We start from the raw sequence: 56,000 nt of genomic DNA, 5'->3' as shown, positions 1-56,000 counted from the left end.
GATGTCGAATACCTTGTGCACCTGGGGCTGCGGATTCACCAGCAGGGTCCGTCCGCCGTGGCCGCGCATGTGCTTGCGGATCTTGGCGATGCTGCGCAGGCCGGCGCTGCTGATGTACTCGAGCGCGGAAAGGTCCAGCACCATGGTGCCCGCGTCCGCCATCCGGGACAGCAGCGGCTGTATCGCGTCGTCGAATTCGCCGAAGGTGAGCGCATCGAGCCGGCCATGGAGTTGCACGGTGGTGCGTTCGGGCAGTGCGCTTTCGATGCTAAGGCTGAACGTCATGCTCGGGCTCCGTGCGCGTGGGATGGATGAAGCGTAGCTGCAGATGGTTACCGTGTTCGTCGTGGCTGTAGCTGAGGTCGTTGGCCATGGCGCGCACCAGGTGAATGCCGAAGCCGCCGATGTCCTCCTGGTCGGCCAGGTCGCCGGTCAATACAGGAGGCGGGGCCTGCAGCGGATCGAACGGCTGGCCGTCGTGGTGCAGCTCGATGAGGATCGCCCCGTCGGTCAGCTGCATGCGCAGGTCGATGGTGCCGCCGGCCGTGGCGGTGCGGCCGTGCTGCACCATGTTCACCAGCAATTCCTCCAGCACCAGTCGAACGTCCTCGCGCACGGTGGGCAGCACGCCGTTCTCGAGCAATGAGGCTTCGCATCGGTCGAGCGCCTCGAAGACGTCGTTCATGGTGGCGGTGGCGGTCAGGTCCAGCATGGGTCCCTCCACGTCGTGGCTGGCATGATGCCAGTGCAGTGCGAGCACGGTGATGTCGTCGGTCTGGCCGGCGCCGGCGGCGAAATCGTCCACGTCGGCAAGCAGCCGCCCGGCCAGTTCGGCGGCGCCGTGGGGCGCCGGCTGCGCCAGGCACGCGAGCATGCGCTGCTGGCCGTACATCCGCTGGGCGAGGTCGCCCGCTTCGGTGATGCCGTCGGTGTACATCAGCAGGGTTTCGTCGGGCCGCAGGCGCAGGACGTGGGCCGGGTATGTGGCGTCTTCATCCAGGCCCAGCGCCGTGCCGGTGTCGAGTTCGAGCAGGCGCGGCGCGGCCGTGGGGGCGCACAGCACCGGCGGTTCGTGGCCGGCGCTGGCCAGCAGCAGTTCGCCGGTATGCGTATCGAGCATGCCGCACAGCAGGGTGACGAACATGCAGCTGTCGTTGTGGCGGCACAGTTCGCGGTTGAGCAGGGCCAGCAATTGCTGCGGGGAACGCGCGCGCGACGCCAGCGCCTTGGCCAGGGTGATCGTGCGCGCCATGAACAGGGCGGCCGGGATGCCCTTGTCGGACACGTCGCCCACCATCACGCAGAAGCGCCGGTCGCCGAGCATGAAATAGCCGTACAGGTCGCCGCCGACGGCGCGCGCCGGGCGCAGCAGCGCGTGCAGTTCGAAATTCTCGCAGCGCGCGTCCTGGTAATGCTCGCCGGGCAGCAGGGCCGTCTGGATCTGGTGGGCGATTTCCAGCTCGCTGCTGAGGCGCTGTTGTTCGCGCGTCGTGCGGGTGAGCTCGGCGAGGTGCTCTGCCAGTTCGGTGCGCATGCGATCGAATGCCTGCGTCAGCCGGCCGATCTCGTCGGGGCGGCGGGCCGGAGGCAATTCGAAGCTCAGGGCGCCGCGGGCCACTTCCTCCGCCCGCGCGGTCAGCGTGGCGAGCGGGTTCATCGTGCGCCGCACGATCACCAGGGTGAGTACGGTGAGGGCCAGCAGGGCCAGCAGCCCCAGCACCAGCCCGTCGAGAAAGGCGTGGCGCACGTCGGCGTAGATCATGTCTTCCGGAATCGCCAGGCCGAACTGCCAGTGCGTGCCGTCGATGGGTACGGCGTAGATCCGCACGGGTTGCGGATACTGGTCGTCCTCCAGGCGCAGCGACGCGGCCTGATGGCGGGCCAGTGCCTGCAGCAGGGCCGGCACGCCAGGTTGGTCGACCAGCGAAGGATTGTCGTGGGCGAGGTAGCGGCCGTCCCCGTCCAGCAGGAACGCATAGGCGCCGACCGGTTTGTTGAGGGACTGCAGCACGCTGCCGAGCCAGTCGAGCGTGACATCGGCATTGACCAGGCCGATGGCATGTCCGCCCTGCATGATCGCCACCGAGTAGTTGACCAGCCGGCGATGGCGCGATTGCGAGTAGAACGGCTGCTGCCAGCAGCCGTCGACGCAGGCGAGGCCGTCCTGGAACCAGGGTTTGTCCCAGTACGGGCTGGGGTCTTTGCGCATGTCGCGAACGCTCAGGCTGCCGTTGTCTTCCCGGCGCACGAACGGCGAATTGGGTGCGTCCTGGGCGCCGCCGGCGGCAGGTACGAAGACGGCCGCCAGGCCGGCCAGGTCGGCATTGCGGGATATCGCGCTGCTCAGCATGTCCTGGGCCTCGCGCGGGCGCGGGCCGATCACGGCGGCGAGGATTCTGGTGGTGTCGGCCACCCGCGCCAGGCGGTGCCCGATGCGGTTGCCGGCATCCTGGGCCAGGGCGGAGGCTTCACCCTCGGCATGGCGAAGGATCTGCTCGCGCACACGCTGGAAAAGCAGCAGGCCGGCCACGACAAGCACCAGCGTCGAGCCTGCGAGGACCCATAAGGATAGGCGCGAAGCGATGCTGCGCAGAATCATGTCGAGCCCCTGTGGACGACTCAATCTAGCCATGCGGTCGATGGCCCTGCAAGCATCCGTGCGGTGACAGCCGCACGCGGCGCAATGGCGTGATGATCGTCCGGGTTACAACCTTGCACGATGTCCCTTCAGCAGGACAACGAATAGGAAGCGCCCAGATCTCCAACTGGGACTCCATTTCGTCTCCAGCGGTGGCCTCAAGTGGCGGTGCACCGGTGTCGGAATACGGGCCATCGTAGCGATGCGTGGTCGACACCCGCGCACATGACTCAACGATTGCCGGTGCGCTCGCGTTCGGTGTGGCGGCGCGCCTGTTCCTCGAAGGCCTGCAGCACCCGGGTGGCCGTTTCCAGGTCTTGGGCGGGGATGTCCTTGAGTACTTCGGCACGCAGTTTCCTGAGCGCCAGCTCCATCGCGGCGGCGAGTCGCTGTCCTTCGGGCAGCAGGTAGATCGCGCGTTGCCGGCGGTTGGCCGGCACCACGCGTCGTTCCAGCAATTGCGCTTTTTCGGCCTGGTCCAGGGTGCGCACCAGGGCGGCCGGGTGCACGCCGATCCGCTCAGCCAGCACCTGCTGGGAGACGCCGTCGCCCATCCGCGATACGAGCAGTACCGGGGTGGCCAGTGTGACCGACAGCCCGGTATCGGCCAGGACGATGCCGGCCGCCTGTTGCCAGGCCTGGCGGGCGGGCTGCAGGGCGACGGTGAAGGCGTAGTGCAGATCGTGTGGCATCGACGGGCGTCTCTGACTGGGTGCGAGCAGTTAACCTTCGCACGTCAATCATTGGAATGCATATAGTTTATTTGACAATAATATACATGACATAAATAATGCGCGGCCATGAGGCCCGCTCGTGGGCCTGCTGGCGCCGCGCTTCCATGACTACCCCGTTTCGCCCACCCAATATGGTCCTGGCGACCATCGGCCTGTCGCTGGCCACCTTCATGCAGGTGCTGGACACGACGATCGCCAACGTATCCCTGCCTACCATCGCCGGCAATCTCGGCGTCAGCAGCGACCAGAGCACCTGGGTGATCACCTCGTTCGCGGTCAGCCAGGCGATCTCCCTGCCATTGACCGGCTTCCTCAGCCGGCGCGTGGGCGAGGTGCGCTTGTTCGTGTGGTGCACGCTGTTGTTCGTGCTGGCCTCGTTCCTGTGTGGCGTTTCGCAGAGCATGGGCATGCTGATCGCGTTCCGCGCCATCCAGGGTGCGGTGGCGGGGCCGATGTATCCGATCACGCAGAGCCTGATGATCGGTATCTACCCGGCGCAAAAGCGCGGCATGGCGCTGTCGCTCCTGTCGATGGTGGCGGTGGTGGCGCCGATCACCGGGCCGATCCTGGGCGGCTGGATCACCGACAATTATTCGTGGCCGTGGATTTTCTTCATCAATGTGCCGGTGGGCATCTTCGCCAGCATGGTGGTGGCCCAGCAGATGAAGGGGCGCATCGACGTGATCGAGCGGCCGCGCTTCGATTACGTGGGTTTGATCACCCTGATCATCGGGGTGGGGGCGCTGCAGATCATGCTCGACAAGGGCAATGACGAGGACTGGTTCCACTCCAGCTTCATCATCGTCACCACTATCGTTTCGGCCATCAGCCTGGCCGTCTTCCTGATCTGGGAGTTGACCGATGCGCAGCCCATCGTGGACCTGCGCCTGCTGCGGCATCGCAATTTCAAATTCGGCACGCTGGCGCTGGTGCTGTCGTACTCGGCGTATTTCGCCATCAACCTGCTGCTGCCGCAGTGGTTGCAGCGCAACCTGGGCTACACCGCCACCTGGGCTGGCTTCGCCGCGGCGCCCATCGGTGTCGCGCCGGTGCTGTTGACCTTCCTGGTCGGGCGTTACGCGATGCGTTTCGACCTGCGCGTGCTGGCCTCCATTGCGTTCGTGGTGATGGGGGCGACGTGTTTTCTGCGCTCGAACTTCTATCTCGAGATCGACTTCTTCCACGTCGCGATGATGCAGGCGCTGATGGGGGTGGGCGTGGCGCTGTTCTTCATGCCGGTCACCGTGGTGCTGTTGTCGGACCTGGATCGCAACGAGATCGCCTCGGGCTCGGGACTGGCCACCTTCCTGCGCACGCTGGGTGGCAGCTTCTCCGCCTCGCTCACCACCTTCCTGTGGGATCGTCGCGCCGTGCTGCATCACGCGCAGCTGGCCGAGCACGTCACCGTCTACAACCACGACGCGATGGCCGCGGTGAATCAGCTCGGCGGCGGCGACGCCTTGATGGGGGAGGGCATCGTCAACGGCATGATCACCCAGCAGAGCTACCAGATTGCCTTCAACGAGCTGTTCCATGCGCTGGGTTGGATCTTCCTGGGCTTGATCGTGTTCGTCTGGCTCACGCGGCCGCCGTTTTCCGCCAAGTCCGACGCTGGCGCCGGCGCACATTGAGCCGCCTTGTGGCGTTTGCGGGCCCATGTTGAGATGTCGTCATGGGTCAATTGCACTTTCGACTGGCGCACGTCGATGATGCGGCGGCCATAGCCTTGCTGGCCCGGCGTGTCGTGCGTCGCTGGATCGTCGCCGAGCAACCGCCGGAGGGCGTGCGGGCACTCGAGGAGACGCTGAGTACACCGGCCATCCGAGAGCGGCTCCGGGCCGGCCAGCGCATCCATCTGGCCTTCGTCGACGGCGTGCTGGCAGGCCTTGCGGCGGTGCGTGACGACAGCCATGTGTCCCAGTTCCTGGTAGGCACCCGCTATCAAGGGCAGGGCATTGGACGAAGGCTGTGGAGCCGGGTGCGCCGCGACTGCATGCGTCGCGCCGGCACGCAGGTGTTCACGCTCAATGCGTCCCGGGGCGCCATGCCGTTCTATCAGCGCCTGGGCTTCGTGCGGGACGACGATCCGCAGCGCAAGCCGGGCAAGGTGGTCGCCACGCCCATGATCTATTGGGTAGATGGCTGCCCCTGGAGTCGTGTGTCCCATGATTCGCGTCACCCATGTGCGACTGCGCGACGCGGCGCATAATGGCGGTTTTCCGCACCTCGGAGTCTCCGATCCATGCCCGGCAAGCAGCACGAAGTGAACTTCCGTTTCCTGGCCCAGCCGACCGACGTCAATTTCGGTGGCAAGGTCCATGGCGGCATGGTGATGAAGTGGATCGACCAGGCGGGCTATGCCTGCGCGGTGGCATGGAGCGGCGCCTACTGCGTGACGGCGGCGGTCAGCGGCATCCAGTTCGTGGCGCCCATCCTGATCGGCGACCTGGTCACCGTGCGCGCCCGCGTGATCCACACCGGGCGGTCGAGCATGCACCTGGCGGTGGACGTGCTGGCGCGCGACCTGCGCAAGGACGAGCATCACCTGGCCACCAGCTGCGTGATGGTGTTCGTGGCGCTGGATGCGCCTGACGGCAAGCCCACGCCGGTGCCGGCCTGGGAGCCGCGCGACGACAATGAGCGACAACTGCAGTTGCAGGCCATGAAGCTGATGGAGCTGTCCAAGGAGATGGAGCAGCTGGTCGACGTGCGCGCGGCGCAGAGCATCTAGCCGGCGGCGAAAAAATTATCGCGAAAACCCCGAAATTTTCCGCGTCGGGTGTTGACAGCCAAGGGCTCGATCCACACAATAGCCGTTCTTTGTTGGAGGGATACCCAAGCGGCCAACGGGGGCAGACTGTAAATCTGCTGGCTTACGCCTTCGGTGGTTCGAATCCACCTCCCTCCACCAGACGATTTCCGCAAAGGCTGATTCAACCAGGCGGGAGTAGTTCAATGGTAGAACCTCAGCCTTCCAAGCTGATGGTGCGGGTTCGATTCCCGTCTCCCGCTCCATTGAAGTCGTCTCAGGTGTTTCGTGCTCATGTAGCTCAGTCGGTAGAGCACTTCCTTGGTAAGGAAGAGGTCGCTGGTTCGATTCCAGTCATGAGCACCATCTCACCGCGGTCCGCGGGTATCAGCTTCCACTTTCATCATTTGACTCCATCGGGGTTTTAGGCGTATGGCAAAGGGTAAATTCGAACGCACCAAGCCGCACGTCAACGTCGGCACGATTGGTCACGTGGACCACGGCAAGACGACGCTGACGGCCGCGCTGACGAAGGTCGGCGCCGAGCGATTCGGTGGCGAGTTCAAGGCATATGACGCGATCGACGCGGCGCCGGAAGAAAAGGCGCGCGGCATCACGATCTCGACCGCCCACGTCGAATACGAATCGCCGACCCGTCACTACGCCCACGTGGACTGCCCGGGCCATGCCGACTACGTGAAGAACATGATCACGGGTGCCGCGCAGATGGACGGCGCGATCCTGGTGTGCTCGGCCGCTGACGGCCCGATGCCGCAGACGCGTGAGCACATCCTGCTGTCGCGCCAGGTGGGCGTGCCGTACATCGTCGTGTTCCTGAACAAGGCCGACATGGTGGACGACGCCGAACTGCTCGAGCTGGTCGAGATGGAAGTGCGCGAACTGCTCTCCAAGTACGACTTCCCGGGCGACGACACCCCGATCATCAAGGGTTCGGCGCTGAAGGCGCTGGAAGGCGACCAGAGCGAGATCGGCGTGCCGGCCATCGTGGCCCTGGTGGACGCGCTGGACAGCTACATCCCCGAGCCGGTGCGTGCGATCGACAAGCCGTTCCTGATGCCGGTGGAAGACGTGTTCTCGATCTCCGGCCGCGGCACCGTGGTGACCGGTCGTATCGAGCGCGGCGTGATCAAGGTCGGTGACGAAATCGAAGTGGTCGGCATCCGTCCGACCCAGAAGACCACCGTCACGGGCGTGGAAATGTTCCGCAAGCTGCTGGACCAGGGCCAGGCAGGCGACAACGCCGGTCTGCTGCTGCGCGGTCTCAAGCGCGACGACGTGGAGCGTGGCCAGGTGCTGGCCAAGCCGGGCACGATCACCCCGCACACCGACTTCGAAGCCGAAGTGTACGTGCTGTCGAAGGACGAGGGTGGCCGTCATACCCCGTTCTTCAAGGGCTACCGCCCGCAGTTCTACTTCCGCACCACCGACGTGACCGGTGCGGTGACGCTGCCGGAAGGCGTGGAAATGGTGATGCCGGGCGACAACGTGAAGATGGTGGTCAGCCTGATCCACCCGATCGCGATGGACGAAGGCCTGCGTTTCGCCATCCGCGAAGGCGGCCGCACCGTCGGCGCCGGCGTGGTGGCCAAGGTCATCAAGTAAGCTGTAGACTGGGAAGTCGCCCGCATTGCGGGCTGCAAGGAACCGGGGCGGGGTAGTCAAGACTCTCCACCCGGGTTGGCGCCAAGGGCGCCTCCTTGCGGCGGCAAGGCGAGCGGCTTCACTATTTCCGAATACGCCAGTAGCTCAATTGGCAGAGCAGCGGTCTCCAAAACCGCAGGTTGGGGGTTCGAGTCCCTCCTGGCGTGCCATCTTCCCGAGGATCGACGACGGATGGTGGGTGGCATACGGGCCGTAATCCGGTCGTTGCCCTCTCTCATCCGACCACTGCGCATGAATACGAAGGCAGAACAGACCAAGGGCGTCAATGTCGCCGATATCGGCAAGCTGGTACTGGCTGGGCTAGTGCTGGCTGCTGGCATTTTTGCCTACTCGTGGTTCGGCAGCGACGGCTCCATCCCGCAGTCCGTCCTCCTGCTTGGCGTGGTGGCGGCGCTGGTGGTGGCTTTGGCCATCGGTGCCTTTACCGCCCCGGGCCGCCGTGTGCGCGCCTTCCTCGGCGAGTCGCAGTTTGAGTTGCGCAAGGTGGTCTGGCCCACCCGCGACGAGACGCTAAAGACCACCGGCATCATTATTGTTGTGGTGATTGTGCTTTCGCTGCTGTTGGGCCTGATCGACCTGATCCTGAAGTCGGTCGTGCTCGACTGGCTGCTCAAGCTGGGTACATGAGGTGATGGCATGAGCAAGCGTTGGTATGTGGTGCACGCCTATTCGGGCTTCGAAAACCAGGTGAAGCGTTCGCTCGATGAGCGTATCCGCCGCGCCGGCATGGAAGAGAAGTTCGGCGAGGTGTTGGTGCCGACCGAAGAGGTCATCGAGATGCGCAGCGGCCAGAAGCGCCGCAGCGAGCGCAAGTTCTTCCCGGGCTACGTTCTCGTGCAGATCGAGACGGACACCGAGGGCAAGGCGCCGCGCATCGACGACGAGTGCTGGCATCTGGTCAAGGAAACCCCGAAGGTCATGGGTTTCATCGGTGGCACGGCGGATCGCCCGCTGCCGATTCGCGACAGCGAGGCCGACGCCATTCTCAGTCGCGTCCGCGAGGGCGTCGAGAAGCCCCGCCCGAAGGTGCTGTTCGAGCCGGGCGAGATGGTTCGCGTCACCGACGGCCCGTTCAACGACTTCAACGGCGTGGTCGAGGAAGTCAACTACGAAAAGAGCCGCCTGCGCGTTGCGGTGCTCATTTTCGGTCGCTCGACCCCGGTCGAGCTGGAGTTCGGCCAGGTCGAGAAAGCCTGATCGACCCGATTGGGCAGCCCCAGGCATGGGGCTTGCTTAAAACTTGATCAGTCTCTAAACTACGCGGTTCACGCCGGAGCCTTTTGGTTCGGCGTGCCCGTGTTTCCGGGGTCCGCAGGACGGCGGGCCTTCCTCTATCCAGGGACGAAGTACTGCGAGGAGCCGCAAGGCGCTTGAACTCGCGAGGAAAAACCAATGGCAAAGAAAGTAACTGGTTACATCAAGCTGCAGGTCAAGGCCGGTCAGGCCAACCCGTCGCCGCCGGTGGGTCCTGCCCTCGGTCAGCGCGGCCTGAACATCATGGAATTCTGCAAGGCGTTCAATGCCGCCACGCAGAAGCTGGAGCCGGGTCTGCCGATTCCGGTCATCATCACGGCCTATTCCGACCGTAGCTTCACCTTTATCACCAAGACCCCGCCGGCCTCGATCCTGATCAAGAAGGCCACCGGCGTCGCCAAGGGCTCGTCCAAGCCGAACACCGACAAGGTCGGCAAGATCACTCGCAAGCAGCTGGAAGACATTGCGAAGCAGAAGGAGCCGGATCTCACGGCTGCTGATCTGGACGCTGCCGTGCGCACCATCGCTGGTAGCGCGCGCAGCATGGGCTTGGTGGTGGAGGGTTAAGACATGGCAAAGCTCACGAAGCGTTTGAAGGCGGCCCAGGCCGCAGTGCAGCCGGGCAAGCTCTATGGCCTGGAAGAAGCCCTGAACATCGTCAAGAACAACGCCAAGGCGAAGTTCGCCGAGTCCGTGGACGTCGCCGTCCGCCTCGGCATCGACGCGAAGAAGTCCGACCAGGGCGTGCGCGGCTCCTCGCTGCTGCCGCACGGCACCGGCAAGACCGTCAAGGTCGCCGTGTTCGTGCCGGCCGGTGAGAAGGCCGAGGCTGCCAAGGCCGCCGGTGCCGACGCCGTCGGCATGGACGACCTGGCCGAGCGCATGCAGGCCGGCGAGCTCGACTTCGGTCGCGTCATCGCCACGCCGGACGCGATGCGCGTGGTCGGTAAGCTCGGCCAGCTGCTCGGCCCCCGCGGCCTGATGCCGAACCCGAAGGACGGCTCGGTCACCGCCGACGTCGCCACCGCCGTCAAGAACGCCAAGGCCGGCCAGGTCAAGTTCCGCAACGACAAGGCAGGCATCATCCACGCCACCATCGGCAAGGCCAGCTTCGACGCTGCCCAGCTGGCCGACAACCTGAACACCCTGGTTGCCGACCTGCTGAAGGCCAAGCCGGCCACGGCCAAGGGTCAGTACCTGCAGAAGGTTGCCCTGTCCAGCACCATGGGCGTGGGCGTGCCGGTCGATACCTCGTCGCTGACGATCTCGGCCAAGTAAGAATCAAGTCCCGCACGGCCTCGTGCCGTGCGGGCACGTTTTTGAGGGCAGCCCCGGCTAAAAGCCGGAGCCGCCGTCAAAGACCGCAGGCGCGATCAGCGCGCGACGACGACGAGCAGGGAGCTCGTGTTGGCATGGAATCGCCGTCGCCGTTAGCGGGGTCGCTTAATCGGGTTCCCCGCGGACCTGGCCTGCGTAGATGGTGCTGCCCCTTCTGGAATTGTTTTACCTGTTCTGGAAAGGCCACCACCCGGGACACCCCGTGTCCCCGACGTCACGGATGGCGTCGCTCAGGACCGCAAGCGGCAGGAGCCGTAAGCGGAGTTCATAAGAGGAGTGAAAAATGGCTCTGAATCTCTCGCAGAAGCAAGAAGTAGTCGCCGAGCTGGCAGAAGTCGCTGCGAAGGCACACTCCTTGGTCGCAGCCGAGTATGCGGGCACCACGGTCGAACAGATGACCGCGATGCGCAAGAAGGCCCGTGAATCGGGTGTGTTCCTGAAAGTTGTCAAGAACACGCTCGCTTCGCGCGCCGTGGTGGGTACCGAGTTCGAGGTCGTCAAGGACGCCCTGACCGGTCCGCTGCTGTACGCATTCTCGACCGAGGAGCCCGGCGCTGCCGGTCGCCTGATCAAGGAATTCGCCAAGGGCAACGACAAGCTGAAGGCGCGCATCGTCTCGGTGGAAGGCAAGTTGCTGCCGGCTGAGCACGTCGAAGTGCTGGCATCGCTGCCGACCCGCGAACAGGCCCTGTCCATGCTGGCCCGTGTGCTGGCCGAGCCGGCCGCCATGTTCGCCCGCGTCGTCAAGGCCGTGGCCGACAAGCAGGGTGGTGGCGAAGTCGCCGCCGAAGCCCCGGCTGAAGTCGAGCCCGCCTAAGTTCGCCGTCTACTTACATCGAATCAATTTCCAGAGGTAAATGAAAATGTCCCTGACCAACGAACAGATCGTTGAAGCCGTCGCCGCCAAGTCGCTGATGGAAGTGATGGACCTGGTGAAGGCCATCGAAGAGAAGTTTGGCGTGACCGCCGCCGCCCCGGTGATGGTTGCCGCTGGCCCGGCCGCCGCCGGCCCGGCTGCTGAAGAGCAGACCGAGTTCGACGTGATCCTGAAGAGCGCCGGCGACAAGAAGGTCGACGTGATCAAGGCCGTCCGCGCCATCACGGGCCTGGGCCTGAAGGAAGCGAAGGACCTGACCGAAGCCGGTGGCGTCGTGAAGGAAGCCGCTTCGAAGGAAGACGCTGCGAAGTTCAAGAAGGACCTCGAAGCTGCAGGCGCCACGGTCGAACTGAAGTAATCGGCGCTCTTGCGCGCCGTCAGTTTGATCCAGCGTCAAGCAAGCCTGGGGACGTAAGTCCCCGGGCTTTGCCTGTTACAGGAACTTGGCGTGGGAGCACGCGGCCTGTAACGACCAAGTGTCATTTTCAAGGTTCGTGTTTTACGCGGCGGGAAGACAGCACTGAAAGGCCTGCGGAACATCGCCGACCTTTGATTTATGCCTTTTTGACGCATCGACGGGTGGGACAGCACACCTTGCCCGTCGACGGCAGACACAGCTTTCACAATTCAGCCGGTGTGTGCACCACCGGCGTCACTGCGAACCGAGGCGGTACCCACCATGACCTACTCGTTTACCGAGAAGAAGCGCATCCGCAAGGATTTCGGCAAGCGTCCACCTGTATTGGGCGTGCCGAACCTGCTGACCATCCAGACCGATTCCTATCGCGAGTTTCTGCAGGAGCATGTCGCTCCCAAGCAGCGCGACGACAAGGGTCTCCACGCCGCGCTGAAGTCGGTGTTCCCGATTGCCAGCTATTCGGGCAATGCCGCGCTTGAGTATGTCGACTATCGCCTGGGCGAGCCCGCCTTTGACGAACGCGAATGCCGCAACCGTGGCATGACCTTCGGCGCGCCGCTGCGCGTGACCGTGCGCCTGGTCATTTATGACAAGGACAGCCCGGCCTCCAAGAAGGCCGTCAAGTACGTGAAGGAGCAGGAAGTCTACATGGGCGAAATTCCGCTCATGACCGACACCGGCACCTTCATCATCAACGGCACCGAGCGCGTCATCGTCTCGCAGCTGCATCGTTCGCCGGGCGTGTTCTTCGACCACGACCGCGGCAAGACGCACAGCTCGGGCAAGCTGCTGTTCTCGGCCCGCGTCATTCCTTACCGCGGCTCGTGGCTCGACTTCGAGTTCGACCCGAAGGACGCGCTGTTCACCCGTATCGACCGTCGCCGCAAGCTGCCGGTGACGGTGCTGCTGCGCGCGCTCGGCTACAACAACGTCGAGATGCTGGAGACCTTCTTCGAGCACAACGTGTTCCACCTGGGCAAGAAGGGTGGCACCACGCTGGAGCTGGTCGCCGAGCGCCTGCGCGGCGAAACGCTGAGCTTCGACCTGACCATCGGTGACAAGGTGCTGGTGGAAGCCGGCAAGCGCATCACCGCGCGTCACGTGCGCCAGCTGGCCGCCGAGAACATCACCGCGCTGGAAGTGCCGGACGACTACCCGGTCGGCCGCATCCTGGCCACCGACATCGTCGACAGCAAGACCGGCGAACTGCTGGCCTCGGCCAACGACGAGATCACCGCCGAGCAGCTGGAGAACTTCCGCAAGGCGGGCATCGAGGTGGTGCCGACGCTGTACGTGAACGATCTCGATCGCGGCGCGTACATCTCGCACACCCTGCGCATCGACAACACCAAGACGCAGCTCGAAGCGCTGGTGGAAATCTATCGCATGATGCGCCCGGGCGAGCCGCCGACCAAGGACGCCGCGCAGAACCTGTTCTACAACCTGTTCTTCACCTTCGACCGCTACGACCTGTCGGCCGTGGGCCGCATGAAGTTCAACCGCCGCGTCGGTCGCCAGGAGATCGTCGGTCCGGGCGTGCTGTACGACTACAAGTACTTCGCCGAGCGCAAGGAAGAAGAGGCGCAGGCGCTGGTCAAGTCGCAGGGCGTCACCTCGGACATCCTCGACGTGCTCAAGGTGCTCATCGACATCAAGAACGGTCATGGCACCGTCGATGACATCGACCACCTGGGCAACCGTCGCGTGCGTTCGGTCGGCGAAATGGCCGAGAACACCTTCCGCATCGGCCTGGTGCGCGTCGAGCGCGCCGTGCGCGAGCGCCTGAGCCTGGCCGAGTCCGAGGGTCTGACCCCGCAGGAGCTGATCAACGCCAAGCCGGTCGCGGCGGCGGTGAAGGAGTTCTTCGGCTCCTCGCAGCTCAGCCAGTTCATGGACCAGAACAACCCGCTGTCGGAAGTGACGCACAAGCGCCGCGTTTCGGCCCTGGGGCCAGGCGGCCTGACCCGCGAGCGCGCCGGCTTCGAAGTGCGCGACGTGCATCCGACCCATTACGGCCGCGTCTGCACCATCGAAACGCCGGAAGGCCCGAACATCGGCCTGATCAACTCGCTGGCCGTGTACGCCCGCACCAACACGTATGGCTTCCTCGAGACGCCGTACCGCAAGGTCGTGGGCGGCAAGGTCACCGATACGGTGGACTACCTCTCGGCCATCGAAGAAGGCGACCACGTCATTGCGCAGGCGAACTCGCCGCTCAAGGACGGTGCCTTCGTCGAAGACTTCGTGTCCTGCCGCTTCCGCGGCGAGTCCGAACTGCGTCCGGCAGCCGAAGTCGACTACATGGACGTCTCGCCGATGCAGACCGTGTCGGTCGCCGCCGCGCTGGTGCCGTTCCTGGAGCACGATGACGCGAACCGCGCACTGATGGGCGCGAACATGCAGCGCCAGGCCGTGCCGACCTTGCGTTCGCAGACCCCGCTGGTGGGTACCGGCATCGAGCGCGCCGTGGCGCGCGACTCGGGCGTCATCGTCACCGCCAAGCGCGGCGGCGTGATCGACCAGGTCGACGCCGGCCGTATCGTGGTGCGCGTGAACGAGGAAGAGGTCGGCGACAACGACGCCGGCGTCGATATCTACACGCTGACCAAGTACACCCGTTCCAACCAGAACACCAACCTCAACCAGCGCCCGCTGGTGAACGTGGGTGACATCGTGGCGAAGGGCGACACGCTGGCCGACGGTTCGTCGACCGACTTGGGCGAGCTCGCGCTCGGCCAGAACATGCTGATCGCCTTCATGCCGTGGAACGGCTACAACTTCGAAGACTCGATCCTGCTCTCCGAGCGCGTCGTGCAGGAAGACCGCTACACCTCGATCCACATCGAGGAGCTGTCGTGCATCGCGCGTGACACCAAGCTGGGCGCCGAGGAAATCACCGCCGACATCCCGAACGTGGGTGAGCAGGCGCTGGCTCGCCTCGACGAATCCGGCATCGTGTACATCGGCGCGGAAGTGAAGGCCGGCGACATCATGGTCGGCAAGGTCACGCCCAAGGGCGAAAGCCAGCTGACCCCGGAAGAGAAGCTGCTGCGCGCGATCTTCGGCGAGAAGGCTTCGGACGTGAAGGACAGCTCGCTGCGCGTGCCGCCGGGCATGGACGGCACCGTCATCGACGTGCAGGTGTTCACCCGCGACGGCATCGAGAAGGACAAGCGCGCCAAGCAGATCGAGGAAATGGAAATCAAGCGTATCCGCAAGGACCTTGATGACCAGTTCCGCATCCTCGAAGGCGCCATCTACAACCGCATGCGCACCCAGCTCGTCGGCAAGTCCGCGATGAGCGGCCCGGGCGGGCTCAAGCGCGGCGCCGAAATCACCGACGCCTACCTGGACGGCCTGAAGAAGGACGACTGGTTCAAGATCAACGTCAAGGAAGAGGACGTCACCGAGTTCCTCGAGCGCGCGGCCGACCAGATCAAGCGCCACAAGGAAGAGTTCGACAAGCGCTTCAAGGAGAAGCAGGGCAAGATCACCCAGGGCGACGACCTCGCGCCGGGCGTGCTCAAGATGGTCAAGGTGTTCCTGGCCGTGAAGCGCCGCATCCAGCCGGGCGACAAGATGGCCGGTCGCCACGGCAACAAGGGTGTGGTGTCGAACGTGGTGCCGGTGGAGGACATGCCGTTCTCCGCCGACGGTACCCCGGTGGACATCGTGCTGAACCCGCTGGGCGTGCCTTCGCGTATGAACATCGGTCAGATTCTGGAAGTGCATCTAGGCTGGGCCGCCAAGGGCCTGGGCAAGAAGATCCAGAAGATGATCGAGGCGCAGGCCAAGGTCACGCAGATCCGCGAGTTCCTCGACCAGATCTACAACCATCACGTGGCCGGTGCCGTGCAGCACGTCGACCTGAAGTCGCTGACCGATGAGGAAATCATCGCGCTGGCGAACAACCTGCAGGAAGGCGTGCCGATGGCCACCCCGGTGTTCGACGGTGCCGAGGAAACCGAGATCAAGGCGATGCTCAGGCTTGCCGATCTGCCGGAGTCCGGCCAGACCACGCTGTTCGACGGTCGCACCGGCGAGGCATTCGATCGCCCGGTGACGGTCGGTTACATGCACTACCTGAAGCTGAACCACCTGGTCGACGACAAGATGCACGCGCGTTCGACCGGTCCGTACTCGCTCGTCACCCAGCAGCCGCTGGGCGGCAAGGCGCAGTTCGGTGGTCAGCGCTTCGGCGAAATGGAAGTCTGGGCGCTGGAAGCCTACGGCGCGGCCTACACCCTGCAGGAAATGCTGACGGTGAAGTCCGACGACGTGCAGGGCCGCAACCAGATGTACAAGAACATCGTCGACGGTAACCACGAAATGGCGGCGGGCATGCCGGAATCCTTCAACGTGTTGGTGAAGGAAATCCGCTCGCTCGGTATCGACATCGACCTCGAAGAGGTCAAGTGATCGTCGCGGTCACGGGAGATTACGCATGAAAGACTTGCTCAATCTGTTCAATCAGCAGCGCACCGCGCCTGACTTCGACGCGATCAAGATCGCCCTGGCATCGCCGGAGCTGATCCGCTCGTGGTCGTATGGCGAGGTGAAGAAGCCTGAGACGATCAACTACCGCACCTTCAAGCCCGAGCGTGACGGCCTGTTCTGCGCCGCCATCTTCGGTCCGGTGAAGGACTACGAGTGCCTGTGCGGCAAGTACAAGCGCATGAAGCACCGTGGCGTGGTCTGCGAGAAGTGCGGCACGGAAGTGACGCTGGCCAAGGTGCGTCGCGAGCGCATGGGCCATATCGAGCTGGCGTCGCCCACCGCGCACATCTGGTTCCTCAAGTCGCTGCCCTCGCGCATCGGCCTGATGCTGGACATGACGCTGCGCGACATCGAGCGCATCCTGTACTTCGAAGCCTTCGTGGTGATCGATCCGGGCCTGACCGCGCTCGAGCGCGGCCAGCTGCTCAGCGAAGACCAGTACCTCGAAGCGGTTGAGGAGCACGGCGACGAGTTCGACGCCCGCATGGGTGCCGAGGCCGTCTACGAGCTGCTGAAGTCGCTCGACCTGCCGGGCGAAGTGATTCGCCTCAAGGAAGAGATCGCTTCGACCAACTCCGAGACCAAGCTCAAGCGCCTCACCAAGCGCGTCAAGCTGATCGAGGCGTTCCTGGAGTCGGGCAACCGTCCGGAATGGATGGTGCTGACCGTGCTGCCGGTGCTGCCGCCGGACCTGCGTCCGCTGGTGCCGCTGGACGGTGGCCGTTTCGCCACCTCCGACCTCAATGACCTGTATCGCCGCGTCATCAACCGCAACAACCGCCTGCGTCGCCTGCTCGAACTCAATGCGCCCGACATCATCGTGCGCAACGAGAAGCGCATGCTGCAGGAATCGGTCGATGCGCTGCTCGACAACGGCCGTCGCGGCCGTGCCATCACCGGCACGAACAAGCGCGCGCTGAAGTCGCTGGCCGACATGATCAAGGGCAAGCAGGGCCGCTTCCGCCAGAACCTGCTCGGCAAGCGCGTGGACTACTCCGGTCGTTCGGTGATCGTGGTCGGCCCGACCCTGCGCCTGCACCAGTGCGGCCTGCCCAAGAAGATGGCGCTTGAGCTGTTCAAGCCCTTCATCTTCGCCAAGCTGCAGGCCCGCGGCGAAGCCACCACCATCAAGGCGGCCAAGAAGCTGGTCGAGCGCGAAGAAGGCCAGGTGTGGGACATCCTCGAAGAGGTGATCCGCGAGCATCCCGTGATGCTCAACCGCGCGCCGACGCTGCATCGTCTGGGCATCCAGGCGTTCGAGCCGAAGCTGATCGAAGGCAAGGCCATCCAGCTGCATCCGCTGGTCTGTACGGCATTCAACGCCGACTTCGACGGTGACCAGATGGCCGTGCACGTGCCGCTGTCGATCGAGGCGCAGCTCGAAGCGCGCGCCCTGATGATGGCGACCAACAACATCCTGTCGCCCGCCAACGGCGAGCCGATCATCGTGCCGACCCAGGACGTGGTGCTGGGCCTGTACTACATGACCCGCGAGCTGGTGAACGCCAAGGGCAACGGCATGGTGTTCTCGGGCATCGGCGAAGTGCGCCGCGCCTATGACAACCGCGCCGTGCAGCTGCATGCCAAGGTCAAGGTGCGCATCAAGCAGGTGAACGTGGCCGAGGATGGCACGCGCACCACCGAAACCCTGCTGGTGGATACCACCGTGGGTCGCGCGCTGCTGCTCGAAATCATGCCGGAAGGCCTGCCGTTCTCGCTGGCCAACACCGAGCTGACCAAGAAGAACATCTCGCGCCTGATCAACCAGTGCTACCGCCGCCTGGGTCTGAAGGACACCGTGGTGTTCGCGGATCACCTGATGTACACCGGCTTCCGCTTCGCTACCCGCGCCGGCATCTCCATCGGCATCGATGACATGATCATCCCCGCCGAGAAGAAGCCGATCCTGGAAGAGGCCGAGAAGGAAGTGGTCGAGATCCAGGAGCAGTACCAGTCGGGCCTGGTCACCGCCGGCGAGCGCTACAACAAGGTGGTCGACATCTGGTCGCGCACCAACGAGCTCGTGGCCAAGGCGATGATCGACGGTATCGGTACCGAGAAGGTCACCGATGCCGAGGGCAAGACGGTCAACCAGAAGTCCATGAACTCGCTGTACATCATGGCCGACTCGGGCGCCCGTGGTTCGGTGGCGCAGATTCGCCAGCTGGCCGGCATGCGCGGCCTGATGGCTCGCCCGGACGGCTCGATCATCGAGACGCCCATCAAGGCGAACTTCCGCGAAGGCCTGAACGTGCTGCAGTACTTCAACTCCACCCACGGTGCCCGTAAGGGCCTGGCGGATACGGCGTTGAAGACGGCGAACTCCGGTTACCTCACCCGTCGTCTCGTCGACGTGGCGCAGGACGTGGTGATCACCTCGTCCGATTGCGGTACCGAGGACGGCGTGATCATGCAGCCGATCGTCGAAGGCGGTGACGTGGTCGAGCCGTTGCGCGAGCGCGTGCTGGGCCGCGTGGCGGTCGAGGACGTCTACGGCCCTGGCGATGACGACCAGCCGATCGTGACGCGCGACACCCTGCTGGACGAAGCCCTGGTCGAGAAGCTCGACAAGGCCGGCGTGCAGTCGATCAAAGTGCGTTCGCCGATCACCTGCGCCGCCAGCCATGGCGTGTGCGCCCTGTGCTATGGCCGCGATCTGGCCCGTGGCCACCTTGTCAACATGGGCGAGGCCGTGGGTGTGGTCGCCGCGCAGTCGATCGGTGAGCCGGGTACCCAGCTGACCATGCGTACGTTCCACATCGGTGGTGCGGCTTCGCGTGCGGCTGCCGTGGACAACGTGACGGTGAAGACCACCGGCACGCTGAAGTTCAACAACCTGAAGACCGTGCAGCACAACCAGGGTCACCTGGTGGCGGTGTCGCGTTCGGGCGAAGTCAGCGTCATCGACGCCAACGGCCGCGAGCGCGAGCGCTACAAGGTGCCTTACGGCGCCACCATCGCGGTCAAGGACGGCGATCCGGTCAAGGCCGGCCAGGCCGTGGCCAACTGGGATCCGCATACCCACCCGATCGTGTCGGAAGTGGCCGGTACCGTGCGCTTCATCGACTTCATCGATGGCATCACCGTGCAGAGCCAGACCGATGAACTGACCGGCCTGGAGTCGGCGGTGGTGACCGATCCGAAGCGCCGTGGTACGGCCGCCAAGGATCTGCGCCCGATCGTGCGCCTGGAAGATGCCAAGGGTCGCGAGCTGAAGCTGCCGGGCACCGACGTGCCGGCGCAGTACATGCTCCCGGCCGGCGCCATCGTGTCGATCCAGAACGGCGTGCAGGTGGGCGTGGGTGACGTGGTCGCCCGTATCCCGCAGGAAACCTCCAAGACCCGCGACATCACCGGCGGTCTGCCGCGCGTGGCGGACTTGTTCGAAGCCCGCAAGCCGAAGGAACCGGCGATCCTCGCCGAGCGTTCGGGTGTGATCAGCTTCGGCAAGGACACCAAGGGCAAGCAGCGCCTGATCATCAAGGACGTGGACGGCAACGAGCACGAGGAGCTGATTCCCAAGTGGCGTCAGGTCATCGTGTTCGAAGGCGAGCACGTGGAGAAGGGCGAAACCGTGGTGGATGGCGAGCCCAGTCCGCACGACATCCTGCGCCTGCTGGGTGTCGAGCCGCTGGCCGCCTACCTGGTCAAGGAAATCCAGGACGTCTACCGTCTGCAGGGCGTGAAGATCAACGACAAGCACATCGAAGCGATCATTCGCCAGATGCTGCGCAAGGTCGAGATCACCGATCCGGGCGACAGCCACTACCTGCGCGGCGAGCAGGTCGAGCGTGTCCGCATCAATGCGGAAAACGAGCGCGCCATCAGCCGCGGTGAGCGTCCGGCCGAGTACCAGTCGGTGTTGCTGGGCATCACCAAGGCCTCGCTGGCCACGGAATCCTTCATTTCGGCCGCCTCCTTCCAGGAGACGACCCGAGTGTTGACGGAAGCCGCGGTGCGTGGCACGCGTGACACCTTGCGCGGCCTGAAGGAAAATGTTATTGTCGGCCGTCTAATTCCGGCGGGAACGGGTCTGGCGTACCACGCGCAGCGTCATCGCCAGGGCGGTCTTACTGCCTCGGAGCTCGAAACGCTTTCCGGCTCCGCTTCGTCGGCCTCCTTCGCGGAAGCCACCACCGGTAGCGACATTGGTGTGGAGTAAGCCCCTCGCGGGCTCTACTCGCTGACATACGAAATGAGGCGCAAGGATGGCGCCTCGTGTTCGGGCTATGGACGGCAGGGCGTCAGCTTGTCTGTGACAAGCTGCCCATGTTAAATTCCCGCTTCTTGGCAGACCGAGCCGGTTCGGTCTGCCTTTATGTTTCTCAGGAACAGCTTCAGATGACGACAGTCAACCAGTTGGTTCGCAAATCCCGTAGCCCGAAGACCTACAAGAGTGCTTCGCCGGCTTTGCAGAACAGCCCGCAGCGCCGCGGCGTCTGCACGCGCGTGTACACGACCACCCCGAAAAAGCCGAACTCGGCGCTGCGTAAGGTTGCCAAGGTGCGCCTGACCAACGGCTACGAGGTCATCAGCTACATCGGTGGCGAAGGTCACAACCTGCAGGAGCACTCGGTGGTGCTGATCCGCGGCGGTCGCGTCAAGGATCTCCCGGGTGTGCGTTACCACACGGTGCGCGGCAGCCTCGACTGCGCCGGTGTCACCAAGCGCCGCCAGTCGCGCTCCAAGTACGGCGCCAAGCGCCCGAAGTCCTGATCTCTAGGAAATAAATCATGTCGCGTAAAGGTTCACATCCCGCCCGTCTGATCCTGCCGGATCCCAAGCACGGTAGCCAGCTGATCGCCCGCTTCATCAACATGGTGATGAAGAGCGGCAAGAAGTCGGTCGCCGAGAGCATCGTCTACGGTGCGCTGGCCCACCTGGGCGAAAAGAACGCCGAGCCGGTCCAGCTCGTCGAGAAGGCCCTGAACAACATCGCCCCGGCGGTCGAGGTGAAGTCCCGTCGTGTCGGCGGCGCCACCTACCAGGTGCCGGTCGAAGTGCGTCCGGGTCGCCGCATGGCGCTGGCCATGCGCTGGGCCATCGATTCCGCCCGCAAGCGTGGCGAGACCTCGATGCCGCGCAAGCTGGCCGCCGAGCTGCTCGAAGCTTCGGAAAATCGCGGTGGCGCGATCAAGAAGCGCGAAGAGACGCACCGCATGGCGGAAGCCAACAAGGCCTTCTCGCATTACCGCTGGTAAGCAGTAGTTCGCTTAAAGCAAGCACTTTTAGAGGTTAAGACCGTGGCACGCACCACTCCTATCGAGCGCTACCGCAACTTCGGCATCATGGCTCACATCGATGCCGGCAAGACCACCACCACGGAGCGCATCCTGTTCTACACCGGCGTCAGTCACAAGATTGGCGAGGTGCATGATGGTGCTGCAACGATGGACTGGATGGAGCAGGAGCAGGAGCGCGGCATCACCATTACGTCGGCGGCAACGACGGCGTTCTGGAAGGGCATGGATCGCTCCATGCCCGAGCACCGCTTCAACATCATCGACACCCCAGGCCACGTGGACTTCACCATCGAGGTGGAGCGTTCGCTGCGCGTGCTCGATGGTGCGGTGTTCGTGCTCTGCGCCGTGGGTGGTGTGCAGCCGCAGTCGGAAACCGTCTGGCGCCAGGCCAACAAGTACAAGGTGCCGCGCCTCGCGTTCGTCAACAAGATGGACCGCACTGGCGCGAACTTCTACAAGGTCGTGGACCAGCTGAAGGCTCGCCTGGGTGCCAACCCGGTGCCGATGCAGGTGCCGATCGGCGCCGAAGACAACTTCGATGGCGTGGTCGACCTGCTCAAGATGAAGGCGATCATCTGGGACATGGAGTCCCAGGGCATGAAGTTCGAGTACCAGGACATTCCGGCCAACCTGAAGGAGAAGGCTGAAGAAGCCCGCTCCTACATGGTGGAGTCGGCGGCCGAAGCGTCCGAAGAGCTGATGAACAAGTACCTGGAAGAGGGCGACCTCTCCGAGGAAGAGATCATCGGCGGTTTGCGCACGCGCACCCTGTCCAGCGAGATCATCCCGGTCTTCTGCGGCACGGCGTTCAAGAACAAGGGCGTCCAGGCCATGCTCGACGCGGTGGTGAACCTGCTGCCGTCGCCGGTCGACCGTCCGCCGGTTGCCGGCGTGGACGAGGACGAGAAGGAAGCCACCCGCAAGGCCGACGACGCGGCGCCGTTCTCTGCGCTCGCGTTCAAGATCATGACCGATCCGTTCGTTGGCTCGCTTACGTTCTTCCGCGTCTACTCGGGCACGCTCAACGCCGGCGACCAGGTGTACAACCCGGTCAAGTCCAAGAAGGAGCGCATCGGCCGCATCCTGCAGATGCACGCGAACGAGCGTCATGAACTGAAGGAAGTCCGCGCTGGCGACATCGCCGCGGCGGTCGGCCTGAAGGACGTGACCACCGGTGACACGCTGTGCTCGCAGGATCACATCATCACCCTGGAGCGCATGACGTTCCCGGAGCCGGTGATCTCGATGGCGGTGGAGCCGAAGACCAAGTCGGACCAGGAAAAGATGGGTATCGCCCTCGGCCGTCTGGCTGCGGAAGATCCGTCGTTCCGCGTCCGCACGGACGAAGAATCGGGCCAGACCATCATCTCGGGCATGGGCGAGCTTCACCTGGACATCCTGGTGGACCGCATGAAGCGCGAGTTCAACGTCGAGGCCAACGTCGGCAAGCCGCAGGTGGCCTACCGCGAAACGATCCGCAGCTCGGACGTCAAGTCGGACTACAAGCACGCCAAGCAGTCGGGCGGTAAGGGTCAGTACGGTCACGTGGTGATCGAGCTGTCGCCGATGACCGAGGAAGACCGCAAGAATCCGGCCGTCAAGGATGACTTCCTGTTCATCAACGACATCACCGGTGGCGTGATTCCGAAGGAATTCATCCCGTCCGTCGAAAAGGGCCTGCGCGAAACCATCACCAGCGGTCCGCTGGCTGGCTTCCCGGTGGTCGGCGTGAAGGTCAAGCTGGTGTTCGGTTCGTATCACGACGTCGACTCGTCGGAAATGGCGTTCAAGCTCGCCGCTTCGATGGCGTTCAAGCAGGGCTTTGCCAAGGCATCGCCGGTGCTGCTCGAGCCGATCATGAAGGTCGAGGTGGTGACGCCGGAAGACTACGTCGGTGACGTGATGGGCGATCTGAGTCGTCGTCGCGGCCTGCTCCAGGGCCAGGACGACACGCCGTCGGGCAAGACCATCAACGCGATGGTCCCGCTGGGCGAGATGTTCGGTTATGCGACGACCATTCGTTCGCTGACCCAGGGTCGCGCCACCTTCACGATGGAATTCGACCATTACGCCGAAGCGCCGAACAACATCGCCGAGCAGGTCATGAAGAAGGCCTGATAAGGCTTTCTATTTAATTAGTGCGATCATCCGTGATCGCGTGGATCAAAAAGCGGCCACCCATGGCCGCACTAATTAATCCGTTCTTTTCTAGAGGTTTAGAGTCATGGCAAAGGGTAAATTCGAACGCACCAAGCCGCACGTCAACGTCGGCACGATTGGTCACGTGGACCACGGCAAGACGACGCTGACGGCCGCGCTGACGAAGGTCGGCGCCGAGCGATTCGGTGGCGAGTTCAAGGCATATGACGCGATCGACGCGGCGCCGGAAGAAAAGGCGCGCGGCATCACGATCTCGACCGCCCACGTCGAATACGAATCGCCGACCCGTCACTACGCCCACGTGGACTGCCCGGGCCATGCCGACTACGTGAAGAACATGATCACGGGTGCCGCGCAGATGGACGGCGCGATCCTGGTGTGCTCGGCCGCTGACGGCCCGATGCCGCAGACGCGTGAGCACATCCTGCTGTCGCGCCAGGTGGGCGTGCCGTACATCGTCGTGTTCCTGAACAAGGCCGACATGGTGGACGACGCCGAACTGCTCGAGCTGGTCGAGATGGAAGTGCGCGAACTGCTCTCCAAGTACGACTTCCCGGGCGACGACACCCCGATCATCAAGGGTTCGGCGCTGAAGGCGCTGGAAGGCGACCAGAGCGAGATCGGCGTGCCGGCCATCGTGGCCCTGGTGGACGCGCTGGACAGCTACATCCCCGAGCCGGTGCGTGCGATCGACAAGCCGTTCCTGATGCCGGTGGAAGACGTGTTCTCGATCTCCGGCCGCGGCACCGTGGTGACCGGTCGTATCGAGCGCGGCGTGATCAAGGTCGGTGACGAAATCGAAGTGGTCGGCATCCGTCCGACCCAGAAGACCACCGTCACGGGCGTGGAAATGTTCCGCAAGCTGCTGGACCAGGGCCAGGCAGGCGACAACGCCGGTCTGCTGCTGCGCGGTCTCAAGCGCGACGACGTGGAGCGTGGCCAGGTGCTGGCCAAGCCGGGCACGATCACCCCGCACACCGACTTCGAAGCCGAAGTGTACGTGCTGTCGAAGGACGAGGGTGGCCGTCATACCCCGTTCTTCAAGGGCTACCGCCCGCAGTTCTACTTCCGCACCACCGACGTGACCGGTGCGGTGACGCTGCCGGAAGGCGTGGAAATGGTGATGCCGGGCGACAACGTGAAGATGGTGGTCAGCCTGATCCACCCGATCGCGATGGACGAAGGCCTGCGTTTCGCCATCCGCGAAGGCGGCCGCACCGTCGGCGCCGGCGTGGTGGCCAAGGTCATCAAGTAAGTACGACGGGCCTCCACTGGAACGGTGGAGGCCAGCCCCGCAAGCCCGCCCAGGCGGGCTTGTGCGGAAAGTTCAGCCGGGAGAAGGTTTTAGGCTTTCCTTGGCGCGGGTTTACCGCTATAGTTGGCAGCTTGCTAGTCGTCAGCCCCAGAAGCTGGTCGACACTACCGCGAAATGAGGCGCAGGAAGTGCTTCGAGTTCGCTGGCCGGGATGGCCAACACGCAAGAACGGCTTGGGTTGCGAAGCGTGACGCTTTGTTGACCTGGGCATTTCGCGCGTTTTATACTTTTCCGTCTGGGCGGGCCCGTTTAGGGCCTGCCTAGTCTTTTAGGGTCAATCAAGCGGCATGGCAGTCGCTCGCCGAGATTGGCTTGTAGTGCCGCAGCGACAATGGGTTGTGCGGGTAGGTGAGAAGCCTGCCCGGTTCACAGTTTTTGTTCTTTCGATAACAGGACACGGTTTATGGCGAACCAAAAGATTCGCATCCGGCTCAAGGCGTTCGATCATCGTCTGATCGACCGTTCGGCCAGCGAAATCGTCGAGACGGCCAAGCGCACCGGCGCTACGGTTCTCGGCCCGATTCCGCTCCCGACCAAGATCGAGCGTTACACCATTCTGGTGTCGCCGCACGTCGACAAAGATGCCCGCGACCAGTACGAGACCCGTACGCACAAGCGCGTGCTGGACATCGTCGACCCCAACGACAAGACCGTGGACGCGCTCATGAAGCTTGATCTCGCCGCTGGCGTTGACGTTCAGATCAAGCTCGGTTGAGCGATAGATAGGATACGAAGATGAGTATCGGACTGGTTGGCCGCAAGTGCGGCATGAGCCGACTCTTCACTGAAGATGGACGCTCGATTCCGGTGACGCTGATTGAAGCCACCCCGAATCGCGTCACCCAGCTGAAGACGGAAGATAACGATGGTTACAGCGCTGTGCAGGTCGCGGCGGGCGTCAAGCGCGCCAGCCTGCTGACCCAGCCGCTGAAGGGTCACTACGCCAAGGCGAAGGTCGAGCCGGGTCGTGGTCTGTGGGAGTTCCGCGTGTCTGCCGATGACCTCGGCAAGTACAGCGTGGGCGCCGAGATCAAGGCCGACGACGTGTTCCAGGTCGGTCAGATCGTTGACGTGGCCGGCGTGTCGAAGGGTAAGGGTTTCCAGGGCACCATCAAGCGCCACAACTTCACCATGGGTGACGCTACCCACGGTAACTCGCTGTCGCATCGCGCGCCGGGTTCTATCGGTCAGCGTCAGACCCCAGGCCGCGTGTTCCCGGGCAAGAAGATGTCGGGTCACATGGGTGCGGTGAACCGCACGCAGCAGGGCCTGGAAGTGGTCAAGGTGGACGCCGAGCGTCATCTGATCGCGGTGAAGGGCGCGGTGCCGGGTGCTACCGGCGGCGACGTCGTCATCCGTCCGACGACCAAGGGTTGAGGAGAAACGCCATGGAACTGAATGTCATTGGCGCCAAGCCGCTCAACGTGTCGGACGAAGTGTTCGGCGGTGAGTTCAAGCAAGCCCTGATCCACCAGGTGGTGGTGGCCTACCAGGCCGGCGGTCGCGCCGGTACCAAGGCCCAGCTGTCGCGTGGTGAGATGTCGGGTACCACCAAGAAGTTCAAGAAGCAGAAGGGCGGCGGCGCCCGTCACGGCGATTACCGCGCTCCGATCTTTGTCGGCGGTGGTGTCACGTTCGCAGCCAAGCCGCGCAGCTTCGAGCAGAAGGTCAACCGCAAGGCTTACCGTGTCGCGCTTCGTTCGATTCTTTCCGAGCTGATCCGCCAGGATCGCCTGAAGGTCGTCGAGAGCTTCGGCATCGATACCCCGAAGACCAAGGCGATGGTCGCCAAGCTGGCCGAGCTGCAGGTTTCCGGGCGCGTACTGCTGGTGTCGGAAGACGCCAACGAGGCCACCTTCCTGGCCGCGCGCAACATCCCGTACATCCACGTGGTGGACGTGCTGGCGCTGAACCCGGTCAGCCTGGTCGGTTCGGACCACATCGTCATGACCGTCGATGCGGTGAAGAAGATCGAGGAGTGGCTGGCATGAGCAACGAACGCATTCTGAATACGCTGCGTGCGCCGCATATCTCGGAGAAGGCCGCGCGCCTGGCCGAGAAGAACCAGTACGTATTCGTGGTCGCCCCCGAGGCAACCAAGGCCGATGTCCGCGCTGCGGTGGAACAGATGTTCGACGTCAAGGTCGAGCAGGTGAACCTCGTCAATGCCAAGGGCAAGGTCAAGTCCTTCCGTTTCCGCACTGGCAGCCGCCAGGGCAAGCGCAAGGCCTATGTCCGCCTCGCTGATGGCCAGACCATCGACGTGTCGGCCAAGGCCTGAGCCAGGAGTTGAATTGAGATGGCACTGATCACTCATAAGCCGACCTCCCCCGGCCGTCGCGACGCAGTCAGCGTCCGCACCGAGGGCCTTCACAAGGGCGCGCCGTACGCGGCGTTGACCGAGGCGAAGACCAAGAACGGCGGTCGCAACCACTACGGTCGCATCACCGTTCGCCACCAGGGTGGCGGTCACAAGCAGCGTTACCGCATCATCGACTTCAAGCGCGACAAGGAAGGCATTGCCGCCCGCGTCGAGCGCATCGAGTACGATCCCAACCGCACCGCGCACATCGCGTTGCTGTGCTATGCCGACGGCGAGCGCCGCTACATCATCGCGCCGAAGGGCGTGCAGGCGGGCGACCGCCTGGTGTCGGGCAGCGACGCGCCGATCAAGGCTGGCAACAGCCTGCCGCTGCGCGCCATTCCGGTCGGTTCGACCATTCACTGCATCGAGATGAAGCCGGGCAAGGGTGCGCAGATCGCACGCTCCGCCGGTGCCTCGGTGCAGCTGGTCGCTCGCGAATCGGGTTACGCCACGCTGCGCCTGCGCTCCGGCGAAATGCGCCGCGTGCCGGTCGACTGCCGCGCCACCATCGGTGAAGTGGGCAACAGCGAGCACAGCTTGAAGAAGCTGGGCAAGGCCGGCGCCAAGCGTTGGCTGGGTATCCGCCCGACCGTTCGCGGCGTGGTGATGAACCCGGTCGACCATCCGCACGGCGGTGGTGAAGGCCGTACCTCCGGCGGCCGTCATCCGGTCAGCCCGTGGGGCACGCCGACCAAGGGTTACAAGACGCGCAATAACAAGCGCACCCAGCAGTTCATCGTGCGTCGTCGCAAGTAATAGGAAACGATTATGCCGCGCTCTCTAAAGAAAGGTCCGTTTGTCGACCTGCACCTCGTAAAGAAGGTGGAAGCCGCCGTTTCCGCCAATAACAAGCGTCCGATCAAGACCTGGTCGCGTCGTTCGATGATCCTGCCGGAGATGGTCGGCCTGACCATCGCCATCCACAATGGCCGTCAGCATGTCCCCGTGCTGGTCAACGAGAACATGGTCGGGCACAAGCTCGGCGAGTTCGCGGTGACCCGTACCTTCAAGGGCCATGGCGGCGACAAGAAGGGCAAGTGATGAGCACTGAAGCCAAAGCGATCCTGCGCAGCGCCCGCATTTCGGCGCAGAAGGCACGCCTGGTAGCTGACCTGGTCCGCGGCATGCCCGTGGGCCGAGCCAGCGACGTGCTCCAGTTCACCAACAAGAAGGCCGCACACCTCGTTCGCAAGGTGCTGCTGTCGGCCGTCGCCAACGCCGAGAACAACCTCGGTGCTGACGTGGACGAGCTGAAGGTCTCGCGCATCTTCGTGGACGAAGGTCCGGCGATGAAGCGTATGTACGCCCGCGCCAAAGGCCGCGGTTCCCGCATCCTGAAGCGCACGAGCCACATCACTGTGGTCGTTGGCAACTAACTGAGGACGTAGACGATGGGTCATAAAGTTCATCCCACCGGTATCCGCCTCGGCATTGCCAAGGACTGGAACTCGAAGTGGTACGCCAACAAGGGCGATTACGCCAAGTACCTCGCGGCTGACCTGAAGGTCCGCGAGATGCTTCGCAAGAAGCTGGCCCAGGCCGGCATCTCCAAGATTCTCATCGAGCGTCCGGCCAAGACCGCGCGCGTGACGATCCACACCGCCCGTCCGGGCGTGGTGATCGGCAAGAAGGGTGAGGATATCGAGAAGCTGCGCAAGGAAGTCAGCGACATGATGGGCGTTCCGGCGCACATCAACGTCAGCGAAGTGCGCAAGCCCGAGCTGGACGCGCAGCTGGTTGCCGAGTCGATCGCGCAGCAGCTGGAGCGTCGCATCATGTTCCGCCGCGCCATGAAGCGTGCGGTCGGCAACGCGATGCGCCTGGGCGCCCTGGGTATCAAGATCAATGTCTCTGGCCGTCTGAACGGCGCTGAGATTGCCCGTTCCGAATGGAGCCGCGAAGGTCGCGTGCCGCTGCATACGCTGCGCGCCGACATCGACTATGGCTTCGCCGAGGCGAAGACCACCTACGGCATCATCGGCATCAAGGTGTGGGTCTACAAGGGCGAGATCTTCGATCTGTCCCAGATCAACCAAGAGTCGAAGGAAGAGCAGTCCCAGCCGCGCCGTGAGGGTGGTGAGGGTCGTCGTGAGTCGCGTCGCGAGGGCGGTGAAGGCCGTCGCGAGCGGACGGCGAAGTAAGGAGAGTTGCCATGCTGCAACCCAAGCGAACCAAATACCGTAAGCAGTTCAAGGGCCGTAACGACGGTCTGGCCTTCTCGTCCAACCTCGTCAGCTTTGGCGAGTACGGCCTGAAGGCAACCACGCACGGCATGCTCACCGCACGCCAGATCGAGGCCGCCCGTCGTTGCATCACCCGCTTCGTGAAGCGTGGTGGCAAGCTCTGGATCCGCGTGTACCCCGACAAGCCGATCACCAAGAAGCCCATCGAAGTTCGAATGGGTGCAGGTAAGGGTGGCGTCGAATACTGGGTCGCCCCGATCCAGCCGGGCCGCATGCTTTATGAAATCGAGGGCATCGACGAGACGACCGCACGCGAGGCTTTCCGCCTGGCCGCTGCCAAGCTGTCCGTCCAGACCCAATTCGTGACCCGGGCGGTGATGTGATATGGCCATCAAAGATTTGACCACCAAGTCGGCCGAAGAGCTGAACAAGCACCTGCTGGAGCTGCGCAAGGAGCAGTTCAACCTGCGCATGCAGAAAGGCACCGGCCAGCTCAACCAGCCGCACCAGCTGCGCCGCGTTCGGCGCGACATCGCCCGCACGAAGTTCGTGCTCGGCGGCAAGAAGTAAGGGACGGCCGATATGAGCGACAACCAAAAGCAGACGCGCACCCTCGAGGGCCGCGTCATCAGCAACAAGATGGACAAGACGGTCACCGTCCTGATCGAGCGCCAGGAACAGCATCCGCTGATCGGCAAGATCATTCGGCGTTCGACCAAGCTTCACGCGCAGGACGACCTGGGCGCGAACGAGGGTGACCTCGTGCGCATCGCAGAATGCCGTCCTCTGTCCAAGACCAAGCATCACCGCGTGGTCGAAATCATCACGCGCGCTAACGTCTAAGGGAGGGTGCAGACATGATCCAGATGCAAAGCACGCTTTCCGCGGCTGACAATAGCGGCGCCCGCGAACTGATGTGCATCAAGGTGCTCGGCGGCTCCAAGCGCCGTTACGCCGCGATCGGTGACGTCATCAAGGTCACCGTGAAAGATGCCATTCCCCGCGGCAAGGTGAAGAAGGGCGAGGTGTACAACGCCGTGGTGGTTCGTACCGCCAAGGGTGTGCGCCGTCCCGACGGCTCGCTGATCCGTTTCGACGGTAACGCAGCAGTCCTCCTCAACAATAAGCTCGAGCCGATCGGTACCCGTATTTTCGGGCCGGTTACCCGCGAGCTGCGCAGCGAGAAGTTCATGAAGATCGTCTCGCTCGCGCCCGAAGTGCTCTGAGCGGAGGCCAGACATGAACCGTATCCGCAAGGGTGATCAGGTCCTCGTGATCACCGGCAAAAACAAGGGTCAGCGCGGCGACGTGCTGCGCGTGGATGGCGACCGTGTGTTCGTCTCCAACGTGAACCTGGTCAAGCGTCACACCAAGCCGAATCCGCAGGCCAACCAGGCTGGCGGCATCGTCGAGCGTGAGGCTTCGATCCATATCTCCAATGTGCAGCTGTTCAACCCCGCCACGAACAAGGGTGAACGCGTAGGTGCCAAGACGCTCTCTGATGGGCGCAAGGTCCGCGTGTTCCGTTCGTCTGGCGAGGTCGTGGACGCGTGAGGAAATAAGTCATGACGCGCCTTGAAACGTTTTACAAAGAACAGGTAATGAAGAAGCTCACCGAGCGCTTCGGTTACCAGAACGTGATGCAGGTTCCCCGCATCACCAAGATCACGCTGAACATGGGCGTGGGCGAAGCGGCGGGCAACAAGAAAGTGCTCGAGAACGCCGTGGCCGACATGGCCAAGATCTCCGGCCAGAAGCCGATCCAGACCAAGGCGCGCGTTTCCGTCGCCTCGTTCAAGATCCGCGACGGCTGGCCGATCGGCTGCAAGGTCACCCTGCGCCGCGCGCAGATGTGGGAATTCCTGGATCGCCTGATCAACATCTCGCTGCCGCGTACGCGCGACTTCCGTGGTGTGTCGGGTCGTGCCTTCGATGGCCGTGGTAACTACAACTTCGGCATCAAGGAACAGATCATCTTCCCGGAAATCGACTTCGACGCCGTTGACGCGATGCGTGGCATGGATATCTCCATCACCACCACCGCCAAGACCGACGAAGAAGCCAAAGCGCTGCTGGAAGCCTTCAGCTTCCCGTTCCGCAACTGATAGACGCGAGAGATACCTATGGCAAAGACCTCGATGGTCAACCGCGATATCAAGCGGACCAAGCTCGTCAAGAAGTACGCCGCCAAGCGCGCCGAACTGAAGGCGATCGTGCTGAGCCCCACCGCCTCCTACGAGGAGAAGATGGAAGCCCAGGCCAAGCTGCAGAAGCTGCCGCGTGACGCGAGCCCGTCTCGCCAGCGTACCCGCTGCGCTCTGACCGGCCGTCCGCGCGCCGTGTATCAGAAGTTCGGCCTCGGCCGCAACAAGCTCCGCGAAGCCACCATGCGTGGCGACGTTCCTGGCCTGCGCAAGGCCAGCTGGTAAGACCCCAAACAGGGCGCAGACGGGTGTTGAGCCCGTCGACGTTCGATGCGGCGGCGGGCCCGTGCCTGCCGCCGTTGGCGCGATTGACGCGCCGATGTTCGCAAAGTCGGAATAAAGCTGCTATAGTCGTTGGTCTGCGTTCTGCAGGTCGGCGCCGTGCCGGCTCACAATTGAATTGATTTCCGGTTTTTCGGATATCGGTGCACTCTGAAGGATGTTTTCATGAGCATGACTGATCCCATCGCCGATCTGTTTACGCGCATCCGCAATGCCCAGCTCACGGGCAAGCAGGCCGTAAACATGCCGTCGTCGAAGCTGAAGGTGGCCATCGCCAACCTTCTCAAGAATGAGGGCTATATCCTCGACGCCAAGACCTCCACCGAGGAGGGCAAGCCGGTGCTCGAGATCAAGCTCAAGTATTTCGAAGGCCGTCCGGCTATCGAAACCATCTCCCGTGTCAGCCGTTCCGGCCTCCGCGTCTACCGCGGCAAGGACGAGTTGCCGAAGGTCCTCGGTGGCCTGGGTATTTCGATCATCTCGACTTCTGCCGGTCTGCTGACCGATGCGCAGGCCCGTGCCAAGGGTCTGGGCGGCGAAGTCATCGGCCTGGTCGCATAAGGAGCCGACGATGTCCCGTGTTGCCAAGAAACCGATTACCCTGCCCAAGGGCGTGGAGCTCAAGGTCGATGCCAACGGCATCACCGTGAAGGGCGCTAAGGGCACCCTGTCGACCCATGCGCTCCCGGGCGCTTCCGTGGTCGTCGACAACGGCGTGGCCACCATCCAGGTCGCCGAGGGCGCCGAAGACAAGTTCGGCGGCACCCTGCGTGCACTGCTCGCCAACATGGTCAAGGGTGTGTCCGATGGTTACGAGCGCAAGCTCGAGCTGGTCGGCGTGGGCTACCGTGCCTCCATGGCCGGCAAGTCGCTGAACATCGCCCTGGGCTTCTCCCATCCGGTGGTGTTCGATGCGCCGGAAGGCATCAGCATCGAAACCCCGACGCAGACCGAAATCCTCATCAAGGGTTCGGACAAGCAGCGCGTGGGTGAGGTGGCCGCCAAGATCCGCGCGTTCCGTCCGCCGGAGCCGTACAAGGGCAAGGGCGTCCGCTACGCTGGCGAGAAGATCACGCTGAAGGAAGCCAAGAAGGCTTAATCGCCTATCCGCTTCCTGGAGATAACACGATGAACAAGAACGAATCCCGCCTGCGTCGCGCCAAGTCCACCCGCTCGCATATCCGCAAGCTGGCCGTGGCTCGCCTGTCGGTGCATCGCACCGGTCAGCACCTGTACGCGCAGGTGTTCGACGCTTCCGGCAAGAATGTGGTGGCTGCGGCTTCCACCGTGCAGAAGTCGATCGCCGAAGGCCTGAAGGGCACCAAGAACCTTGAGGCAGCCCAGGCTGTCGGCAAGGCGGTGGCCGAGCGTGCCCTGGCCGCTGGCGTCGAGTCCGTGGCGTTTGATCGCTCGGGCTTCCGCTACCACGGTCGCATCAAGGCGCTGGCCGACGCGGCCCGCGAAGCCGGCCTGAAGTTCTAAGCCGGTCGGAGTCAGGTGCCGGACTCGTCCGGTACCTGGTTCCAGCAGTAGCACCTACAACTCCAAGCGGCTCAGCCGCAAGCAAAAGTCCCGGTTCGCCGGGCATACGGAAAAGAACATGTCTTCTACCGATCGCGAAAATTCAGACGGCCTGCTCGAAAAGCTGATCGCCGTCAACCGCGTGGCCAAGACCGTCAAGGGTGGCCGCCAGATGAGCTTCACCGCGCTGACCGTGGTCGGCGATGGCGAAGGTCGCGTGGGCTTCGGCTATGGCAAGGCGCGTGAAGTGCCGGTTGCCATCTCCAAGGCCATGGACCGCGCCCGCCGCAACATGGTGAGCATCGATCTCAACAACGGCACCCTGTGGTACGCCATCAAGGCCAACCACGGTGCAGCCCGCGTCTTCATGCAGCCGGCTTCCGAAGGTACCGGCGTGATCGCCGGCGGCGCCATGCGCGCCGTGCTGGAAGTGGTTGGCGTGAAGAACGTGCTGGCCAAGGCCGTCGGTTCGCGCAACCCGATCAACCTGGTGCGCGCCACCATCAAGGGCCTGCAGGCCGTTGCCTCGCCGAAGCAGATCGCTGCCAAGCGTGGCAAGACGCTGGAAGAGGTGCTGGGTAATGGCTAAGAACAACGAAACCGCCGCCACCGTGCGCGTGCGCCTGGTCAAGGGCCTGCGCGGTGTGCAGAGCCGTCATCGCCTGAGCGTGAAGGCCCTGGGCCTGAACAAGCTCAACGACGTCCGTGAACTGAAGGACAGCCCGCAGGTGCGTGGCCTGATCAACACGGTCTACTACCTGGTGCGGGTCGAGGAGTAATCACCATGCGTCTTAACGACATCAAGCCGGCCGCCGGTTCCCGCAAGACCCGCCTTCGCGTGGGCCGCGGTATCGGTTCGGGCCTGGGCAAGACCGCCGGTCGCGGTCACAAGGGTCAGCACGCTCGCGCGGGCGGCACCCACAAGTACGGTTTCGAAGGCGGTCAGATGCCGCTGCAGCGCCGCCTGCCGAAGGTCGGCTTCCGTTCGCTGAAGAAGGTCGAGAGCCAGGAAGTGTTCCTGTACCAGCTCGCCTCCCTCAAGGCTGACGTGATCGACCCGATCGTGCTGCACCAGGCCGGTCTGATCGATAGCCGCGCCAAGAAGGTCAAGGTCGTCGCCAAGGGCGAGATCGGCCGCGCGGTGAAGCTGTCGGGCGTGCTGGCAACGGCCGGCGCGAAGGCAGCTATCGAAGCTGCCGGCGGCAGCGTGGAGTAATCACGTGGCGTCAGCCCAGGGCACATCGCTCGGATCGCTCGGCAAGCTGACGGAACTGCGTCAGCGCATCTTCTTCGTGATTGGTGCGCTGATCGTTTTCCGTCTCGGTTCCTTCATCCCGGTTCCCGGCGTCAACCCGGAAGCCATGACGAACCTGATCGAGCAGGGCGGCGGCCTGATGAACATGTTCAACATGTTCTCGGGTGGCTCGCTGGCACGCTTCTCGGTGTTCGCGCTCGGCGTGGTGCCGTACATCTCCGCATCCATCGTGGTGCAGATGATGGGTTCGGTCATCCCGAGCCTGCAGGCGCTGCGCAAGGAGGGTGAGGCCGGTCGTCGCAAGATGACTACCTACACCCGCTTCGGCACGGTGGGCTTGGCGGCCTTCCAGGCGTTCGGCATCGCGGTGGCCCTGCAGAAGCAGGTCGCGGCGGGCGGGGCGCCGGTGGTCTACACCCCGGGCATGGGTTTCATCATGGCGTCGATCGTCGGCCTTACCGCCGGCACGATGTTCCTGATGTGGCTGGGTGAGCAGATCACCGAGCGTGGCATCGGCAACGGCATTTCGCTGCTGATCTTCGCCGGTATCGTCGCCGGCCTCCCGGGTGCGGTGGCGCACACGCTGACCATGGCCAGCAATGGCGAGCTGTCCGTGATCAAAATGATCATGGTGGTGGGCCTGATCCTTGCGGTGACGGCGTTCGTGGTGTTCATGGAGCGCGCCCAGCGGCGCATCACCGTGAACTACGCGCGTCGTTCCGGCGGGCAGCGGGCCTACATGAACCAGACCTCGCACCTGCCGCTGAAGATCAACATGGCGGGCGTCATTCCGCCGATCTTCGCGTCGAGCCTGCTGATGTTCCCGGCTACCGCGGCGACCTGGTTCAGTGCCGGTCACCAGTCGCGCTGGCTGCAGGAGCTGACCCAGGCGCTGACCCCGGGCGAACCGCTGTACGACATCGTCTTCGCCGTGCTGGTGATCACTTTCGCCTTCTTCTACACGGCGATCGTGTTCAACTCCCAGGAGACGGCGGACAACCTCAAGCGCTCCGGCGCCTTGATTCCGGGCATCCGCCCGGGCCGGTCCACGGCGGACTACATCGACAACGTGATGACCCGTTTGACCGGTGTCGGCGCGCTGTACCTGGTGCTGGTCTGTCTGGTTCCATCGTTTATGCAAAAGGCTTGGCACGTCCCGTTCTACTTCGGCGGCACCTCTCTGCTGATCGTGGTGGTCGTGGTGATGGATTTCACTGCTCAGGTGCAGGCGCACTTGGTCAGTCACCAGTACGAAAGCCTGCTCAAGAAGGCCAATCTCCGCCGCAACTGATGGCTGCTGGGGTGGTGTGGGTTGGTCTAGGTCGGAGGGTGGCGGCACCGCGGTGCCGCAGGGCTTTCCTGTTGGGTTAATTAAGGTTAGAATTGCGCGTTTACCGCGCACGAAACGCATCGGAGAAATACATCATGGCGCGCATCGCGGGTGTCAATTTGCCGGTCCAGAAGCACGTCTGGGTCGGCCTGCAGAGCATTTACGGGATCGGCCGCAGCCGGGCCAAGAAGGTCTGCGCGGACGCAGGCGTGGTTCCCACCACGCAGATCAAGTCCCTGAGTGAAGGTGAAGTCGAAAAGCTTCGCCACGAAATCGGCAAGTATGTCGTCGAAGGCGATCTTCGTCGCGAAGTGGGTATCGCCATCAAGCGTCTGATGGACCTGGGCTGCTACCGCGGCCTGCGTCATCGTCGCGGTTTGCCGGTGCGCGGCCAGCGCACGCGTACCAACGCACGCACCCGCAAGGGTCCGCGTCGCGCGATCAAGAAGTAACGGATTCCGAATATGGCTAAGCCGGTTAAGACCAAGAAGAAGATTAAGCGCGTTGTCACGGATGCCGTGGCCCACGTGCAAGCCTCCTTCAACAACACCATCGTCACGATCACCGATCGCCAGGGCAACGCCCTGTCGTGGGCGACGGCGGGCGGCGCGGGTTTCCGCGGCTCGCGCAAGTCGACCCCGTTTGCTGCGCAGGTTGCCGCCGAAAAGGCTGGCCGCGCTGCAGGCGACTACGGCGTGAAGACCGTGGAAGTTCGTATCAAGGGCCCGGGCCCGGGCCGCGAGTCGGCCGTGCGTTCGCTGAACGCGCTCGGCTACAAGGTCCTCAACATCATCGACGTCACGCCGATTCCGCATAACGGCTGCCGTCCCCCCAAGAAGCGTCGAGTCTAAAGGAGCATACCCATGGCCCGTTATCGTGGAGCTACCTGCAAACTCGCCCGTCGTGAGGGTGCAGATCTCAGCCTGAAGAGTCCGGCTCGCGCCATCGACTCCAAGTGCAAACTGGAAAACAAGCCCGGCCAGCACGGCGCCAACAAGCGCATGCGCATGTCGGACTACGCCAACCAGCTGCGTGAAAAGCAGAAGGTCAAGCGCATCTACGGCGTGCTCGAGCGCCAGTTCAGCAACTACTACTCCAAGGCGTCGACCCTCAAGGGCAACACCGGCGAGAACCTGCTGCGCCTGCTCGAAAGCCGTCTGGACAACGTCGTCTATCGCATGGGTTTCGCGGTCACCCGCGCCCAGGCCCGTCAGCTGGTCAGCCACAAGGCTGTGCTGGTCAACGGCAAGAAGGTGAACATTCCGTCGTACCAGGTTCGTCCGGGCGACGCGATTGCCCTGACCGAGCGTGCCCGCGCCCAGCTGCGCGTGCAGGAAGCGGCAACCGTGTTCGACACCATGGACCTTCGCCCGCAGTGGGTGGAAGTCGACAGCAAGAAGTTCGAAGGTACGTTCAAGGCGATGCCGGACCGCGGCGATCTGCCGACCGACATCAACGAGAGCCTGATCGTCGAGCTTTACTCGAAGTAATCAACCGGAGCCCTGCATGGCAGTTTCGTCTACTAGCGTGCTGCGGCCTCGCGGCCTCAGCGTCGAGCAACTCGGAGCCAACCGCGCCAAGGTGGTGGTCGAGCCGCTCGAGCGTGGTTTCGGCCACACCCTGGGCAACGCGCTGCGCCGCGTGCTGCTCTCCTCGATCCCTGGCAGTGCCATCGTCGAGGTGGAAATTGATGGCGTGCTGCACGAGTACACCACGCTTGAGGGTCTGCAGGAGGACGTGATCGAAGTCCTGCTGAACCTCAAGGATGTGGCCATCCGTCAGCATTCGGGTGATGAAGTCACCCTGACCTTGTCCAAGAAGGGCAAGGGCGTGGTCACCGCCGGCGACATCGCCGTCGACCACTCGGTGGAAATCATCAACCCCGAGCATGTGATCTGCCATCTGACCAAGGACATCGCTCTCAACATGCGCCTGAAGGTGCGTCGCGGCGTCGGCTACCAGCCGGCCAGCGCGCGCCAGCATCCGGATGATGAAGCCCGTCCGATCGGCCGCCTACAGCTCGACGCGTCGTTCGCGCCGGTGCTTCGCGTGGCTTACGAAGTTGACGCCGCTCGTGTCGAGCAGCGCACCAACCTCGACAAGCTGGTGCTGGATATCGAGACCAACGGCACCATCGGTGCGGAAGACGCGGTTCGCAAGGCCGCCGAAATCCTCAACGACCAGCTGTCGGTGTTCGGTGATTTCTCGCGTCGCGAGAGCGCCACGGACAAGGCGGAGAAGGGCGGTTTCGACCCGCTGCTGCTGCGTCCGATCGACGATCTGGAGCTCACCGTGCGTTCGGCCAACTGCCTGAAGGCCGAGAGCATCTACTACATCGGCGATCTGGTTCAGAAGACCGAAGTCGAGCTGCTCAAGACGCCGAACCTGGGCAAGAAGTCGCTGACCGAAATCAAGGACGTCCTTGGCGGTCGTGGCCTCGCTCTTGGCATGAAGCTCGAAAACTGGCCGCCGCCGGGCTTGTCCCACGGCATGCAGTTGGGCTGATGATTCAGGCGATCGTTTGCGATCGCGGTGGTACCGATGACCTGGCGAGTGCATGCGAGCATGCGCTCGCCAGTCTCTTTAAGCGGCGTACACAGCCGCGGTGTTGGCGATCAGGCTTGATCGCGTTATTTGGCGATACGGCGAACGTGCGGAATGCATGCTTGATCTGACGCCAGCAGCGACCCTCTTGGTCGCGCTTCCTCATAAAGAGCCCGTTTTAAGCAAGGCTCACAATAGCGGGTAACCGCGGGAAGCTGGACAGCATTGCCAGCTTTTCATAACAACAGACTAGAGAGTAAAAGCCATGCGCCACCAGAAATCCGGACGCAAACTCAATCGCACCAGTTCGCATCGCGAAGCCATGTTCAAGAACATGGCCGCCTCGCTGATCAAGCACGAGCTGATCCGCACCACGCTGCCCAAGGCGAAGGAACTTCGCCGTGTGGCCGAGCCGCTGATCACGCTCGCCAAGACCGATGGCGTGGCCAATCGCCGCCTTGCTTTCGCGCGCCTGCGCGACAAGGAAGCCGTGGGCAAGCTGTTCATCGAGCTGGGCCCCCGTTACCGCGAGCGTCCCGGCGGTTACCTGCGTATCCTCAAGGCCGGCTTCCGCCCGGGCGACAACGCGCCGATGGCGTATGTCGAACTGGTCGATCGCCCGCGCGCTGAGGCGGCTGCCGAGTAATCGGTTGCCACCCCGTGTATGACAAAACCCCGGCCGGGTAACCTGCCGGGGTTTTGTTTTTTGCGCTCCTGCCGGGTTGAGGCAGGGCTGACAGGGGCGGGGCGTAGCGGTTAATGTCGCTGTCTCGCAACGCGCAACATGGCTGCCATGAATCCTTTCCGCTGGTCGTACCGGGTCACCTATCTCGTCGGCTTTTTCCTCTGCGCGGCCTTGCTGGGGTATGCGCTTTATGCCGAACACGTGCTGGGCATGGTTCCGTGTCCGCTGTGCATCTTCCAGCGCATCGCCTTCATGGTCATGGGCGTGTTCTTTTTGCTCGGTGGCTTGCATGCTCCGCGCGGCGGTGGCCGTTGGGTCTATGCCGGGGGCGTCCTGCTGGGCGCGGCGGCTGGTATCGCCACGGCGGCGCGGCATCTGTGGCTGCAGACGCTGCCGGCGGACCAGATCCCTTCCTGTGGCCCCAATCTCGGCTACATGATGGATACGTTTCCGTTCGCCAAGGTGCTTAAAATGGTTTTCACCGGTTCGGGCGAATGCGCCAAGATCGAGCCGGTGTTTGGGCTGCCGATGCCGGCGTGGACGCTGGCCTGGTATCTGCTGTTGGCCTTCGCGGCGATCTACGCCGCCGCGCGCAAGCGCGCCAGAGGGGCTAGGTGATGTCTCACGTCCTGCCTGCCGTTCCTTCCTCTGTCTCGATTTCCGGCGACTGGACGCCGGGCAGCTGGCAGCGGCGCCAAGCCTTGCAGCAACCGCAATACCAGGATGCCGCTGAGCTGGCCCGGGCCACCGGGCAGCTCGCCTCGCTGCCGCCGCTGGTGACCTCGTGGGAGGTGTTGGCGCTGAAGCACGCGCTGGCGGAGGCCCAGGAGGGCAAGCGTTTCCTGTTGCAGGGCGGCGATTGCGCCGAGAGCTTTGCCGACTGCACCAGCCCGATCATCTCCAACCGGCTCAAGGTGCTGTTGCAGATGAGCCTGGTGCTGGTGCATGGCCTCAAGCGGCCGGTGCTGCGCGTGGGGCGTTTCGCGGGCCAGTACGCCAAGCCGCGCTCGGCCGATAGCGAGACGCGCGATGGCGTGACGCTGCCGAGTTTTCGCGGCGACCTGGTCAACGGCCCGGAATTCACCCCCGAGGCGCGGAGGCCTGATCCGCAGCGGCTGATCCAGGCCCATTCGCACTCCGCGCTGACCATGAATTTCGTGCGCGCGCTGATCGACGGCGGTTTCGCCGACCTGCATCACCCCGAATACTGGGACCTGGCCTGGGTCGAGCACTCGCCGCTGGCGGCGGAGTACCGGCGCATGGTCGCCGCCATCGGTGACTCGCTGCGCTTCATGGAGACGCTGGCCGGGCCGATCGCCGGTTTCTCGCGGGTGGATTTCTTCACTTCGCACGAGGCCTTGCTGCTGCACTATGAGGAGGCGTTGACGCGTCAGGTGCCGCGGCACCAGGGCTGGTTCAACCTGTCGACGCATTTCCCGTGGATCGGCATGCGCACGGCGGCCCTCGACGGGGCGCACGTGGAGTATTTCCGCGGCATCCGCAATCCGATCGCGGTGAAGGTGGGGCCGTCGGTCACGCCGGCGCAGCTGTTGCCGCTGATCGATGCGCTCAACCCCGAGGACGAGCCGGGGCGGCTGACGCTGATCCACCGCATGGGCAATGCCCAGATCGGCAGTGCGCTGCCGCCCTTGCTGGCCGCGGTGAAGCGCGAGGGACGCCGGGTGCTGTGGGTGGCCGATCCGATGCACGGCAATACGGAGAGCACGTCCAATGGCTACAAGACGCGCCGCTTCGACAATATCCGGGGCGAACTGGACCAGGCCTTCGATATCCACGCGGCGGCCGGCACTCGCCTGGGCGGCGTACACCTGGAGCTGACCGGCGAGGATGTCACCGAATGCATGGGGGGGGCGCGTGACCTGAATGAGGCGGACCTCGATCGTGCCTACAAGTCCATGGTCGATCCGCGCCTCAACTATGAGCAGTCGCTGGAGCTGGCGATGCTGATCGTGCGCAAATCCGTGGGTACGACGGGCGTCTGAGGCGTTCCTCGGTGCAGGGCCAGGGCAACAGCCCGGCATGCGCCGGGCTTTCCTTGTAAGGGGATTGCAATGTCTCCGTCTCGCTCGTCCCTGAAGATGAGCGTTCGATGAACCCGTGAGCGGATTTCCTGAGAGAATGGCGCAACGCACGCGCAGTTCCGAACTTCAGATCCCACGGGATCGCCGGGAAGGGATGCGGCTTCCGGACAGGATTTGGCACGAGTCGATGGTTACTGCAACGAACGGAACGAACGGCAAGGCGCTGCGCGCCGCATTCCGCGAAGGTTGGCGGCAGCTCGGCGTGACTGTCGCCTACGCGGTTTGCTACACGCTGCTGCGCGATGTGTCGGTGTCCCATTGGAATCTCCCGGCGGGATTGCGCGTGCTTTGCCTGTTGCTGGTGCCCTACCGTTATTGGCCGGCGCTGTTCGTGGGCGAGGCCCTGCCGCTGGCTTACCTGGGCTGGTCGAACCACGACCGCTTCGGATGGATGTGGGCCTGCCTGCTTGCGGTGCCTCCCATCCTGCTCAGTGCGCCCTGGTTTGCCTGGTGTCGCCGCCGCATGACGTTGTTCCGTGGCGGACAGGCCAATATGGGCATGCTGCTGTCGAGCATCCTGGCGGAAGCGACCGTTGGCGCTCTCGCCAACACCATGACCCTGGCCGTGATGCACATGCCAGCGGGTGAAGTGGCGCCGGCGATCACCTGGCAGATCGTGTTGAACTATTTTCTGGGTAGTTATTTGGGCGCGTTGACGCTGGTGCCGCTGTTCTTCGCGCTGCGGCCCGGCGCTTCATGGCGGCGCGTTGCCTGGGCCGATGTCATGAAGAGCGCTTTGGCCAAGGACTGCGTGACAGGTGTGCTGCCGCCTCTGTTGTTGCTGCTGTGGATGGCGATGTCCGTCCACCACGTCGACCTGGTGCAGGTAGCGCGCATAGCGATGTTCCTGCCCGTCGCGTGGTTGACCCTGCGACATGGCTGGCAGGGCGGGGCGATTGCCGGCGCCTTGGCCAGCGTGGCGGTGCAGCTCACCATGACCGTCGTGCGCGATCCGGCGGTGATCCAGGCGCAGGCGCTGATCGCTTTTGCGGTGTCGAGCCTGCTTATGCTGGGCGCGCGCCTGCCGCGAAAAGCGGTGGACGACGGACGGCCTGACGTCGAGGTTCTGCGCGGGTTTCACCTCGCCCAGCAGGGTCTCTACCAGGAGGAACTGCGCCTGCGTCATGTGGCCGAATCACTGGACCGACTCGGCCAGTCGATGCGCGAGGGCCAGAAGCGGATGATGGATCGCCTGCTGCCCGTGCTGCCGGAAAACACCCGGTATGCCTACGCGCGCTACCTGGACCTCACCCAGCTGGAGATGCAGCGCCTGGCCAATGCCCTGCATCCGCGCTCGTGGCGGGAGCGCGGGCTGGCCGCCACCTTCGAAGAAGGGCCGCTGTTGCAGGCGTCTTCATTGGTCGGTGCGTCGTATCGCTGCGAATGGACGGGCAATGGGCTGGACCGGCTTGCCCCGGATGTCCACCTGATGCTCTATCGGCAGGCCTGCGAGGTACTGGTCTACATGCTGGCGCGCGAGCCGCTGCGGTGTATTCGGGTGCAGATCCGCGGCGGCTTCACGCGCGGCCGGCGCTGGGTGGTGTTGCGCATCACGGGCCTGCGGGCCGCGCCCGCGCAACGGGGCAAGCCGGTGCCGGAATGGCGGCAGCTGGTATCGCTGCTGGGAACCAATGGCCAGGGCATTGCCACCATTCGCGAGCGCGCGCTCATCTATGGCGGGATCGTGCACCAGCACGAGGATGACGAACGCCTCGGCGTCACGCTGCTGCTGCATGACGCATTGCGTACCGAGCCCGCCGTGACCACCGGCGTCGAGCTTGGGCGGCCGGTTTCCATCTAGTTTGTCGCAGCACAGTTCGCCGTAGCTGGATAGCCGCCACGCGCAATGCGCTGCGGCATGATGTCGCGAAACCGAAGCTTGTCGGCGCTTGTCGTGGCCTAACCAGGGGCGACGCCTATAATCGCGTGACCGACGGCGGTGGCTGGCCGTCCTGGCAATCGCGCCATCACGCGCATGACGGGAACATCATGAAAAGGCTCTCAGCGAAGCTGTGGCAGGTGAAGCGTGTCGTCGGTCCATGCATGCTGCTGATGATGGCGGCATCCGTCGCTCATGCGCAGGATGCGCCGCATCCGGTGATTCCTGACACCATCCAGCAACGCATTGCCGCCTGCACGGCCTGTCACGGTGTGCACGGCGAGGGCACGCCAGAGAGTGGTTTCTTCCCGCGCCTGGCAGGCAAGCCGGCCGGATACCTCGCCCGACAGTTGCAGGATTTCCAGGATGGCCTGCGCAAGTACGGCCCCATGGAATACACGGTGCGCCAGCTCAGCCCCGAGTACATGCGCGAGATCGCCGCCTATTTCTCCGCACAAGACGTGCCCTACACCCGTTCGCCGATGCCGCGTCTTTCGGGCGATGCGCTCCAGCGGGGCGAACAGCTGGTGACGCACGGCGATCCGTCGCGAAAGATCCCGGCCTGCTCCGCCTGCCATGGCGCGCAGCTTACCGGCGTGCAACCGGATATTCCGGGCCTGATCGGCCTGCCCTATGACTACATCAGCTCGCAGCTCGGTTCGTGGCGGACCAGGACGCGAGCCACGGTGGCGCCCGATTGCATGTCGGAGATCGCCAATCGGCTCAGCGAATCGGATATCAGCGCGGTATCGGCATGGCTGGCGGGACGTGAGCTGCCGGGGGACATGCACGCGCAGCCGGCCGGCTCGGTGACTCCGCCGCTGCATTGCGGCGTGCTGGGCGACAAGGGAGATGGCGTATGAAGCGCGTGATCGTCATCGTGGTCGTGCTGCTGGCGTTGGTGCTCATCGGTGGATGGTGGTGGCGCAGCGGCACAACGCAGCCGGTGTCGCCCGCGGCGAGTGCGGTGAGCGCGGCCACCTTGAAGGACCCGGCGCTCATTGCCAAGGGCGAGTACCTTGCCACCGTGGGTGACTGCGCGGCGTGCCATACCGAGCAGGGTGGCGCGCGTTATGCCGGCGGCCGCGTGCTGGCCACGCCGTTTGGCAATATTCCCGCGCCCAACATCACGCCCGATCGCGAGACGGGCCTGGGCGACTGGAGCTTCGAGGATTTCTGGCAGGCGCTGCACAGCGGCCGTGGCCGCCACGGCGAGCTGCTTTATCCCGTGTTCTCCTACACCTCGTTCACCAAGGTCACGCATGACGACGCGCTGGCGATGTTCGCCTACCTGCAGTCGTTGCCGCCGGTGCACCAGCCGGCCAAGCCGCTGGGGCTGGATTTCCCGTACAACGTGCGCAGCAGCCTCAATGCCTGGCGTGCGCTGTATTTCCGCGAGGGCACGTACCAGCCCGATCCGGGCAAGTCCGAGGCGTGGAACCGGGGCGCCTACCTGGTGCAGGGGCTGGGCCATTGCAATGAATGCCACGCGCCGCGCGATTCGCTGGGCGGCATGCAGAGCAATCCGTCGCTGGCCGGCGGACAGATTCCCGCACAGAACTGGTACGCGCCCGATCTCAGCACGCAGGCCAACGGTGGCCTCGCCGGCTGGAGCGAGCAGGACATCGTCGACCTGCTGAAGACCGGCCAGTCGGCACGCGGCACCGCATTCGGACCGATGGCCGAAGTGGTGGCGCGCAGCACGCAGCATCTGCAGGACGACGACCTGCACGCGATCGCCACCTACCTGCAGTCGCTGCCGGCACGCGCGCCGGTGGCGGCGGACCGCTCGCCGCTGGATACCCGCGCCATCCTTGCCCAGGGGGCGAAGGTGTACGCGGATCGTTGCGCCGATTGCCACGGCAAGGACGGCAACGGCGTGGCGGGCATCTATCCGCCGCTGAACGGCAACTCCTCGGTGAACGAGCCGACCGGCATCAATGCCGTGCGCGTGGTGCTGCTGGGCGGTTTCGCGCCGCTGACGGCCGGCAATCCGCGGCCGTACTCGATGCCGCCTTTCGCCCAGCAGCTCAACGACAGCGACGTGGCCGCGGTGGTGACCTATATCCGCCAGGCATGGACGAACAACGCGTCACCCATACTCGAGCGCGATGTGATCAAGAACCGGCATACGCCGATCGATTGACCGGGGCGAGGCAACCGGCGCCCGTCAGCGTCGCGCGCAGCGCCTCGTCGAGCGGCGTATACAACGGGCCGTCGAGGAACGCCTGCAGTTTTTCGTCATCGAGCCGGATCGGTTCGCGCCACAGATAGCGCATCTTGGTCAGCTCGCGCAGCGTTTCGTTGAAGGGCGCGGCAAGCCGCGCCAGCCACCATGGGAAATGCCCGGCCCGGATGCCGGGGTTGTCCGTCGCATGGCGCAGCGCGGCGAGCATGCCGTGGCCATCGAGCCAATAGCCGCCGAAATGGAAGGTGGCGAACGGCGGCAGTTCGGCGTCGCGATCGAGCAGCCGGGCCATTACCTCGGCGACATCCGGCAGGTAGGCCCAGCTATGACCCAGGCCGTAGTCGCCGGGATAAAGCATGCGTCGCACCGGCGCACCCTGGCGGATCAGTCCCTGCGCCAGCCAGTTGTTGCCGGCATGCGGTCCGAAAAAATCGCCGCAGCGCAGGACCAGGCTGGATACGCCTTCGGCGGCGGCCGCTTGCAGGCGACGCTCCATCTCGGCACGAATCTCGCCCTTGCGCGTGGGTGGATGTTGCGGCGAGCGCTCGGTCAGCCGCGGAAAGGCGTCGGGCCCGTAGTTGTAGATGGTGCCGGGCAACACGACGCGGGCGCCATGGGCGCGCGCCGCGGCGATGGTGTGGTCCAGCATGGGCAGCACCAGCCGGTTCCAGCCCCGGTAGCCCGGCGGATTCACGGCGTGGACGATCACGGCCACGCCGGCTGCGGCCTGGCGCACGTCGTCGGCGTTCATGGCATCACCCACCCGCCATTCAATGCCGTTGCGTTGGCTGTCTGCCGGCGGCCGGCGCACCAGGGCGCGTACCTTCCAGCCATGCCGACGCAGGGCCGAGCAGGCCTCGCGGCCGATGCCGCCGTTGGCGCCGATGACCAGGGCCGTCTTGGAAGTGTCCATAGTGCTGTCCTCATCCTCATCAGTGGAGTCGACCCCTAGCTTGGGCGTCCAGGGCATCAATGAAAATTGCCTAATGACGAAGATCAGGTATAAAAATATGCATGGCCAATCCTGATCCCAGCTGGGAGTTGTACCGATCGTTCCTCGCGGTGATGCGCGAGGGCAGCCTGTCCGGGGCAGCACGGGCGTTGGGCATGACCCAGCCCAGCCTGGGCCGGCATATGCGGGAGCTGGAGTCCGCCCTGGGCGCGGTGCTGTTTGCCCGCTCGCCGCAGGGGCTGGCGCCCACCGAGCTGGCGCGCGAACTGGTCGCGCATGCCGAGGCCATGGCGTCGGCCTCGGCCGCCTTGCGGCGAACGGCGTCGGCCGGGCGCGACGAGATCAGCGGCGCCGTACGCATCAGCGCCAGCGTGGTCATCGGCGCGGAAGTGCTGCCGCCGATCCTTACCGCCTTCCGGGAACGGCATCCGGGCATCGTGATCGAGCTGGTGCTGTCCAACCAGGCGACGGACGTGCTGCGGCGCGATGCCGATATCGCCATCCGCATGGTGCAGCCCACGCAGGACGCGCTGGTGGCGCGGCAGGTCGGCAGGGTGATGCTGGGGTTGTTCGCGCACCGGCGCTATCTGGACGCGCACGGGCGTCCCGGCACGCTCGCCGAGCTGGCCGGACATGCCTTGATCGGTTTCGATACCGAGCTGCCGTATATCCGGCGCCTGCGGCCCGAGGGCCTGCCCTACACGCGCGAGCATTTCGCCTTGCGCACCGATGACGACTTGGCCGCGCTGGCGGCCTTGCGCGCCGGCTTCGGCATCGGCATCGCCCAGGTCAACCTGGCGCAGCGCGATGCCCAACTGGTGCGCCTGTTGCCCGACGACGTCGCCGTGCCGCTGGATATCTGGACGGTGATGCACGAGGACCTGCGCCAGAGCCTGCGGGTACGCCGACTGTTCGACTACCTGGGCGAGGCCCTGGGCGACTATGCGCGGACTTGAGCGCCGCGTACCCGATCCGCCAGCGCCTGCCACGGCGCAAGATCCCAATGCCCGCGAGCCTGGCCCGAGGGGGAGGGCAGCACGAACAGTTCGGTGACGCCGATGCATTCCTCCTGCAATCCATAACCGGTGGCGCGCCCGAGCACGGCCCGGGCCGCCGCCTTGCTGGTGAAGGCCAGCAGGCCCGGTGCATGGCGCTCGATCCGCGCCTTCAGCGCGGCCACGTCGAAGGCATCGCGCGGCAGCTCGTCATCGTTGCCCATATGGTGCTTGGCCAGGTCGGTGAGGCCGATGCCCAGTGCGGGCAACAACGGGAACTCCGCCGGCGCCAACTGTCGCGGCGTCAGCTGCACCGCATGCAGGGCGCGCCAGAACAGGTTGCCCGGATGGGCGTAGTACGCACCTTCGGCGGCGGAACGGCGACCGGCAGCGGTGCCGCAGAACACCAGCGCCAGGCCTGGTTGCAGCAGGTCGGGAAGAATCGGTTTGCGCATCGCCGTGCAGGATAGCGGTCACTGGTGGGGTGTATCCAATGAAACACTGGCCGGTACACCAAATGACACGATGGCGCGTATTTCACCTGGCCCGAGGCTGCAGCCACCGAAACTGTCATCGGCGACGTGAGCCACGCATCGACAGTGTGCGCGTACTGCCGCTATAAAGATTGTCCATCCAGGGGAGTGCCCGGTGAGCGAAGAAATCCTGATCAACGTGACCCCGCGCGAGACTCGCGTCGGCGTAGTAGAGAACGGCATGTTGCAGGAGGTGCACGTGGAGCGGGCCTCCCGGCGCGGCTATGTGGGCAATGTGTACAAGGGGCGCGTGCAGCGGGTGATGCCCGGCATGCAGGCGGTGTTCGTCGATATCGGGCTGGAGCGCGCGGCGTTCCTGCATGCCTCGGACATCCTGCGCCCGCCGCTGCCGGCGTCGGCCGAAGGCGCCGAACTGGTGCCGGCCGGCAATGGCCATGTGCCGTCGATCAGCGAGCTGGTCCACGAGGGCCAGGAAATCGTGGTGCAGGTGGTCAAGGACCCGATCGGCACCAAGGGCGCGCGCCTGTCCACCCACCTGTCCATCCCTTCGCGCTACCTGGTGCTGCTGCCGCATGCCAAGACGCTGGGCATCTCCGCCCGCATCGAGGAAGAGGCCGAGCGCCAGCGCCTGAAGGAAGTGCTGACCGCGTTGATCGGCGACAACCCGCTGGGCTACATCGTGCGCACCAATGCCGAGGGACAGACCGCCGAGTCGCTGGCCTTCGACGTGACCTACCTGGGCAAGGTATGGCGCGTGGTGCAGGAAAACATCGCCAAGGCCAAGGTGGGCGAGCGGGTGTACGAGGAGTTGTCGTTGCCGCTGCGCAGCCTGCGCGACATGCTCAACGACGACATCGAGAAGGTGCGGGTGGACTCGCGCGAAACCTTCGACAAGGTGGTCAAGTTCGTGCACAAGTTCATGCCCACGCTGGACGACCGCATCGAGCACTACACCGGCGAGCGCCCGATCTTCGACCTGTACGGGGTGGAGGACGAGGTCCAGCGGGCGCTAAGGAAGGAAGTGCCGCTGAAGTCGGGCGGCTACCTGATCGTCGACCAGACCGAGGCGATGACCACCATCGATGTGAATACCGGCGGCTATGTCGGTACGCGAAATCTCGAGGAAACCGTTTACCGCACCAACCTGGAAGCCGCCCAGGCGGCAGCGCGCCAGCTGCGACTGCGCAACCTCGGGGGCATCATCATCATCGACTTCATCGACATGACCGACGAGGAGCATCGGCGCCAGGTGCTGCGCATGCTCGAAAAGGGGCTGGCGCGGGACCACGCCAAGACCACCGTCTACCCGATGTCGGCGCTCGGCCTGGTGGAGATGACGCGCAAGCGCACCACCGAGAGCCTGGAGCGCCAGCTGTGCGAACCGTGTCCCGCCTGCAGCGGCCGGGGCACGGTGAAGACGGCGGAAACGGTCACCTACGAGATTTTTCGCGAAATCACCCGGGCGGTGCGTCAGTTCAACACCGAAAAACTGCTGGTCATGGCCAGCCCCAAGGTCGTCGGGCGCATCCTGGAGGAGGAATCCGTCGCGGTGGCCGAATTGGAAGAGTTCATCTCCAAAAGCATACGCTTCCAGCCCGAAGAGCATTATTCGCAGGAACAGTTCGATGTGGTTTTGCTTTAAGACGCCATCCCGGGGGGGATGCCGCGTCGTGAGCTTGCCGTGATCCCCCTGTGGCAGAAGCGCCTGCACCAGGGCGCGCGCCTGCTGGGCTGGGTCGCGGGCGTAGCGCTGATTTCGCTGGCTGTGCTGATGGCACTGGCCCAGCTGCTGCTGCCTACGCTGGCCAGCCACCCCGAGTGGGTCGCCGCACAGTTGAGCGCCCAATTGCAGCGCCCGGTGACGTTCCAGTCGCTGGAGGGACACCAGCAACCCGCCGGCCCGCTGTTCGTGATGCGTGGCTTGACGGTCGAGTCGACCGACGGCGGCGTGCCGCTGCATATCCCCGAGGCCGAGCTGAAACTGGATTTCGGCGGTTGGCTGCTGCCGGGTCGGCACCTGCTTAACCTGCGCGCGCGCGGGCTGCAGCTGGATCTCAGCCGCGACCTGGATGGTGCGTGGCATATCAACGGCATCGGCCTGGCCGGCGGCGAGGAGCGGCAGAAGCCGGCGTTTGGGCAATTGTCGGTGGGCCTGTGGCTGCGAGATGTCCGGCTGGAGATCACCGACAACCGCCTGGGGAAACACTATGCATTGCTGGCCGACCAGCTACGGCTGAGCCACCAGGGCCGGCGTATCCGCGTGGGTGCCTTGCTGCGCCGCGAGGGCGTGCCCAGCCAGTTGCGCGGCGCGGGCAGCTTCAGTGACGACGGTGCCGACGGCAAGCTGTGGATCAGCGGCACGGATATCGATTTACGCGCCCTGTCGTCCGACGTCGATATGGGCGGCTATACGGCTGAAAGCGGCTCCGGCTCGTTCGAGAGCTGGCTCGACTGGCGCGATGCGAAGATCGTGCGCAGTCTCACGCGCTTGCATGTCGCGCAGTTGTCGATCACCAATCCGGATGGCGCACGCGCTGTCGTTTCCGAGCTGGACGGGTTGGCCGAGCTGGCCGTGAAGAGCGATGGCTACACCTTGCGCTGGGCCAGCGATGACGGCGGCGCCGTGGCCGCCAGCCTGCGTGGCCTGGGCACCGACCAGGCCCAGGTTGAAGTGAATGCACGACATCTGCAGCTGGCGCCGCTGGCGCCGTGGCTGGCGCTCAAGCCGCAGCTGTCGCCCGCGCTGGCGCAGTGGGTGGGCAGTGGCAAGCCGCGTGGCGAAATCTCGCAGGCAAGTTTGCGCTGGAGTCATGTCGACGGGCTGCAGATGCTGGACGCCAGCTTCGATGGCCTGGCGATCGATCCCGTGGGCAAGTTGCCGGGCGTGGATGGGCTGCATGGCGAGCTGCGTGGCGATGCCGAGGCGTTGTCGTTGTCGTTGCCCAGCCAGTCCACCGTGCTGCGCTTTCCCCATACGTTCCGCGAACCGTTCACCATGTCGCAGTTCGGCGGTGACGTCGCGTTCTGGCACCAGGACGATGCCTGGCATATCGGCATCGATCCGTTGGCCTTCCAGGGGGCCGGCTTCGGCGGCGAAGCGCGCGGCGAAGTGGCGCTGCCCGATGCGGGTGGGCGTCCGTTCCTCGACCTGTACGCGTCGCTGAGCCATGCCGACGTCGACGCCGCCAAACTGTTCTGGCCGATCGACTCGATGTCCCCGGCGGCCATCCAGTGGCTCGACCAGGCGCTGGTCAGCGGCAAGCTCGACAGCGGCGACGTGCTGGTGCGCGGCGATCTGAAGGACTGGCCGTTCCACTACAACGAAGGCCGGTTCGAGGCGCACGCGGTATTGAGCGATCTCGAACTCGACTATGGCAAGGACTGGCCGCACGCCCAGGGCATCAGCGCCGTCGCCAGCTTCGTCAACAGCGGCATGCTGGTGGAGGCCAGCGCGGGCGAGTCGCTGGGCAACAAGGTGGACCGCGCCGTTGCGCTAATTCCCGAACTTGGCCACACCGTGCTGGATCTCAACGTGACCGGCAACGGTACCGGCGCCAGCATGATGGACTTCGTGCGCAAGAGCCCGATTGGCATCCACCAGGCCGACGCACTGTCCAAGATCAATCTGGGCGGCACCGGCAGCTTCGACTTCCATCTGTCGTTGCCGGTGGCCGATGCCAGCCACTTCCTGCTCGAGGGGCGGGCGCAGCTGAAGGACATGGATTTCAACGCGCCGGCGTGGAATCTCAAGTTGGACAAGCTCACCGGGCCGGCCATCTTCGACAAGGCCGGTTTTCACGCGGGGCCGCTCGATACCAGCTTTCACGGACAGCCGTCCAAACTGGACCTGGCCATTGCCGGTGCCACCGGGCAGGCCGATACCTTGCTGGCAGCGAAGCTCAGTGGCCGCTACAACATGGGGGAGCTGACCCAGGGCTACAAACAGCTCGACTGGTTGAGCCAGGTGGCCACGGGCCGCAGCGATTTCACCGTCGGCTTCGGCATCCTGCACACCGGCGGCACGGCGGCCACCACGCAGCAGCTGAGCCTGGATTCGAACCTCGGCGGCATGACGCTGGATTTTCCGGTGCCGCTGAAGAAGCCGGCGGATGCGATGCTGCCCTTGCATATGGACATGAACCTGCCGATGGAAGGCAGCGACGTGCAGTTGAGCGTGGGGCAGGTGGTGAGGGCACGGTTGCGCTTGCCGCAGAACGCCGATCAGTCGCTGGCGGCGACCTTCGCCTTCGGCACCAAGGTGCCCGACAGCATGCCCGACAAAGGCATCCGCATTCGCGGTCGCGCGGCCAAGCTCGACGTTACCGGCTGGGTGCAGTACGCCGCTTCCGGCAGCAGCAGCGGTGGTCCGGGGCTGGAAAGCATCGACGTGAGCACGGACCAGGCGCTGGTGTTTGGCCATCCCTTTGCCAACATGCATCTGCTGGCCACGTCGCAGGCGGATGGTCTTACGGTGGATGTGGATAGCGCCGGGCTGGCCGGACGTTTTGCCGTTCCGCTGGCCGACCTCAACAAGCGCGGCGTGACGGCACGCCTGCAACGACTCTATTGGCCCAAGGATGTGGCGCCGGTGAAGAACGCGGGCGCGGATACGAGCGCGGCGGCGAATGTGGCGGCTTCCTCGTCGGCGCCGAATCCCGCGGCGCCGGTGGTCAATCCTGCCGCCACCGGAATCACCCCGTCGGCACTGCCGCCGTTCCATTTGTGGGTGAGTGACCTGCGCTTTGGCGATTCCAAGCTCGGCGATGCGCGGCTGGAGACCTGGCCCACCGATCACGGCATGCACATCGATCAGCTGCGTACGCTGTCGCGTGGTGTGCAGATCAATGGCGCCGGTGATTGGGATGGCACGGCTGGCGACAGCCACTCCCACATGCGCATCGATTTCGCGGCGGACAACCTGGGCGAGATGCTCGGCGCGTTCGGTTTCGAAGGCTTGTTGGCCGGTGGCAAGGTACGCTCCCAGCTGGATGCCACCTGGCCAGGCGCTCCCTCCGCCATGGAGCTGGGCAATATGGACGGCAAGCTGAGCATCAATGTGACCGACGGTCGCATGCCTGAAGTGACGCCCGGCGTGGCGCGCATCTTCGGCCTGGTGTCGGTGCTGGAACTGCCGCGGCGTCTCTCGCTCAACTTCGGCGACGTGTTCGGCAAGGGCCTGGCCTTCGATGCCATCGTGGGTGATTTCAAGCTGGGCGACGGCAACGCCAACACCGACAACCTGCAGATCCGCAGTCCCGCCGCGGAAATCACCATCAAGGGCCGCACCGGCGTGCGTGCGAAGGACTATGACCTGCAGGTGCTGGCGATTCCGCACGCCGGCAACAGCCTGCCCATCGTGGGCGCGGTGGTGGGCGGTCCCATCGGCATTGCCGCGGGCTTTCTCGCCCAGGGGCTGCTGGGCAAGGGCATCAACCATGCAGCCAGCGCGCGCTACTCGATTACCGGCAGCTGGGACAAGCCGGTGATCACGCTGATCGAGAAGAAGGATGTGACGGTGCCCCCGGCCACGCTGCCACCTGCGGTGCCGGCTGCGACGGCGGCACCCGCGGGCGGCGCACCCTGACGCTTGCTGTGCCCGTGGGCGCTTTAAACCGGGCCGTTTGGCCCCACCTGTTACAGTCTGGTTTCCCCACAATGGCAATGATTTCATGGATTCCCTGATCGCACAGGCCGAACGCCGCTTGCTGGCGCCGGGCGGCCTGGCCGCCACCGACCTCGACCGCGTGTTCAACCAGTTGATGGGGCCGTCCATCGACGCCGCCGACCTGTATTTCCAGCACTCGCGCAGCGAGTCCTGGGTGCTGGAGGAGGGCATCGTCAAGGACGGCAGCCACTCCATCGAACAGGGCGTGGGCGTGCGCGCGATCAGTGGCGAGAAGACCGGTTTCGCATACTCCGATGAGATCGTGCTGCCGCAGCTGCTGGATGCCTCCAAGGCCGCGCGGGCGATCGCCCAGGGCGGTAATGGCGCCGGCAAGCCGCTGGCGCTGAATGGCGCGCGCCAGCTGTATCCGGCCATCGACCCGGTGGAAAGCCTGCCCAACCCGGACAAGATCGCCTTGTTGCGTGAAGTGGACGCCTACGCGCGCTCGCGCGACCCGCGCGTGAAGCAGGTGATCGTGAGCCTGGCCGCCACCATGGACACCGTGCTGGTGGCCGCCTCCGACGGCACCCTGGCCGCCGACGTGCGCCCGCTGGTGCGCCTGAACGTGCAGGTGATCGCCGAGCAGAACGGTCGCCGCGAGCAGGGCAGCGCTGGCGGTGGCGGCCGCTATGGCTATCGCGAACTGATCGACAACGGCCGCGCGATGGCTTTCGCCGAAGAGGCGGTGCGTTCGGCGCTGGTCAACCTCGATGCGGTGGACGCGCCGGCCGGCAGCATGCCGGTGGTGCTCGGCCCCGGCTGGCCCGGCGTGCTGCTGCACGAGGCCATCGGCCATGGCCTGGAAGGCGACTTCAACCGCAAGGGCAGTTCGGCCTTCGCCGGCCGCATCGGCCAGCGCGTGGCGGCGCCCGGCGTTACCGTGGTGGACGACGGCACCCTGCAGGGTCGCCGCGGCTCGCTCAGCGTGGACGACGAAGGCACGCCGACCGAGTGCACCACGCTGATCGAGGACGGCATCCTCAAGGGCTACATGCAGGACAAGCTCAATGCCCGCCTGATGGGCATGGCGCCCACTGGCAACGGCCGCCGCGAATCGTTCGCCCAGCTGCCGATGCCGCGCATGACCAACACCTACATGCTGGCCGGCCAGCACGACCCGCAGGAAATCATCCGTTCGGTGAAGAAGGGCCTGTACGCGGTGAACTTCGGCGGCGGCCAGGTCGACATCACCAGCGGCAAGTTCGTGTTCTCCGCCAGCGAGGCCTACCTGATCGAGGACGGCAAGGTGACCCGCCCGGTGAAGGGTGCCACCCTGATCGGCAGCGGCCCGGACGTGCTGACCCGCGTCTCCATGATCGGCAACGACCTGGCCCTGGACGAGGGCGTGGGTGTCTGCGGCAAGGATGGCCAGAGCGTGCCGGTCGGCGTCGGCCAGCCCACGCTCAAGGTGGATGCGATGACGGTGGGTGGTACCGCGTCCTGACGCTTCGTGCCCCTGCTTCCGCCGATGGGAAGGTGGGGCATGGGGAGCGGTGGCTTGCATTGTCGCCGCCGTTTTGGCCAGAACACCGCGCAGGAATGGCGACGCCCATTCCTGCATATCGTTAGAACGAAAGCTTATTTCGCTTTCGCCCGAGGCACGCGGACAGTGTGCAATGCGGCTTGCGCCCAGCGCGGAGCCGTCCAGACGTCCAGCCGTCTGGTACTACACCGTTCAGACGAGGGGCGTTGCCATGAGTGAAGTCACACGCGTGCTGCCAGCGGGGCCGCAGCCGGTCGAGGCGAGGGTGTCGCGCGCCGGCATCTTCTCCAACGAAGACTGGTGGTCGGTGTGGATCGGCCTGCTGGTGATCGTGGTGGCCTGGGCGTTGTTCGCCCATGGCAGCAGCCTGAAATGGCTGGCGGTGGCGCCGGGCAAGTGGAAGACGCTGGCCGAGGCGGGGCAAGGGCTGGCGACGCACTGGCCCAACTACCTGGCGTTGTTCGCGACTTTCGCCCTGTTGTTTGGCACGGTGCTGGCGGTGCTGGGGCAGTCGCTGTCGCGCTTCCTGCCGAGTTTCCTGATCCTGTTCGTGGCGTCGCTGCTGATCTTCACGGCGTCGGCATGGACGCAAGCCTCGCACTACAACCTAGAGGCGCCGCTGATCGCGCTGGTGCTGGGCCTGCTGGTATCCAACGCGGTGGCGTTGCCGGAATGGTTCCAGGCGGGGTTGCGCGTGGAGTTCTACATCAAGGTGGGCATCGTGCTGCTGGGCGCGACGTTGCCGCTCACCCTGCTGGTATGGGCGGGTCCGGTGGCGGTGGGGCAGGCGACCATCGTCTCGCTCGCTACGTTTTTCGTGATCTTTCTCACTGGCAAGGCGCTGGGGCTGGACCAGCGCTTTGCGGCGGTGCTCGGCGTGGGCGGCGCGGTGTGCGGCGTATCGGCGGCGATTGCCGCGGGTGGCGCGGTGCGTGCACGACGCGAGCAGACCTCGATGGCGATCACG

The 56,000-nt window shown here is 64.5% G+C and carries 58 protein-coding genes and 4 tRNA genes (2 of these 62 running past the window's edge); 57 read left to right on the top strand and 5 right to left on the bottom strand.

All coding sequences use genetic code 11. The features are described 5' to 3' along the window. The 3 genes from MJ606_RS01090 to MJ606_RS01080 all read right to left on the bottom strand — a co-directional run. Positions 1–285, bottom strand: partial view of an STAS domain-containing protein gene (locus MJ606_RS01090; protein WP_243047532.1) — the 5' portion only. Its footprint begins 108 nt before the window's first position; only the first 285 of its 393 coding nucleotides appear in the window; it begins with the start codon at positions 283–285; its stop codon lies beyond the left edge, outside the window. Then, positions 269–2,599: a SpoIIE family protein phosphatase gene (locus tag MJ606_RS01085; RefSeq protein ID WP_243047530.1), complete on the bottom strand. Its 2,331-nt coding sequence runs from the start codon at positions 2,597–2,599 to the stop codon at positions 269–271. The genes MJ606_RS01090 and MJ606_RS01085 overlap by 17 nt, the downstream gene beginning before the upstream one ends. Before the next feature lie 269 nt (positions 2,600–2,868). Beyond that, on the bottom strand, positions 2,869–3,330 hold the full coding sequence (locus MJ606_RS01080) for a MarR family winged helix-turn-helix transcriptional regulator (protein ID WP_243047528.1): 462 nt from the start codon (positions 3,328–3,330) through the stop codon (positions 2,869–2,871). A gap of 146 nt (positions 3,331–3,476) precedes the next feature. On the opposite strand from MJ606_RS01080, the gene MJ606_RS01075 reads away from it, so the two are divergent. The 52 genes from MJ606_RS01075 (at position 3,477) to MJ606_RS00820 (ending at position 45,402) form a co-directional block, all read left to right on the top strand. Continuing rightward, a complete protein-coding gene (locus MJ606_RS01075) occupies positions 3,477–5,003 on the top strand; it encodes a DHA2 family efflux MFS transporter permease subunit (protein WP_243047526.1) in 1,527 nt (508 codons plus the stop codon). A gap of 41 nt (positions 5,004–5,044) precedes the next feature. Further along, a complete protein-coding gene (locus MJ606_RS01070) occupies positions 5,045–5,581 on the top strand; it encodes a GNAT family N-acetyltransferase (protein ID WP_243047524.1) in 537 nt (178 codons plus the stop codon). Positions 5,582–5,614: 33 nt separating this feature from the next. Next, complete coding sequence (locus tag MJ606_RS01065; RefSeq protein WP_243047522.1) at positions 5,615–6,103, top strand: acyl-CoA thioesterase; 489 nt, start codon at positions 5,615–5,617, stop codon at positions 6,101–6,103. A gap of 94 nt (positions 6,104–6,197) precedes the next feature. After that, positions 6,198–6,283 (top strand) — tRNA-Tyr (locus MJ606_RS01060). A gap of 30 nt (positions 6,284–6,313) precedes the next feature. Further along, positions 6,314–6,387 (top strand) — tRNA-Gly (locus tag MJ606_RS01055). Between the two features lie 24 nt (positions 6,388–6,411). After that, a tRNA-Thr gene (locus MJ606_RS01050) sits at positions 6,412–6,487 on the top strand. A 66-nt stretch (positions 6,488–6,553) separates the two neighbouring features. Continuing rightward, positions 6,554–7,744, top strand: a complete 1,191-nt coding sequence (gene tuf, locus MJ606_RS01045; protein ID WP_243047506.1) for an elongation factor Tu — start codon at positions 6,554–6,556, stop codon at positions 7,742–7,744. Positions 7,745–7,877: 133 nt separating this feature from the next. Beyond that, positions 7,878–7,953 (top strand) — tRNA-Trp (locus MJ606_RS01040). Positions 7,954–8,035: 82 nt separating this feature from the next. Then, positions 8,036–8,431 carry a preprotein translocase subunit SecE gene (gene secE / locus MJ606_RS01035; protein ID WP_243047520.1) on the top strand — a complete coding sequence of 132 codons (396 nt, stop codon included), beginning with the start codon at positions 8,036–8,038 and terminating at the stop codon, positions 8,429–8,431. A 9-nt stretch (positions 8,432–8,440) separates the two neighbouring features. Continuing rightward, the gene (nusG, locus tag MJ606_RS01030; protein WP_243047519.1) at positions 8,441–9,001 is read left to right on the top strand and encodes a transcription termination/antitermination protein NusG; all 561 of its coding nucleotides are present in this window, start codon (positions 8,441–8,443) and stop codon (positions 8,999–9,001) included. Positions 9,002–9,196: 195 nt separating this feature from the next. Continuing rightward, the gene (rplK, locus tag MJ606_RS01025) at positions 9,197–9,625 is read left to right on the top strand and encodes a 50S ribosomal protein L11 (protein WP_243047515.1); all 429 of its coding nucleotides are present in this window, start codon (positions 9,197–9,199) and stop codon (positions 9,623–9,625) included. Positions 9,626–9,628: 3 nt separating this feature from the next. Next, positions 9,629–10,336, top strand: a complete 708-nt coding sequence (gene rplA / locus MJ606_RS01020; RefSeq protein ID WP_243047514.1) for a 50S ribosomal protein L1 — start codon at positions 9,629–9,631, stop codon at positions 10,334–10,336. Positions 10,337–10,679: 343 nt separating this feature from the next. Beyond that, positions 10,680–11,213 (top strand): 50S ribosomal protein L10, encoded by a 534-nt coding sequence (gene rplJ, locus MJ606_RS01015; protein ID WP_243047513.1) that lies wholly within the window; start codon positions 10,680–10,682, stop codon positions 11,211–11,213. Positions 11,214–11,259: 46 nt separating this feature from the next. After that, positions 11,260–11,631 (top strand): 50S ribosomal protein L7/L12, encoded by a 372-nt coding sequence (gene rplL / locus MJ606_RS01010; RefSeq protein ID WP_131413565.1) that lies wholly within the window; start codon positions 11,260–11,262, stop codon positions 11,629–11,631. Between the two features lie 321 nt (positions 11,632–11,952). Beyond that, positions 11,953–16,110, top strand: a complete 4,158-nt coding sequence (gene rpoB, locus MJ606_RS01005) for a DNA-directed RNA polymerase subunit beta (RefSeq protein ID WP_243047511.1) — start codon at positions 11,953–11,955, stop codon at positions 16,108–16,110. A 25-nt stretch (positions 16,111–16,135) separates the two neighbouring features. Next, a complete protein-coding gene (gene rpoC, locus MJ606_RS01000; protein ID WP_243047509.1) occupies positions 16,136–20,350 on the top strand; it encodes a DNA-directed RNA polymerase subunit beta' in 4,215 nt (1,404 codons plus the stop codon). Between the two features lie 179 nt (positions 20,351–20,529). Continuing rightward, entirely contained in the window at positions 20,530–20,904 is a 375-nt protein-coding gene (gene rpsL, locus MJ606_RS00995; RefSeq protein ID WP_019464011.1) for a 30S ribosomal protein S12, read from the top strand. A gap of 17 nt (positions 20,905–20,921) precedes the next feature. Next, positions 20,922–21,389, top strand: a complete 468-nt coding sequence (gene rpsG / locus MJ606_RS00990; protein WP_102305037.1) for a 30S ribosomal protein S7 — start codon at positions 20,922–20,924, stop codon at positions 21,387–21,389. Positions 21,390–21,431: 42 nt separating this feature from the next. Next, entirely contained in the window at positions 21,432–23,549 is a 2,118-nt protein-coding gene (gene fusA, locus MJ606_RS00985) for an elongation factor G (protein WP_243047507.1), read from the top strand. 106 nt (positions 23,550–23,655) lie between these two features. Further along, entirely contained in the window at positions 23,656–24,846 is a 1,191-nt protein-coding gene (gene tuf, locus MJ606_RS00980; RefSeq protein ID WP_243047506.1) for an elongation factor Tu, read from the top strand. 463 nt (positions 24,847–25,309) lie between these two features. Then, positions 25,310–25,621, top strand: a complete 312-nt coding sequence (gene rpsJ, locus MJ606_RS00975) for a 30S ribosomal protein S10 (RefSeq protein ID WP_014402136.1) — start codon at positions 25,310–25,312, stop codon at positions 25,619–25,621. Positions 25,622–25,641: 20 nt separating this feature from the next. After that, positions 25,642–26,283, top strand: a complete 642-nt coding sequence (gene rplC / locus MJ606_RS00970) for a 50S ribosomal protein L3 (protein WP_109126895.1) — start codon at positions 25,642–25,644, stop codon at positions 26,281–26,283. An 11-nt stretch (positions 26,284–26,294) separates the two neighbouring features. Continuing rightward, positions 26,295–26,897 (top strand): 50S ribosomal protein L4, encoded by a 603-nt coding sequence (gene rplD, locus MJ606_RS00965; protein WP_243047504.1) that lies wholly within the window; start codon positions 26,295–26,297, stop codon positions 26,895–26,897. Then, positions 26,894–27,187: a 50S ribosomal protein L23 gene (gene rplW / locus MJ606_RS00960; protein ID WP_243047503.1), complete on the top strand. Its 294-nt coding sequence runs from the start codon at positions 26,894–26,896 to the stop codon at positions 27,185–27,187. The genes rplD and rplW overlap by 4 nt, the downstream gene beginning before the upstream one ends. A gap of 18 nt (positions 27,188–27,205) precedes the next feature. Then, positions 27,206–28,027 carry a 50S ribosomal protein L2 gene (rplB, locus tag MJ606_RS00955; RefSeq protein ID WP_131406547.1) on the top strand — a complete coding sequence of 274 codons (822 nt, stop codon included), beginning with the start codon at positions 27,206–27,208 and terminating at the stop codon, positions 28,025–28,027. Between the two features lie 12 nt (positions 28,028–28,039). Next, on the top strand, positions 28,040–28,312 hold the full coding sequence (gene rpsS / locus MJ606_RS00950) for a 30S ribosomal protein S19 (RefSeq protein WP_017461870.1): 273 nt from the start codon (positions 28,040–28,042) through the stop codon (positions 28,310–28,312). After that, a complete protein-coding gene (gene rplV, locus MJ606_RS00945) occupies positions 28,312–28,647 on the top strand; it encodes a 50S ribosomal protein L22 (RefSeq protein ID WP_128899624.1) in 336 nt (111 codons plus the stop codon). Before rpsS ends, rplV begins: the two co-directional genes overlap by 1 nt. A 15-nt stretch (positions 28,648–28,662) precedes the next feature. Further along, entirely contained in the window at positions 28,663–29,412 is a 750-nt protein-coding gene (rpsC, locus tag MJ606_RS00940; protein ID WP_243047501.1) for a 30S ribosomal protein S3, read from the top strand. A gap of 11 nt (positions 29,413–29,423) precedes the next feature. Further along, on the top strand, positions 29,424–29,837 hold the full coding sequence (gene rplP, locus MJ606_RS00935; protein WP_243047499.1) for a 50S ribosomal protein L16: 414 nt from the start codon (positions 29,424–29,426) through the stop codon (positions 29,835–29,837). A 1-nt stretch (position 29,838) separates the two neighbouring features. Continuing rightward, positions 29,839–30,024, top strand: coding sequence for a 50S ribosomal protein L29 (gene rpmC / locus MJ606_RS00930; protein ID WP_243047497.1), 186 nt, complete (start codon positions 29,839–29,841; stop codon positions 30,022–30,024). Between the two features lie 12 nt (positions 30,025–30,036). Beyond that, positions 30,037–30,297 (top strand): 30S ribosomal protein S17, encoded by a 261-nt coding sequence (gene rpsQ / locus MJ606_RS00925; RefSeq protein ID WP_038620426.1) that lies wholly within the window; start codon positions 30,037–30,039, stop codon positions 30,295–30,297. 14 nt (positions 30,298–30,311) lie between these two features. Continuing rightward, on the top strand, positions 30,312–30,680 hold the full coding sequence (gene rplN, locus MJ606_RS00920; protein ID WP_038620422.1) for a 50S ribosomal protein L14: 369 nt from the start codon (positions 30,312–30,314) through the stop codon (positions 30,678–30,680). Between the two features lie 13 nt (positions 30,681–30,693). Next, positions 30,694–31,008, top strand: a complete 315-nt coding sequence (rplX, locus tag MJ606_RS00915) for a 50S ribosomal protein L24 (RefSeq protein ID WP_131406557.1) — start codon at positions 30,694–30,696, stop codon at positions 31,006–31,008. An 11-nt stretch (positions 31,009–31,019) separates the two neighbouring features. Further along, positions 31,020–31,559 carry a 50S ribosomal protein L5 gene (gene rplE, locus MJ606_RS00910; protein WP_243047496.1) on the top strand — a complete coding sequence of 180 codons (540 nt, stop codon included), beginning with the start codon at positions 31,020–31,022 and terminating at the stop codon, positions 31,557–31,559. 18 nt (positions 31,560–31,577) lie between these two features. Beyond that, positions 31,578–31,883, top strand: a complete 306-nt coding sequence (gene rpsN, locus MJ606_RS00905) for a 30S ribosomal protein S14 (protein WP_243047494.1) — start codon at positions 31,578–31,580, stop codon at positions 31,881–31,883. Positions 31,884–32,105: 222 nt separating this feature from the next. Then, entirely contained in the window at positions 32,106–32,501 is a 396-nt protein-coding gene (rpsH, locus tag MJ606_RS00900) for a 30S ribosomal protein S8 (RefSeq protein WP_243047492.1), read from the top strand. A 10-nt stretch (positions 32,502–32,511) separates the two neighbouring features. Beyond that, on the top strand, positions 32,512–33,039 hold the full coding sequence (gene rplF, locus MJ606_RS00895) for a 50S ribosomal protein L6 (RefSeq protein ID WP_243047490.1): 528 nt from the start codon (positions 32,512–32,514) through the stop codon (positions 33,037–33,039). Positions 33,040–33,068: 29 nt separating this feature from the next. After that, complete coding sequence (rplR, locus tag MJ606_RS00890; protein WP_243047489.1) at positions 33,069–33,422, top strand: 50S ribosomal protein L18; 354 nt, start codon at positions 33,069–33,071, stop codon at positions 33,420–33,422. A 118-nt stretch (positions 33,423–33,540) separates the two neighbouring features. Then, positions 33,541–34,050: a 30S ribosomal protein S5 gene (rpsE, locus tag MJ606_RS00885; protein ID WP_114239845.1), complete on the top strand. Its 510-nt coding sequence runs from the start codon at positions 33,541–33,543 to the stop codon at positions 34,048–34,050. Beyond that, positions 34,043–34,240 carry a 50S ribosomal protein L30 gene (gene rpmD / locus MJ606_RS00880; RefSeq protein WP_114239844.1) on the top strand — a complete coding sequence of 66 codons (198 nt, stop codon included), beginning with the start codon at positions 34,043–34,045 and terminating at the stop codon, positions 34,238–34,240. The genes rpsE and rpmD overlap by 8 nt, the downstream gene beginning before the upstream one ends. 5 nt (positions 34,241–34,245) lie before the next feature. Beyond that, the gene (rplO, locus tag MJ606_RS00875) at positions 34,246–34,677 is read left to right on the top strand and encodes a 50S ribosomal protein L15 (protein WP_279236589.1); all 432 of its coding nucleotides are present in this window, start codon (positions 34,246–34,248) and stop codon (positions 34,675–34,677) included. Positions 34,678–34,681: 4 nt separating this feature from the next. Beyond that, on the top strand, positions 34,682–36,007 hold the full coding sequence (gene secY, locus MJ606_RS00870) for a preprotein translocase subunit SecY (protein WP_243047487.1): 1,326 nt from the start codon (positions 34,682–34,684) through the stop codon (positions 36,005–36,007). Positions 36,008–36,141: 134 nt separating this feature from the next. Next, positions 36,142–36,498 carry a 30S ribosomal protein S13 gene (rpsM, locus tag MJ606_RS00865; protein ID WP_019464879.1) on the top strand — a complete coding sequence of 119 codons (357 nt, stop codon included), beginning with the start codon at positions 36,142–36,144 and terminating at the stop codon, positions 36,496–36,498. Between the two features lie 12 nt (positions 36,499–36,510). After that, complete coding sequence (gene rpsK / locus MJ606_RS00860; protein WP_007513384.1) at positions 36,511–36,897, top strand: 30S ribosomal protein S11; 387 nt, start codon at positions 36,511–36,513, stop codon at positions 36,895–36,897. Positions 36,898–36,909: 12 nt separating this feature from the next. Continuing rightward, positions 36,910–37,536 carry a 30S ribosomal protein S4 gene (rpsD, locus tag MJ606_RS00855; protein WP_243047485.1) on the top strand — a complete coding sequence of 209 codons (627 nt, stop codon included), beginning with the start codon at positions 36,910–36,912 and terminating at the stop codon, positions 37,534–37,536. A gap of 16 nt (positions 37,537–37,552) precedes the next feature. Further along, a complete protein-coding gene (rpoA, locus tag MJ606_RS00850; protein ID WP_026033857.1) occupies positions 37,553–38,551 on the top strand; it encodes a DNA-directed RNA polymerase subunit alpha in 999 nt (332 codons plus the stop codon). Positions 38,552–38,855: 304 nt separating this feature from the next. Continuing rightward, positions 38,856–39,236 (top strand): 50S ribosomal protein L17, encoded by a 381-nt coding sequence (gene rplQ, locus MJ606_RS00845; protein WP_243047484.1) that lies wholly within the window; start codon positions 38,856–38,858, stop codon positions 39,234–39,236. 147 nt (positions 39,237–39,383) lie between these two features. Further along, positions 39,384–39,893 (top strand): disulfide bond formation protein B, encoded by a 510-nt coding sequence (locus MJ606_RS00840; RefSeq protein WP_243047483.1) that lies wholly within the window; start codon positions 39,384–39,386, stop codon positions 39,891–39,893. Further along, entirely contained in the window at positions 39,893–41,278 is a 1,386-nt protein-coding gene (locus MJ606_RS00835; protein ID WP_243047481.1) for a 3-deoxy-7-phosphoheptulonate synthase class II, read from the top strand. Before MJ606_RS00840 ends, MJ606_RS00835 begins: the two co-directional genes overlap by 1 nt. A gap of 226 nt (positions 41,279–41,504) precedes the next feature. Next, the gene (locus tag MJ606_RS00830) at positions 41,505–43,178 is read left to right on the top strand and encodes an MASE1 domain-containing protein (protein ID WP_243047480.1); all 1,674 of its coding nucleotides are present in this window, start codon (positions 41,505–41,507) and stop codon (positions 43,176–43,178) included. Between the two features lie 242 nt (positions 43,179–43,420). Further along, a complete protein-coding gene (locus MJ606_RS00825; protein ID WP_243048550.1) occupies positions 43,421–44,119 on the top strand; it encodes a c-type cytochrome in 699 nt (232 codons plus the stop codon). After that, complete coding sequence (locus tag MJ606_RS00820; RefSeq protein WP_243047478.1) at positions 44,116–45,402, top strand: cytochrome c; 1,287 nt, start codon at positions 44,116–44,118, stop codon at positions 45,400–45,402. The genes MJ606_RS00825 and MJ606_RS00820 overlap by 4 nt, the downstream gene beginning before the upstream one ends. Here the strand turns inward: MJ606_RS00820 and MJ606_RS00815 are convergent. Then, positions 45,374–46,357 (bottom strand): NAD-dependent epimerase/dehydratase family protein, encoded by a 984-nt coding sequence (locus MJ606_RS00815; RefSeq protein WP_243047477.1) that lies wholly within the window; start codon positions 46,355–46,357, stop codon positions 45,374–45,376. The genes MJ606_RS00820 and MJ606_RS00815 overlap by 29 nt on opposite strands. A gap of 101 nt (positions 46,358–46,458) precedes the next feature. Between MJ606_RS00815 and MJ606_RS00810 the strand changes: the two genes are divergently transcribed. Continuing rightward, a complete protein-coding gene (locus tag MJ606_RS00810; protein ID WP_243047475.1) occupies positions 46,459–47,352 on the top strand; it encodes a LysR family transcriptional regulator in 894 nt (297 codons plus the stop codon). Here the strand turns inward: MJ606_RS00810 and MJ606_RS00805 are convergent. After that, on the bottom strand, positions 47,337–47,846 hold the full coding sequence (locus MJ606_RS00805; RefSeq protein ID WP_243047474.1) for a mismatch-specific DNA-glycosylase: 510 nt from the start codon (positions 47,844–47,846) through the stop codon (positions 47,337–47,339). The two genes, MJ606_RS00810 and MJ606_RS00805, sit on opposite strands and share 16 nt — an antisense overlap. A 193-nt stretch (positions 47,847–48,039) precedes the next feature. Between MJ606_RS00805 and rng the strand changes: the two genes are divergently transcribed. The 4 genes from rng to MJ606_RS00785 all read left to right on the top strand — a co-directional run. Next, positions 48,040–49,527, top strand: coding sequence for a ribonuclease G (gene rng / locus MJ606_RS00800; protein ID WP_243047473.1), 1,488 nt, complete (start codon positions 48,040–48,042; stop codon positions 49,525–49,527). A 39-nt stretch (positions 49,528–49,566) separates the two neighbouring features. After that, a complete protein-coding gene (locus MJ606_RS00795) occupies positions 49,567–53,469 on the top strand; it encodes a YhdP family protein (protein ID WP_243047472.1) in 3,903 nt (1,300 codons plus the stop codon). 85 nt (positions 53,470–53,554) lie between these two features. Then, entirely contained in the window at positions 53,555–54,994 is a 1,440-nt protein-coding gene (tldD, locus tag MJ606_RS00790) for a metalloprotease TldD (RefSeq protein ID WP_243047471.1), read from the top strand. A 250-nt stretch (positions 54,995–55,244) separates the two neighbouring features. Further along, positions 55,245–56,000, top strand: the 5' portion of a protein-coding gene (locus tag MJ606_RS00785; protein WP_243047470.1) for a putative sulfate exporter family transporter. The gene runs 657 nt beyond the window's last position; 756 of the gene's 1,413 nt are visible here — the first part of the coding sequence; it begins with the start codon at positions 55,245–55,247; its stop codon lies beyond the right edge, outside the window.

The organism is Dyella sp. RRB7, from assembly GCF_022761115.1.
Lineage (GTDB): Bacteria > Pseudomonadota > Gammaproteobacteria > Xanthomonadales > Rhodanobacteraceae > Dyella.
Note: the sequence above shows the minus strand (reverse complement) of the source record. Positions and strands in the feature narration are given on the sequence as shown.

Coding starts and splice junctions, on each gene's coding strand:
- MJ606_RS01080 (WP_243047528.1), bottom strand. CDS start 3,330: ATGCCACACGATCTGCACTACGCCTTCACCGTCGCCCTGCAGCCCGCC.
- rpsS (WP_017461870.1), top strand. CDS start 28,040: ATGCCGCGCTCTCTAAAGAAAGGTCCGTTTGTCGACCTGCACCTCGTA.
- rplN (WP_038620422.1), top strand. CDS start 30,312: ATGATCCAGATGCAAAGCACGCTTTCCGCGGCTGACAATAGCGGCGCC.
- tldD (WP_243047471.1), top strand. CDS start 53,555: ATGGATTCCCTGATCGCACAGGCCGAACGCCGCTTGCTGGCGCCGGGC.
- MJ606_RS00805 (WP_243047474.1), bottom strand. CDS start 47,846: ATGCGCAAACCGATTCTTCCCGACCTGCTGCAACCAGGCCTGGCGCTG.
- MJ606_RS00835 (WP_243047481.1), top strand. CDS start 39,893: ATGTCTCACGTCCTGCCTGCCGTTCCTTCCTCTGTCTCGATTTCCGGC.
- rplD (WP_243047504.1), top strand. CDS start 26,295: ATGGAACTGAATGTCATTGGCGCCAAGCCGCTCAACGTGTCGGACGAA.
- MJ606_RS01075 (WP_243047526.1), top strand. CDS start 3,477: ATGACTACCCCGTTTCGCCCACCCAATATGGTCCTGGCGACCATCGGC.
- rpsN (WP_243047494.1), top strand. CDS start 31,578: ATGGCAAAGACCTCGATGGTCAACCGCGATATCAAGCGGACCAAGCTC.
- rplB (WP_131406547.1), top strand. CDS start 27,206: ATGGCACTGATCACTCATAAGCCGACCTCCCCCGGCCGTCGCGACGCA.
- MJ606_RS00840 (WP_243047483.1), top strand. CDS start 39,384: ATGAATCCTTTCCGCTGGTCGTACCGGGTCACCTATCTCGTCGGCTTT.
- rpsM (WP_019464879.1), top strand. CDS start 36,142: ATGGCGCGCATCGCGGGTGTCAATTTGCCGGTCCAGAAGCACGTCTGG.
- rplK (WP_243047515.1), top strand. CDS start 9,197: ATGGCAAAGAAAGTAACTGGTTACATCAAGCTGCAGGTCAAGGCCGGT.
- MJ606_RS01070 (WP_243047524.1), top strand. CDS start 5,045: ATGGGTCAATTGCACTTTCGACTGGCGCACGTCGATGATGCGGCGGCC.
- rplO (WP_279236589.1), top strand. CDS start 34,246: ATGCGTCTTAACGACATCAAGCCGGCCGCCGGTTCCCGCAAGACCCGC.
- rpsQ (WP_038620426.1), top strand. CDS start 30,037: ATGAGCGACAACCAAAAGCAGACGCGCACCCTCGAGGGCCGCGTCATC.
- rpoA (WP_026033857.1), top strand. CDS start 37,553: ATGGCAGTTTCGTCTACTAGCGTGCTGCGGCCTCGCGGCCTCAGCGTC.
- rpsC (WP_243047501.1), top strand. CDS start 28,663: ATGGGTCATAAAGTTCATCCCACCGGTATCCGCCTCGGCATTGCCAAG.
- rplX (WP_131406557.1), top strand. CDS start 30,694: ATGAACCGTATCCGCAAGGGTGATCAGGTCCTCGTGATCACCGGCAAA.
- MJ606_RS00830 (WP_243047480.1), top strand. CDS start 41,505: ATGGTTACTGCAACGAACGGAACGAACGGCAAGGCGCTGCGCGCCGCA.
- rplC (WP_109126895.1), top strand. CDS start 25,642: ATGAGTATCGGACTGGTTGGCCGCAAGTGCGGCATGAGCCGACTCTTC.
- rpmD (WP_114239844.1), top strand. CDS start 34,043: ATGGCTAAGAACAACGAAACCGCCGCCACCGTGCGCGTGCGCCTGGTC.
- rpsK (WP_007513384.1), top strand. CDS start 36,511: ATGGCTAAGCCGGTTAAGACCAAGAAGAAGATTAAGCGCGTTGTCACG.
- rplE (WP_243047496.1), top strand. CDS start 31,020: ATGACGCGCCTTGAAACGTTTTACAAAGAACAGGTAATGAAGAAGCTC.
- rplW (WP_243047503.1), top strand. CDS start 26,894: ATGAGCAACGAACGCATTCTGAATACGCTGCGTGCGCCGCATATCTCG.
- rpsJ (WP_014402136.1), top strand. CDS start 25,310: ATGGCGAACCAAAAGATTCGCATCCGGCTCAAGGCGTTCGATCATCGT.
- rplJ (WP_243047513.1), top strand. CDS start 10,680: ATGGCTCTGAATCTCTCGCAGAAGCAAGAAGTAGTCGCCGAGCTGGCA.
- rpoC (WP_243047509.1), top strand. CDS start 16,136: ATGAAAGACTTGCTCAATCTGTTCAATCAGCAGCGCACCGCGCCTGAC.
- rplF (WP_243047490.1), top strand. CDS start 32,512: ATGTCCCGTGTTGCCAAGAAACCGATTACCCTGCCCAAGGGCGTGGAG.
- rplP (WP_243047499.1), top strand. CDS start 29,424: ATGCTGCAACCCAAGCGAACCAAATACCGTAAGCAGTTCAAGGGCCGT.
- MJ606_RS00815 (WP_243047477.1), bottom strand. CDS start 46,357: ATGGACACTTCCAAGACGGCCCTGGTCATCGGCGCCAACGGCGGCATC.
- rpmC (WP_243047497.1), top strand. CDS start 29,839: ATGGCCATCAAAGATTTGACCACCAAGTCGGCCGAAGAGCTGAACAAG.
- rpsH (WP_243047492.1), top strand. CDS start 32,106: ATGAGCATGACTGATCCCATCGCCGATCTGTTTACGCGCATCCGCAAT.
- rplA (WP_243047514.1), top strand. CDS start 9,629: ATGGCAAAGCTCACGAAGCGTTTGAAGGCGGCCCAGGCCGCAGTGCAG.
- MJ606_RS00810 (WP_243047475.1), top strand. CDS start 46,459: ATGGCCAATCCTGATCCCAGCTGGGAGTTGTACCGATCGTTCCTCGCG.
- rplL (WP_131413565.1), top strand. CDS start 11,260: ATGTCCCTGACCAACGAACAGATCGTTGAAGCCGTCGCCGCCAAGTCG.
- nusG (WP_243047519.1), top strand. CDS start 8,441: ATGAGCAAGCGTTGGTATGTGGTGCACGCCTATTCGGGCTTCGAAAAC.
- MJ606_RS01085 (WP_243047530.1), bottom strand. CDS start 2,599: ATGATTCTGCGCAGCATCGCTTCGCGCCTATCCTTATGGGTCCTCGCA.
- MJ606_RS00820 (WP_243047478.1), top strand. CDS start 44,116: ATGAAGCGCGTGATCGTCATCGTGGTCGTGCTGCTGGCGTTGGTGCTC.
- rpsE (WP_114239845.1), top strand. CDS start 33,541: ATGTCTTCTACCGATCGCGAAAATTCAGACGGCCTGCTCGAAAAGCTG.
- rpsD (WP_243047485.1), top strand. CDS start 36,910: ATGGCCCGTTATCGTGGAGCTACCTGCAAACTCGCCCGTCGTGAGGGT.
- rpoB (WP_243047511.1), top strand. CDS start 11,953: ATGACCTACTCGTTTACCGAGAAGAAGCGCATCCGCAAGGATTTCGGC.
- rpsG (WP_102305037.1), top strand. CDS start 20,922: ATGTCGCGTAAAGGTTCACATCCCGCCCGTCTGATCCTGCCGGATCCC.
- rplV (WP_128899624.1), top strand. CDS start 28,312: ATGAGCACTGAAGCCAAAGCGATCCTGCGCAGCGCCCGCATTTCGGCG.
- rpsL (WP_019464011.1), top strand. CDS start 20,530: ATGACGACAGTCAACCAGTTGGTTCGCAAATCCCGTAGCCCGAAGACC.
- rplQ (WP_243047484.1), top strand. CDS start 38,856: ATGCGCCACCAGAAATCCGGACGCAAACTCAATCGCACCAGTTCGCAT.
- rplR (WP_243047489.1), top strand. CDS start 33,069: ATGAACAAGAACGAATCCCGCCTGCGTCGCGCCAAGTCCACCCGCTCG.
- tuf (WP_243047506.1), top strand. CDS start 6,554: ATGGCAAAGGGTAAATTCGAACGCACCAAGCCGCACGTCAACGTCGGC.
- MJ606_RS01065 (WP_243047522.1), top strand. CDS start 5,615: ATGCCCGGCAAGCAGCACGAAGTGAACTTCCGTTTCCTGGCCCAGCCG.
- tuf (WP_243047506.1), top strand. CDS start 23,656: ATGGCAAAGGGTAAATTCGAACGCACCAAGCCGCACGTCAACGTCGGC.
- secE (WP_243047520.1), top strand. CDS start 8,036: ATGAATACGAAGGCAGAACAGACCAAGGGCGTCAATGTCGCCGATATC.
- MJ606_RS00825 (WP_243048550.1), top strand. CDS start 43,421: ATGCTGCTGATGATGGCGGCATCCGTCGCTCATGCGCAGGATGCGCCG.